This is a genomic window from Altererythrobacter sp. CAU 1778 (genome assembly GCF_054482795.1).
The window spans coordinates 316,944-369,647 of record NZ_JBTLRP010000001.1 but is presented as its reverse complement, the minus strand read 5'-3'; the positions used below and the strand labels follow the sequence as shown (position 1 = coordinate 369,647).

Below are 52,704 nucleotides of genomic sequence, written 5' to 3'. Positions count from 1 at the left end.
CGCCATCCAGATCGTCGCGCGCGAACGAATCGCAGAGATCCTCGACCTCGTCCTGCGCCGCCGCAGTGCGCCGCCCGCCGCTGCGTGAGCGTTAGGATGCGCCGCCCTGCCGTGGTATAAGTCGCCCAGGGACTGGCCGGCGCCGCAGGGCGACCGGACGGCATGGGAGACAAGCGATTTTTGCAGACTGGCTTTTGCCGCTGGCCCTCGCCGCGGGCGCCCCGGCGACCGGCACCGCCACACTGGCATTGACCGACGTCGATCCGGCACCCGGCGACGCGACCGAAACTCTCGGCATCGACCGCGACCGGCACGAAAGGATGACGGTGCCGGTGACCATCGGCGGTGAAGGCCCGTTCCGCTTCATGATCGACACCGGGTCGCAATCCACCGTCGTCACCCAGCGCGTGACCGAAAGGCTGGATCTGCCGAGCGGCGGTCGGGCGATCGTCGTCGGCATGGCGAGCAGCGAATGGGCCGACCTCGTCGAACTCGACGACATGCGTGTCGGCACCCGAGTGTTCGACGGCCTGACCGCTCCGGTGCTCGATGCCCATAATGTCGGCGCGGACGGGATCGTCGGCCTCGACAGCCTGCAGGGCCTGCGGGTGCTCATCGATTTTAGAGAAGGCGAGATGCAGGTCGCCGATGCCGATACGTCGCCAAGCCTGCGCGGGTACGAGATCGTGGTGAAGGCACGCGGCAAGCTGGGCCAGTTGATCATTACCAACGCCGTGATCGACGGCGTGCGCGCGGCAGTGATCATCGATACCGGCGCGCAGGGCAGCATGGGCAATCTCGCCCTGCGCAGAAAGATTCGCGCGCGGCAGAGCTACGAGGTTACGTCCACCGATGTCCACGGGATGCAGATCGCGGGAAACCTCACGGTCGCCAAATCGGTCAAGATCCAGGATTTGGACCTGTCGAACATCCCGATCACTTATGCCGATGCCCCGGCCTTCGCCGCTCTCGGCCTTGCGGACAAACCCGCGTTGACGCTGGGCATGGACCATTTGCGCCTGTTCGACCGGGTCGCGATCGACTTCGACAAGCGGCGAATCCTGTTCGATCTGCCGAATGGCAAGCTGCGGCAAGGCACGGCTCAGTTTCCAGGAGACGCCAGCCGCCTCTAGGCGCGCCCGCGCTCCGCGAATCGGCCGCGCCATTGCGCTGCGCCTTTGCGCAGCCCACATGGCAGCGCGATGCCGCCCGATAATGTCACCACCAAGAGCCTCCCTGCTGAAGCGGGATGGACGACCGTGCGGCGATTCCTGCCGTATCTCTGGCCGAAGGACCGCCCCGACCTGCGCTGGCGCATAGCCGTCGCGCTGTTCCTGGTGCTGGTGGCGAAGGCAATCGTGCTGACCATCCCCTTCGCGTACAAGAAGGCCGTCGACGCGATGAGCGCGGAGGGAGGCGACGTCGCCGTGCTTGCCCTGCCCGCCGCGCTGGTGATCGCCTATGCCGGCGGGCGGTTCGCCGGGGTGATGTTCGACAATATCCGCAACATCGCCTTCGAAAAGGTCGGGCAGGACGCGATCCAGCATCTGGCGCAGGACGTTTTCGCCCGGCTTCACCGCCTCTCGCTCCGCTTCCACCTCTCCCGCCGCACTGGCGAGGTCACCAAGGTGATCGAGCGCGGGACGAAGAGCATCAATTCGATGCTCTATTTCCTGCTCTTCAACATCGCGCCGACGATCATCGAACTGATCGTGGTCGGCACGATTTTCTACACCATGTTCGGCATCGAACTGCTCGCGGCGACCGCCGTGACGGTGGTCAGCTATATCGCCGTCACTCGCTGGATCACGGAGTGGCGCACGAAACTGCGGGCGCAGATGAACGATCTCGATGGCACGGCGCTGGCGCGCGCGGTCGATTCGCTGCTGAATTACGAGACGGTCAAATATTTCGGCGCGGAACGGCGGGAGGAGGATCGCTATGGCCGTGCCACCCGCGCCTATGCCGCCGCGGCTATCAAGTCGGAAAACTCGCTCGGCCTGCTGAACATCGTGCAGGCCCTGATCACCAATCTGCTGATGGCGGGCGCGATGGCCTTTACCGTCTGGGGCTGGAGCCAGGGGCGCCTGACCGTGGGCGATCTGGTGCTGGTGAACACCTATCTGATCCAGCTGTTCCGCCCGCTCGACATGCTCGGCTGGGTCTATCGCACGATCCGGCAGGGGCTGATCGACATGGCCGAAATGTTCCGCCTGATCGATACCGAGGTCGAGGTGAGCGACGCGCCCGGCGCTCCGGCCCTGATCGTGCGCCAGCCGACCGTCGCGTTCGAAAACGTCACTTTCGGATACGAGAGCGACCGCACCATCCTGCACGATCTGAGCTTCGAGGTTCCGGCAGGCGACAGCGTGGCCATCGTCGGGCCATCGGGCGCCGGCAAGTCGACGATCGGGCGATTGCTGTTCCGCTTCTACGACCCCTCGGCGGGCCGCATTTTGATCAGCGGACAGGATATTGCGCAAGTGACGCAGGCGAGCCTTCGCGCGCAGATCGGCATCGTTCCGCAGGACAGCGTGCTGTTCAACGACACCATCGGGTACAATATCGGCTATGGCCGCGAAGGCGCGACGAAAGAGGACATCGAGCGCGCTGCCCGCGATGCCGCCATCGCGCCGTTCGTGCGACAGTTGCCGCAGCATTTCGACACCGAGGTTGGCGAACGCGGTCTCAAGCTGTCGGGCGGAGAGAAGCAGCGCGTCGCCATCGCGCGCACGCTGCTGAAGAACCCGCCTATCCTGCTGCTGGACGAGGCGACCAGCGCGCTCGACACGCGGACCGAGCAGTCGATTCTCGCCACGCTGCGCCGCATCAGTGCGGAGCGCACGACCATCGCCATCGCGCACCGCCTTTCGACCATTGCCGACGCAGATTCCATTATCGTGCTCGATCAGGGGAGGCTGGCGGAACAGGGCAACCATGCCGACCTGCTCCGCCGCGACGGCCTCTACGCCGAAATGTGGTCCCGCCAGTTGGCCGAAGGCGAAATGGACGAGGCTGCCGAGTAGAAACCCGGCAGCCTGCGTCGCAGCTTATTCGGTCAGTTCGCCGAGCGGATCGGCAAGGTCGAGATCGGCGGCATTCACCACCGTCACATCGGGGCGGATCTTGCGCAGATCGTCGAGGAAGAATTTCGAATCCCCGACGATGATCAGCGTCGCGCGATCGGCGGTGACGTATTTCTGGGCGACCGACTTCACTTGCTCCGGCGTGACTGCGCCGAGCTGCTCGGCATAGCGCGCGGCATCCTGCGGCGGCAGGCCGTTCTGGATCAGGCCTGCAACGACCGTATTGAACCCTGCCGCGGTTTCCATCTGGCGCTCGTTGCTGCCGAGCAGGAATTGCCGGCGGGTGTCGACCAGCGTCTGCGGCAAATCGTCCGTGCCCAGCCGGTCGAGTTCAGCCAGCAGAATTGCGGCAACCTCGTCCGCGGTCTGGTTGTCGGTCTGGCTGCTGGCGGTGAGAAACGCCTCGTCCACCCGGCCCGGCTGACCGGAGTATGCGCCGTAGCTGAGCGAACGCTTGGTGCGAATTTCCTCGAACAGCCGTCCGCTCGACCCGCCGCCGAGAATCGCGTTGCCGATGGAGAGCGGGAAATAATCCGCACTGCTGCGCGAAGGGGCGCGCACTGCCACGGTGACGGCGGCCTGCCCCGCTTCCGGCAGATCGACCACAACGGTGCGCGGCGCACGGGCCGGGCCGGCACGCTCGCTCGGCAATTCGGGTGCTGGCCCGCTCGCCTGCCAGCCGCCGAACAGGCGATTGACGAGGGCGATCGATTCGTCCGTGTCCAGTCCGCCACTGACGATCAGCTTCATCGTGTCGGGACGCCACCACTTTTCGCGATACGCGCGCAGGGCGTCAGGCGTGATGGCAGCGATGCTCGCTTCCGAACCGCCGTTGCCGTAGGGCGCGTCACCGTAAAGGATCGGCGGCGACACGATGCCCGCCAGCGCGCCGGGGTTGGAGCGCAGGGACGTGATGTTCCGGAGCGTGCGGGCCTTCTGGATCTCGACCTGATCGGCCGGATAGGCAGCGTCGCGCAGCACCTCCACCATCAGCGCACCGGCCTGTTCGATCGTCGCGGTGGGAGCATAGACAGTTATGAAGGCACCTTCGTCTCCCGGAGAGACACTGAAGTTCGCGCCGAGCGATTCGAAGGCCGCTGCGAGAGTCGCCGCATCCATGCGCGACGTACCCTGCTCTGCGAGGCTGGCGGCCATGGCCGAAAGTCCGGCCGTCTCGCGCTTGTCGATGATCGTGCCGCCGGGGAGCACGGCGGTGATCAGGGCCATGGGCAGATTGCCGGTCCTTGCCGCGACCACGTCCGCGCCATTGGCAAGCCGGGTTACCGCGATTTCAGGCGCGGCGACTTCGGGCGCAGTGCCGGGGCCGGGAATGGCCTCGCGCTCACCTTCCGCCAGGACTGCAAGCGGCGGCTTGCTTGCGGGCGGCGGAGTGACGAGTTCCGGCATCGGTGCGGGGTTCTTGTACTGGGCCGGGTCGGCGGGGCCGCTTGTGTAGCGGATGTCGACGCGCTTATTCGGATCGAGCCAGGTCCGCGCGACGCGCTGCACATCGGCCACCGTGACGTTCGTCATCGCCGCCAGCTTCTTGTCGGCGGCATAGGGATCGCCGCCTGACTGCATCATCGCCTCGCCAAGTTCCGACGCACGTCCCGAAGCGGTCTGGCGCGAACTGAGACGGCTGGCGAAGATTTCGTTCTTCGCTTCAGTCAGCTCGGCCTGGGTCACGCCGTCCGTACGGACGCGGGCAATCTCAGCTGCGATGATCGCTTCGACTTCGGCCAGGTCAGCGGCCGGGCTGACGAAGGCCAGGGTCGCGAAGTTGCCGCCATCCTCGCTCGCGTCGAAGCGCTGGAACTTGTCGACCGCCTTGCCCGAACGAACGAGCGCGTCCTGCAACCGGTTGCTCTGACCAGAACCGAGGATCGAATCGAGCAGGTTGAGCGCGGCATAGTCGGGGTGGTTTGCGGACGGCACTTCCCACAGAGATCCGACGACGGGCATCGGCACGTTGGGATTGGTCGCTTCGACCAGTCGCGGAGCGGTGCGATCCTGCTTTTCCTGCTCGACCTTGGTCGGAAGCGGATTGGCCCGGCGCGGGATGTCGGAGAAATATGTGTCGACCAGTGCGCGCAGATCGTCGGTCTTGAAATTGCCCGCGACGATCAGCGTGGCGGTGTCGGGTCCGTAATAGGCCTCGTGAAAGGCCAGAGCGTCGCCCAGCTTGGCGGCGTCGAGCTGTTCGATGCTGCCGATGGTGGAGCGGCGCATGGGCGAATTGTCATAGCCGTTCTCGCTCATAACCAGCCGGATCAGCGGTCCATAGGGCTGCGACGCGACACGGGTTCGGAATTCCTCCTTCACGACGCCGCGTTCGCTTTCGAATACCTGCTCGTCCACCACCGGCAGCGCCATGCGCTCCTTGTGGGTCCAGAGCATCTGCTCGAGATATTCGGCCGGAACCAGTTCGTAGTAATTGGTGCGATCATCGCCGGTCGAGGCATTGCGCGTACCGCCGACATCGGCGGTCAGCGAATAGATGAGATTGTACGGCATGTTCTCGGTCTTTCGGCTGAGAATATGTTCGAACAGGTGCGCGAAGCCGGAACGGCCTTCCGGGTCGTTCTTCGATCCGACGTCGTACCACATCGATGTGTAGACCATGCCGGTGGTGTCGTCGGGCATGGCAATGACGCGCAGCCCGTTGTCGAGCGTCCACTCGGTGAATTCGAGCGCGGGCGCCGAAAGGTCCGGCGCGGCGGCTTCGGCTCGCGCCTCAGCGTCCTGCGCCTGAGCGGGAATGGCGGCGAGCGCGAGAAGCGAGGCGCCAGCGGCGAGAAGTGCGGATTTCATGGTCAGTCCCCCCAAGGATTGGATGTGGAGGGATAGCAGCACAACCGCGCGCGTAAGGCCACCTGCGGCCTCTGAACCGCGAAATTCGCTCTACGGGCGGGACGAACGGCCGACACCGTTCGACCAACCGCCTACAGAATGTATTTCGAAAGGTCCGCGTTCTGCGCCAGATCGGTGAGGCGTTCCTTCACGTAGGCCGCGTCGATCGTGATCGTCTGGCCCTTCAGGTCTTCGGCCTCGAAGCTCAGTTCCTCGAGCAGCTTTTCCATGATCGTCTGCAAACGGCGGGCGCCGATGTTCTCGACGCTCTCGTTCACCTGCGCCGCGATTCGGGCGACTTCGGCCACCGCATCCTCGGAGATGTCCACGGTCACGTCCTCCGTGCCAAGCAGCGCCTTGTACTGCGCGACCAAATTGGCGCGAGTTTCCGACAGGATGCGGACGAAGTCTTCTTCCGTCAGTGCGCGAAGCTCGACGCGGATCGGCAGGCGACCCTGTAGTTCGGGCAACATGTCGCTCGGCTTGGAGACGTGGAACGCACCGCTGGCAATGAACAATACGTGGTCGGTCTTCATCGGCCCGTATTTGGTGCTGACGGTGGTGCCTTCGATCAGCGGCAGCAGATCGCGCTGCACGCCTTCGCGGCTGACCGAACCGCCGCGGACGTCGCTGACCGCGATCTTGTCGATTTCATCGAGGAAGACGATACCGTTGGTTTCCGCATTCGCCAGCGCCACGCGCGCGACATCGTCCTGGTCGAGGCGCTTTTCGGCTTCCTCGTCCACCAGCTTGTCCCACGCGTCGGGCACCTTCATCTTGCGCCGCTTGGCCGATTTGCGACCGAACGCCTTGCCCATGACGTCGGACAGGTCGATCATTCCGACGTTGCCGCCCATGTTGCCCATATCGAAGGGCATGGCGGGCGCATCCTCCACCTCGATCTCGACCTCGGTGTCATTCATGGAATTGTCGACGATGCGCTGGCGGAAAGCCTCGCGCGTGGCTTCGCTGGCGTTATCGCCCACGAGCGCATCGAGAAGCCTCTCCATCGCGGCCTTGCTGGCGGCTTCGCGCACAGCCTCGCGCCGGCGGTCCTTTTCCAGACGGATGGCCTCTTCCACGAGGTCGCGCGCGATCTGTTCGACGTCGCGGCCGACATAGCCGACCTCGGTGAACTTGGTCGCCTCGATCTTCACGAACGGCGCTTCGGCCAGCTTGGCGAGGCGGCGGCTGATCTCCGTCTTGCCGCAGCCCGTGGGGCCGATCATGAGGATGTTCTTGGGCGTTACCTCGTCGCGAAGCTCGGGGCCGAGCTGCTGGCGACGCCAGCGATTGCGCAGCGCCACGGCGACCGCGCGCTTGGCATCCTTCTGGCCGATGATGTGTTCGTCCAGAGCGGCGACGATCGCCTTGGGTGTCAGCTTTTCCATGTAAGGTTCAGACCGTTTCGAGCGTAACGTTGTCATTGGTGAAGACGCAGACTTCCGCGGCGACGGCCATGGCGCGCCGCGCGATCTTTTCCGCGTCGTCTTCGTAATCTGACAGCGCCCGTGCCGCGGCGAGGGCATAGTTGCCACCGGATCCGATCGCGGCGATGCCGCCTTCCGGCTCCAGCACGTCGCCATTGCCGGTAAGCACCAGCAGAGTTTCGGCGTCGGCGACGATCATCAGTGCTTCGAGGTTGCGAAGATACTTGTCGGTCCGCCAGTCCTTGGCGAGTTCGACCGCCGCGCGCAGCAATTGACCGCTATGCGCTTCCAGCTTCTTCTCGAGCCGTTCGAACAGGGTGAAGGCGTCGGCGGTGGCCCCGGCAAAACCGGCGACCACGCTGCCGTCCTTGCCGATCCGGCGCACCTTGCGCGCATTGGGCTTCATCACTGTGTTGCCCATGGAGACTTGGCCATCGCCAGCCACGACGGTCTTGCCGTCGCGCTTCACGCCGATGATGGTGGTGCCGTGCCAGCGGATCATGCCGTGGCTGTCAGATTGTCCGTCCATGCCGGCGATATGGGGTCCGCGTCGGCAGGGTCAAGAAAGCGCGGGAATCAGGTGCCCGGTGCGCCCGGCTGTCCGCCGCCCGTGCCCGGAGCGCCGACCTGCCCGATATTGCCGAACAGATCCTCCAGGAAGCTGCGGCTCTTGCCCAGCGTCGGCGTCTCGTCTCCGTCGGGAGAAATCTGCGCGACCTGGTCCATTCCGCTGCGATCGACCGACACGACATTGCCTGCCGCGTCGAACTGCACCGCCAGCACCATGTGCTGGGAAATACGCGGGCTGCCGAACGGCCGCTGCTGAGTCGTGCTGGAAACGTAGTAGTAGGTCGGTTCACCGAATTCGCTGGTGAAGGTCGGGCGACCCAGCGTGGCTTCGACCGACTGGCGGTTGTCGATGCCCGGCTGCACCGCGCTGACCAGCGTTTCGTCGACGATGTAGCCGCGATGTCCGCGAATGGAGGAGCAGCCGGCTGCCGTCGCCGCGAGCGCCACGACCAATGCCGCCTGTCCGATTGCCTTGCGGGTCACCGCCATCGTCAAATCCTTCGTTCTTTCGTCGAGCCCATTTTGCGCCGCACCATTGGCGCTGCGCGAACCGCTCGCTATATCGCTGTCGGCCTTAGGCGAGCGCCTTGGCCTGCGCAATGCCGCGTGGCCAGCGCGCATTGAACCAATTCTGAATAGTGCCGCACCGGACCCTTCGACTCATGTCCTTCCTCGACCGCATCTTCTCCCGCAAGCCCGACCCGCGCGAGGCAATGCGTCCACTTTGGCTGCGCGTCGTCGAGATCGGCCGAGAGGAGGACTGGTACGCAAAGCGCGGCGCGGCCGACACGGTCGGCGGGCGCTTCGACATGATTACCGCCGTCCTCGCGCTCACCGTGGTGCGGATGGAGCACGAAGGGGACATGGGCGGCGAGATCGCCTGGCTGACAGAACTCTTCGTGGAGGACATGGACGGCCAGCTACGCGAATTCGGCATCAACGATGTCGTCGTGGGCAAGCACGTCGGCAAGCTGATGAGTTCGCTCGGCGGGCGCATGGGTGCCTATCGCGAAGCCATCGCGAGCGGAGACGAGGCGCAACTGACGGAGGCTGCGGCGCGCAATATCGCGCTGCTGGACGATGCCGAACCCGCAGCATTGGGAGCAGGCCTTGCAAAGCTATCGCGTGACCTCGCTGCGACACCGCGCGAGGCGCTGCTGAACGGAGAAATCGCGCGATGACCGAGCAGCCCGCAGAACTCAGCCGCATGGTCGACGCGCGATATATCGATGCCAAGCCCTTCGTGGTCGAAGCCTCAAAAGCCGAGCGCGAAGCGCTGGCCGAGCGGTTCGGGATCGTTTCCATCGAATCGCTGGTGGCGGAGATCGCCCTGCACAAGGATGGCGCAGCCGTCCGCGGCTCCGGGCCGCTGCGCGCAGCGATCGTGCAATCCTGCGCGGTTTCGGGCGAGGACTTCCCGGTTTCCATCGACGAGAAACTGGAACTTATTTTCGTCCGCGACGGCGAGGTCGAGGCCACGCCTGACGAAGAAATCGAACTGGACGCCGACGAACTCGACGAAATTCCCTTCACCGGCGATCGCTTCGATCTGGGCGAAGCCGTGGCGCAGTCGCTCGCGCTGGCGATCGATCCCTACGCCGAGGGACCCAATGCGGATCGTGTCCGCAAGGAAAAGGCTCTCGGCTCGGACGACGCCCCGAACGGCCCGCTTGCGGAGGCGCTGGCTGCATTTCGATCGAACGACGGTTAACCGTATTCGCTCAGCGGACGTTCAAGCGGCAAGGGGTGTGATGCCCGCTCCCATTCGGAGTGTCGGCCATGTTCACTGCCCTCGCCTTTGCCATCCTGTCGCAGGGACCGGTGAGTCCGGTCGAGGGCCGGTGCCAGTACAACCCGGCGCTAGTCGAACGCGCGAAGGAAACGGCAACCGTGCTGACGGAGTGCAATACCTTCGAGCGGACGACCAATGGCTCGGAGGACGTGTTCGAGTTCGGCCGCCGCAGTTGGGGTCCGAGCCTGCGCCTGACCGGCACCATGTACGGCAACGCGCTGACGGTCACGAGTTTGCGGACGAGATCTGGCACGGTCGAGCAGGCAAGAGGCGATTGCGAAATTTTCTTCCGCGAAGGCGAATTGCATCGCGTGGCCTGCCTCGCGAAAGGCCGAACCCTCTGGCATTCGGTCAATTTTGTGGTGTCGGACCTATAGGCCTGACAGCGCGAAATCAGAACGGAATATCGTCGTCGAGATCGTCGTAGTTGGAGCCGCCACCGCCGCTCGGCGAGCCGCCGCCACCGTTGCCGCCGCCGCCGCCATAGCCGCCGCCGGACGAGCCACCGCCCTGGCTCCAGCCACCACCGCCGCCGCCGCCGCGCTGGCCGCCACCACCACCGCCGCCGCCTTCACCGCGCCCGTCAAGCATGGTGAGCGTGCCGTCGAAGCCCCGCAGCACCACTTCGGTGGAGTAGCGGTCGTTGCCTTGCTGGTCCTGCCACTTGCGCGTTTGCAACTTGCCTTCGACGAAGACCTTGCTGCCCTTGCGCAGGTAGTTCTCGACGACGCTGACGAGACCTTCGGAGAAGATCGCGACCGTGTGCCACTCGGTGCGTTCCTGACGTTCGCCGGTGTTGCGATCCTTCCAGGTTTCGCTGGTGGCGATGCGCAGGTTGGCGACCTTGCCGCCGTTCTGGAAGCTCTTGATCTCCGGATCGGCACCCAGATTGCCAATCAGCATGACTTTGTTGAGAGACCCGGCCATTTCGCTTCCTTCGCTACAATCCCAGCGCCGCAGCGCCCTATTAGGTGATTCCGGCAAACAGGTAGGCTCCCGCCGGTCTGCTTCGCAACACCCGATTTCAGGTTTTGCCGGATAGGTAGCTAAAGGCCCAGCGAGGTCGCGAGCCAGAACGTCAGGCCCGCAAAAACGTAAGCAAGCGCGAACAGGTACCCCACCATGAACATGGGCCATTTCCACCCATTCGTTTCGCGCCGCGCGACGGCGATGGTGGAGATGCACTGGGGGGCGAAGACGAACCATGCAAGGAAGGCCAGCGCGGTCGGTAGGCTCCAGCGCGCGGCGATCTGGGCGCGCAGGGCCTCTTCGGTCTGTTCTTCGTCTTCCGAATCGACGGCATAGGTCGTCGCCAGCGATGCGACGGCCACTTCGCGCGCGGCCATCGCAGGGACCAGCGCGAGCGTCATTTCCTGGTTGAAGCCGATCGGCTCGAACGCCGGATGAACCGCGGCGGAAATCTGTCCGGCAAAGCTCGCGTCGAGCTGGCTTTCGCCGATCTCCGCCTTCGGGAAGCTCAGCAACAACCACAGCACCACGGTGGCGGCGAAAATGATCGTACCCGCCCGGCGCAGGAAGACCCAGGCTCGCTGCCACAGGCCAATCAGCAGATCGCTGATACGCGGCAGTTGGTAGCGCGGAAGTTCCATGATGAAGCCGCTGGCCCGGCCCGCCGTGACCGTGCGGCGCAGCACCAGCGCGACCACGACCGCTCCGACGATTCCCGCCAGATACAGCAGGAACATCACCAGCCCTTGCAGCCCGACGAAGGGTGCGATCGACCGTTCAGGTATCACGGCGGCAATGATGACGAGATAAACCGGCAGCCGCGCGGAACAGGTCATCAGTGGCGCGATCAGGATCGTGGTCAGCCGGTCTTTCGGGTCCGCGATGCTGCGCGTGGCCATGATGCCGGGAATGGCGCAGGCGAAACTCGACAGCAGCGGAATGAAACTGCGGCCTGAGAGGCCGACGCTTGCCATCAGGCGGTCCATTACGAAGGCCGCGCGTGCCATGTAGCCGGTGGCTTCCATGACGAGGATGAAGGCGAACAGGATGACGATCTGCGGCAGGAACACGACGACCGAGCCGACGCCTGCCAGCACGCCTTCCGTCACCAGATCGCGCACGAAGTTCTGCGCGAAGGTTGCGCTGACCCAGCCGGAGATGGCGGCGACAATCGCCTCCAACCCGTCCGCGAAGGGCGTCGCCCAGGCGAACACCGCTTGGAAGATCACGAACAGCAGCGCGAACAGGATCGGCGGGCCGAGCCACGGGTGCAGCAGGAGCCTGTCGAGCCGATGGTGCAGCCGCCGCTCCGTGCTTTCCGACAGGATTGCCGCCTTGGCGATATTGCTTGCTGCAAGGCGCCGCTCGGGAAGCGTCAGATGCGGGCGCGGTTCGGCTTCGGGATGGGCGTCATGTTCGCGCTCTGCCGTGTCGATCGCGGCGGAGAGTTCTTCCAGCCCGCGGCGGCGAACCGCAACGGTAGAGACGACCGGGATGCCGAGCGAACTGGACAGCGCTTCGGGGTCGAGCACCAGCCCGTCCCTCTCTGCCAGATCCACCATGTTGAGCGCGGCGATGGTCGGTATGCCAAGCTCGATGACTTCCTGCGCGAAGACGAGATGCTGTTCGAGATTCGCGGCATCGAGGACGATGACCAGCACGTCGGGCTGTGCCTCGCCCGCGAACTCGCCCATCACCACCTTACGGGTCACTTCTTCGTCCGGGCTAGTCGCGTCGAAGGAATAGCTGCCCGGCAGATCGATCAGTTCGACCGGCTCACCCGAAGGGAGCATGAGGCGCCCGGCCTTCCGCTCCACCGTGACGCCGGGATAATTGGCGATCTTCTGCCGCGCGCCGGTCAGCGCGTTGAACAGCGCGCTCTTGCCGGCATTGGGATTGCCGACCAGCGCGGCGGTGCGCTGACGGGTCATAGCGGCTCGACCTCCATCGCGGCGGCATGGACGCGGCGCAGCGCGATGGTCATGCGGCCGACCATGATCGCAATCGGGTCAGCCGTGCCGAACACCCCGCGATGCGCCACCGCGACACGCGCACCCGCATCGATCCCCAGCGCCCGCAACCGCCGCGCCTCGCCATCGGCAAGCTGCGACCAGTCCACGGCAGTAATCCGCACGCGCTGCGCCAGGGGAATCATGTCGAGCGTCATGGCTGGCTCGCTAAGGTGCGGAGCCGCTAATTGCAACCGATTATCAATAGCGCAATCAGCGGGCCGGGTAGCGGAGGCGGCCGAGGAAGCGGGCCATGCTGAAGTGTTCCGCGTCAGGGCGCAGGATCTGGGCCTTGACCTTCTCGAAGCGCATCACGCCGTCGATCCGCCGTTCGAGGAAGGCGCGTGTGTCAGCCTTGCCTTCGCTCTCGTCTTCCAGCCACGAGGTCAGGGTTGCGGCATAGATCGCGGCAAGGATCGCGCGCTTGGTGTAGTGGTTGTAATCGGTCGCCGTGTCGCCGGCGAGCCGCCACATCGCATCGGCGCTGCGCCAGCCGATCTTCGCGGCGCGCGGCGCGTTCTGCGGCATGGCCATGATCGCGAGGCCGCGCCGCACGGCTTCTTCCAGCCCTGCCACGGCATCGAGCCGGAACTGGACAAGTGCGCGGATACGTTCCCGGATCTTCATCGTGGCGAGTTGTTCGGGCGGCAGCGCCACACCCATCACGGCGTCGACAGAGGCAATCCACGCATCGAGCATGGCCATCGGCAGGCTGGACTGCCCCTCGCTCGTGAAGGCCAGCCGGGCCACGTCGGGATCGACCTTCAGGCTGTCGGCAGCGGCGGTCAGCGCGGTCTCGCTCCATCCGTCGAAAACGGCGTTCTCGGCCACCAGCGGCGCAAGCATCAGGCGAAGCTCGTCGAGCGTCGCCTGGGCGGGATCGGGTATCGCCGGGTCAGCCATGTTCAGCGGATGCTCGGGCCGTATTTGGAAAAATCGATGCCCTGGCCTTCGGCTTGCTGTTCTTCCTTTGCTTCCGCTTTCTCGATCTCCAGCATCATGCGGCTGCGTTCGCCATCGAGGCGCGCGTAATCGCGTGCGGTGCGGCCAGAGCTGTCGGCCCGGTCGGGGTTGGCGCCGGAATCCAGCAGCACGCGGACCAGTTCGGCATTGCGATTGTGGACCGCGGCAATAAGCGGAGTCTCGCCGGTCGAATTCGCCTCGTCCACGCGTGCGCCGCCTTTCACGAGCGCCTCTACGCCCTCAATGAAGCCGAGCCGCGCAGCGAGCACCAGCGGGGATACGCCCTTGTTGTCGCGAACGTTGGCATTGGCGCCGTATTGCAGCAGGAACTTGGTCCACATGAGGTCGCGCCGCTCGACCACGATATGCAGCGCGCTATGCCCATCGGCGATGTCGCGCGTGTTGACGATGGTCGAACCGGGTTTCTGCAGGGCTGCCGTGACGACCTCGCCGTCCTTTTCCTTGACGGCCTTGAGAAACTCATAGCCTTCGCTCGCCTGCGCCATTGCCGGCCCGGCGCCGAGCGCCAGTGCTGCTGCTGCGAAACCTGCGAAAACCCTTGCCGGGTGCCGCCCCATTGCCACGTCCCAATCTCCTGTTTTGTTGCGGAATGCCCGCAGGCACCCCTTGCCGCTGAGGCGTTAGCAGAGCATGAACCGCGATGCCATGACCATGCGCGCCAAAGCTTTCGCCCTTCTTGCCCCCCTGACCCTGCTTGCCGCCTGCGGAGGAGGCGCGGACGGCGGTGACGCTGCGCCGCTGGACCGCGCGGATACGCAGGGCGTGGTGCTGGAAGGATCGACCATCGGCGGTCCGTTCGAACTGGTCGATTCGACGGGCAAGACCGTGCGCTGGTCGGACTTCGACGGTGAATACCGCATGGTCTATTTCGGCTATACCTTCTGCCCCGACGTCTGCCCGGTCGACGTGCAGAAGATGGCGCAGGCTCTCGGGCTGGTGGAGAAGGACGCTCCGGCGCTCGCGGCGAAGATCCAGCCCATCTTCATCACCATCGATCCCGAACGCGATACGCCGCCTAAGGTGGGCGAGTTCACCAACGCCTTTTCCGACGACATGATCGGCCTGACCGGCACGCCCGAACAGGTCAAGGTCGCGGCAGATGCCTTCGCCGTATCCTATTCCAAGGGTGAGGAAATGCCCGGTGGCGGTTACCTGATGGGACATTCCAATCTCGTCTACCTGATGGGGCCCAAGGGCGAGCCGCTGGTGGCTCTGCCGGTCGACCTGGGGCCGGAAGCCATGGCGCAGGACATCCGGCGATGGGTGAGCTGAGGCCCGATTTCTGGGAGCTGCCGCTCGAAGAGCTCTCTCGCGCCGAATGGGAAGCGTTGTGCGATGGCTGCGGGCGCTGCTGCCTGCATAAGATCGAGGATGCCGACACCGGCGAGATCGAGGATACCAACGTCGCCTGCCGCCTGCTGGACACCAGCACGGCGAAATGCAGCGACTATCGCAACCGCAAGGCAAAGGTGCCCGATTGCGTGCGCCTGACCCTGCGCATCGTGCCCGAAGCTGTGTGGCTGCCCCCGAGTTGCGCCTATCGCCGCCGGTACGAAGGCAAGCCCATTCCCGACTGGCATCCCTTGCTGACCGGCGACCCCGACGCTGCCGCGAAGGCGGGCGTTTCGGCCGCAGGACGCGTCATCAGCGAGGTCGATGCCGGACCGATCGAGCACCACATCGTGGACTGGGACGCAGCCGACAAGTGGGATGAGGACACGGAGGAAAGCGCGTGATCGACTGGCTGCGCGCATCTTCCGAAACGCCGAGCCTCCACCTTGCCGGCCGCGACGTGCCGGTGGCCATCCGCCGGGATCGGCGCGCGCGGCGGCTGACATTGCGGCTGTCCCCCGACGGTAGCGAGGTCCGACTGACCGTCCCCGCATGGGCTCGCACAGCGGAAGCGCTGGCCTTCGCGAAGCTGCGTTCCGCATGGCTGGAGACGCAGCTTGCCAAAGTGCCGCAATACGAGCCGCCGGGCGCGGGCGGCACCATGCGCTTTCGCGGAACCGAGCTCGCCATCGACTGGCGGGAGGGCACGCCCCGCAGGGTGCGACTGGACGAAGACCGGCTGACGCTGGGCGGACCGGAGGATACGCTGGCGAAGCGCATCCAGCGCTGGCTGGAAGAGCAAGCGCTCGCGCTGTTTGCCGCCGACCTCACTCATTATTGCGACCTTGCCGCCGTGGCGGCACCGAAGATCGCGCTCAGCCGAGCGCAGCGCCGCTGGGGAAGCTGCTCGACCAGCGGGACGGTGCGGATCAACTGGCGGCTGGTCCAGGCGCCCGACTTCGTGCGGAGGTCCGTCGTCGCGCACGAGGTCGCGCATCTCGTGCATTTCGACCACTCGCCCGCCTTCCATGCCCTGCTCGCAAGGCTGTTCGAAGGCGATATCGCCGAGGCCGATCGCTGGCTGAAGCGGCATGGTCGCAGCCTCTACGCCAGCTTCGGCTAGCGCTTCGGACCTGCCGCCACTATCTTGCGGCTATGAAAGCCTTCTTCCGCAAGATTTCCCCGGTCGGCGCGGCCAAGGACCTCGCGCATGAACTCGCGCGCCCGCAACCCTACCGCTGGCACGTCCTCGGCGTCTCGCTGGCGCTGACCTTCGCCGTCTTCATGGTGTTCATCCCCGAAAGCCAGCGCAAGGACCCGGAACGCCCGGTGGTGACCTACATCACCTCCTTCGCGCCGAATCGCAGCGACGACGAGATCATCGCGAGCAACGAAGCGAACCAGATCAAGCAGGACGAGCGGCGCGCCGCCATCGCGCGGGCAGAGGAACGCCGCAAGGAACTCTATCGGGCACTCGGCCAAGCGACCGGGATCGACACCGATGCGATGGAGCGCGAGATTGCGGAGGACGAAGCTGCCGAAGCCTCCGGCGCCGCGCCTTCGCAGGAGCGATTGCAGGCTTCCAACATTGCCGACGACTGAGCACCAGCTGCGCTGGCTGGATGCCGCCGCGCGACTGGCGGAACGCGCGCGTCCCATCAGCCGCCCCAACCCCGGTGTCGGTGCCGTTATTGTAAAGGACGACCGCGTCGTGGGGCGCGGCTGGACGCAGGAAGGCGGGCGGCCTCATGCCGAAGCAATCGCGCTCCAGCAGGCGGGCGCGGCAGCGCGCGGTGCCACCGTCTACGTCACGCTGGAGCCGTGCGCCCATGCCAGCCCGCGCGGCCCCTCCTGCGCGGACCTCCTGTGCGAGGCGAAGCCTGCCCGCGTGCTGATCGGATGCGTCGACCCTGACCCTCGCACTGCCGGGCAAGGCGCGGCCCGTTTGCGGGGAGCCAAGATTGCGGTCGAAATGGTGGACCACGCGCCCAGTCGTGCCTCTCTGGCCGGTTACCTCATGCAGCGGCAACACGGCCGCCCGCACGTCACCTTGAAGATCGCCATGTCGCTGGACGGGCGGATCGCGCTCGCTTCGGGCGAGAGCCGGTGGATCACCGGCCCTCAGGCCCGCGCGCACACCCACCGGGAGCGGGCGCGGGCCGACGCCATTCTCGTCGGCGGCGGGACATGGCGCGCCGACAGGCCCGCGCTCGACGTGCGCCTGCCCGGCCTCGAAACCCGCTCCCCCGCCCGCATCCTCCTCTCCCGAGGCATCCCGCCTGACGGAGTAAAGGTCATCAACGACCCCCACGCCATCGCCAAGCTGGAAGGTGTGCAATACCTCTTCGTAGAAGGCGGCGGCGGGGCGGCGGCGTCGTTTCTGGAGGCAGGGCTCGTCGACCGGTTGCTGATCTATCGCGCGCCCATTCTGCTCGGCGGAGATGGCATTGCTGCCATCGGTCCGCTCGGTATCGACGCTATGTCGGAAGCGCACGGACGATGGCGCCTGCGTAATACCCACGTGCTTGGCAACGACACGCTCGAAGTCTACGACCGCGCCTGATGTTTACAGGGATCGTCTCGGCCATCGGCCATATCGAACGCGCGGAACAACGCGGCGACCTTCGCGCGCGGATTCGCTGCCCGTGGGATACGTCGGATATCGACATCGGCGCTTCGATTGCCTGTTCGGGTGTCTGCCTGACCGTCGTCGAGCGCGGGCAGGACGACGACGGCGGCTGGTTCGACGTCGATGTCTCGGAAGAAACCGTATCCAAGACCAAGACGGGCGATTCCCATGACGACAGCATGTGGAGCGAAGGACACAGGCTGAACCTGGAGCGCGCGCTAAAACTGGGCGAGGAACTGGGCGGGCACATCGTGACCGGCCATGTCGACGGCGTGGGGACGGTAACCTATCGCGAGGAGACCGGCGATTCGATCCGCTTCGCCATCCGCGCGCCACAGGAACTCGCGCCCTTCATCGCGCCCAAGGGATCGATCACCGTCGACGGCGTCTCACTGACGGTCAACGCGGTAACGGATCATCGCGACGGCACGGCGGAATTCCAGTTGAACATCATCCCGCACACGGCGGAGGTTACGACGCTTGGCACGCTGTCGAGCGGTGACCGGGTCAATCTGGAGATCGACGTGCTGGCGCGCTACCTCATGCGAATGCAATCGCTCGCGGGCTGACCGGTTTCAGGTCATCAACGGCCCGGTCGCGAACTCCTCTTTCGCGATCTCGTAATAGATGTGCAGCACGCGCTTGCCGCGATACTGGTCGAGCTCGGTACGCCGGGTGCGGACTGCGCCAATATTTTCCAGCGCGATGCGGGACCGGTAATTGGTCTCCCCCACGCGGAAATCGACCCGCTCGACATAGCGGAAGGCGTGTTCGAGCATCAGACGCTTCATCTCGCGGTTGACGCCTTTGCCCCAGTAGCGCGGGGCGAGGAATGTCCAGCCGATCTCGACGGAGCCGCCTTCCTCCGGATCGTAAGCCTGGAACCGGGACGATCCGATGACTGCGCCCTCGCCGTCGTTGGCACGCATGTCGAGAACCGCCAGCGCACCACCCTTCGCCAGCGCATCTTCGAAGAAGGCGCGGAATACCTGCTCGTCCCAGCGATCGTGTATCGGGTGCTGTTCCCACACCTGGGGGTCGCGCGCGACGCCGTAGAGCGCGCTCCAGTCGTCCGCCGTCAGCGGTCGCAGCAGCAGCCGTTCGCCCTGAAGCGTCGGCTGGCGGTCCATGTCAGGCGGTGACCGCTTTCAGCGCGTCGATGAACTTCTCGACATTACCCATGGTCAGTCCGGCGACGTTGATGCGCCCCGAACCTGCCATGTAGATCGCATGATCTTCGCGCAGCGCGGCGATCTGATCCTTCGACAAGGGGAGCATGGCGAACAGCCCGTTCTGTTCCTTCAGCGCAGCAAGGTTGAGGGACGGCACGTCATTGTCCGCCGCCGCCAGCCGTTCACGCACGCTGTTGATACGCTGGCGCATCGAGGCCAGCTCGTCGAGCCAGGCCTGCGTCATGTCGCTATCGCGCAGGATCAGGCGAACCGCCGCCGCACCGTGATCGGGCGGCATGGACCACGCCGCACGCGCCAGCGCGTTGGCGTTCGACGTAACGGTGTCGATCTGGTCGGGATGTTCGACCATCATGTAGAGCGCGCCCACGCGGTCGCGGTACATGCCGAAGTTCTTGTCGCAGCTGTAGGCAATCAGCGCTTCGGGCAGCGCGTCGACCATGGTGCGGGTGCCGTAGGCGTCTTCTTCCAGCCCGTGGCCGAGGCCTTGGTAAGCGGTATCGACAATGGCGAAGACGCCGCTGTCCTTCACCGCAGCGGCGATCCGGTCCCACTCGTCATTGGTGTAGTCGACGCCCGTCGGGTTGTGGCAGCAGCCGTGCAAAAGCACAGCGTCCCATTCGTTCGCATCCGAAAGAGCGGCAAGCAGGGCTTCCACGTCCGCGCTGCCATCTGCGTTGGCATGCGGGAAGCTGACGACTTCCAGGCCGACATCGGCAAGGATTTGCGCATGGTTCGGCCAGCTCGGCGTGCCCATCAGCACGCGGCGCACGCCCGCCTGCTTTGCCAGCGCCACGGCCAGACGCACAGCGCCGGTGCCGCCGGGCGTCTGCATCCCGGCGATGCGACCGCCACGGGTCGGGTCCTTGCCGAAGACGTAGGGCATCAGCGCCTCGACGAAGCCCATGTCGCCTTCAGGGCCGAGATAGCTCTTGCTGTCCTGCTTCTCGACCAGCGCGGCCTCGGCCTGCTTGATCGCGCGGAAAACCGGCGTGCCGCCATCGGCATCGCGGTAGACGCCGACGCCGAGGTCGATCTTGTCGGTCCGCTGGTCTGCAGCGTGGAGTTTGATCAGCGCAAGCAGCGCGTCGGGCGGTTGTTGGTCGAGGCGTTCGAGCATGATGCGCCGCGCCATGCCGCGCGACGGCGCCTTCCGCAACATGTTTGCGCGGGATCGTTACCCGCAGACTTTCTATGCGACCTAGAAGGGCAGCCAGCGCTGCTTCCTGGAAAACTTCATATAGCCCGCGTTGACGCCCAGCCGCAGGCCCGCGCCGACGCGAATCGGGATCAGCACGACGTCGCCCTTGCGCAGGTAGCTGGCGTTGAAGCCGCCCACGAAATAGGCCTGCCCCTCACCCGCGGGGTACCGCTCGTAGAGTTCGTCGGTATCCCACAAATTGTAGACGAGCACGAAGGTGTTGCCGGCATTCGCGCCGACATCGAAGCCGACGGACGGGCCGGTCCAGTAGACCGGCATCTCGCCCTCGACCTTGTGGAACATCGTGCCAGAGCCATATCGCACGCCGAGGATCAACGCGCCGCCACCTTCGCGTCCGACGATATAGGCATTAGGTTCGCCCTGCTTTTCGAGCAGGTCTTCGATCAGGCGGGCCAGGCCTTCCGCGCCCTTCCCGAACACGCCTTCGGCCGCGCCGATGAGGTCGTCTTCCTTGTAGGTATCGCCCTGCGCGGCCGCAGCAGCAGGCGCGGCAGTCGCTTGGGCGGCGGCCTGAGAAGGTTCGCTCGTGGTGACGACGGGCTCGGCGTAGACGGGGTCGGTCCCGGTCAGCGGCGGTTCGCCCGGCATTTCCTCGGCCCCGATATCGTAGTCGCCCGCGGTGCCCGTCTGCGCCTGCGCAGACGGTTCCAGATCGCCATCGATAGCCGAGTTGGGGTCGATCTGTTCGATCTGCGCCATGGCCGCGCCGCCCGCGCTCATGCCGAGGGCCGCCAGTGCCAGCGCACCCGTGCGCGCCAGCCTCTTCCAACCCATGCTGCCCGACTTGCCCATAATACCGTCCGATTTTGCGTAAACAGAGTGATCCGTGCGCGACCAGAGGCCCATGCGGCTGAAGCGACAATGAATTGTTCGACGAAGCGAATCCGTTTTGCGGCAAGACGAGTCCGGACGAGGTTCGACAGCTTCTTTCACGTCCTCGTGCGTCAGCCACTTGCCGCCTGCCCCCACCGCCGTTATAGCGCGCCCCCTACAGCCGACAGGTGCCCGGAGACGTGGGTGAGTGGCTGAAACCAGTTCCCTGCTAAGGAACCATACCCATACCGGGTATCGAGGGTTCGAATCCCTCCGTCTCCGCCACCTCGCTTTTCCCAGACAATCCCTTATAGTCCTCAAACCCGCAGAAATGCGGCGTTTTTTCGCTTTTCGCCGTCCGCATAGTTCCCTATATGTTCTTATGCATCCGGCGTCGAGTGTGGGTCTGGATGTGGGTCTGAGAGGAACGAGCAATGGGCAAACTGACGGCGATGGGAGTAAAGAATCTCACAGAACCAGGTCGCTATTCAGATGGAGAGGGTTTGATCCTCAAACTCGCCGCAAAGGGTAAAGGTAGCTGGATTGTCCGCATTCAGGCCGATGGAAAGCGCCGAGACTTCGGTTTAGGTCCACTTTCCGAGCTGCCGCTGGCCGATGCTCGCGAGGCCGCGCGGGCTCTCCGCAAGGAGGTGAAAGCGGGCGTCGACGTTCTCGCAGAGCGGGAAAAGGAAGCGTTGGTCATCCCCACTTTCAGCGACGCTGCCAAGCTCGTGCATGAAGAACACAAGGCCGCGTGGAAGAACGGCAAGCACCAAGCCCAATGGATCAAGACGCTTGAAACCTATGCCTTCCCGACTTTGGGCGACAAACTCGTTTCGGACATTGAGGGCCCTGCAATCCGCGATGCGCTTTCTCCGATCTGGCTGACGAAGCCAGAAACCGCGCGGCGGGTACGGCAACGAATCGGATCGGTACTGGATTGGGCCTGCGCCAAGGGTTTTCGCGAGACTGAAGCCCCGATGCGGTCGGTACTCCGTGGCTTGCCGCGCCAGCCCAAGAAGCAAGGCCACCTGTCAGCAATGCCTTATCAGGAACTCCCCGCGTTCTTCACATGGCTGCGCGGGCGCTCCTCGGTCGGTCGTCTTGCCTTGGAGTTTGTGATCTTGAACGCCTCTCGCTCCGGCGAAGTCCGCGGTGCCTCTTGGAACGAAATCGACCTCAAGAAGAAGCTCTGGACGATCCCCGCCGAACGCATGAAAGCAGGGACTGCCCACGTTGTCCCGCTTTCGGAAGCGGCCTTGGACGTTCTTAAGCGAGCGAAAGCATTTCGCTCCCCTGTCAGCGATCTAATCTTTCCGGGCCAGAACCCGCGTCGGCACCTTTCCGATATGACCTTGCTGAAAATTCTGCGCGACAAAGGCCACGATTATACCGTCCACGGCTTTCGCTCATCGTTTCGCGATTGGGTTGCGGAAAAGACGAACTATCCAGGCGAGGTCGCAGAGGCAGCACTGGCCCATACGATCACAAACAAAGTCGAAGCGGCCTATCGACGCACGGACTATCTCGGCAAGCGCAAGCCAATGATGGCGGACTGGGCGAATTTCGTGGCCGGCTGAACGTGCGAATACGGATGGCGGCTTTGCGCCCCAATTTCGGTCATTAAAGTTCCGACGCTAATTGTCTGAAAGCAGCCGTTGGCACATGCGCAAAAAAAATCAAAACACTGCCCGAAAGTGCAGGGAGTACCTCGGATTTGCCGATCAGCTCAAGCCGCCCGTCGGTCATCCCTAGGTTAAGTTGATTTCAAATGATCTGCCGAAATAGAATTTGAACTCACACAAGCCGTTCGGAAATCTTTCTTGTTCGGCGAGCCTCTGCTAAGTATTTGGCGAGCAAGCTTTTGGCCAAAATGAAGCGGGACGTTGCACCGATCATGCAATCGAAATTTTTGCGACCAACAGCGACAAGAACATGAAATCCGCGACGTCTCGTCCATTAGCGTATCCGCGCCGCAATGACGCATGCCTTTGCGGATCGGGAAAGCAATTCCGCCAGTGCTGCCGCGACCATTTGCCCGGATTTGCCATGGGAGAAGCGTGGCGCGAACCTGCGCGTAATAAGCAATGGCCTAAGGTACTTCGCGCCATTCGCGCAGACCTCACGCAATATACGATCTACCACCGCACCAATACGGTGCCATTGATGCGACGGCTGCCGCCAGAGGGAATTGCAATCCTCAGCATCGACATTGAGGCGCTACACGAGTCCGTCGAGCAGCTCACTGGTATATACGGACGCCTCAGCCGGTTGGCAGAGTTGCCTCAAGTGTTCGAACGATTGCGTGCCAACATCGACGATCCACGCTGGCAGCGAAAGCTGACTTACCACCAGGCGATGGTGGCACACCTTCTCGACGACGCCGCGGGGGCTAGGCGAGAATTGGCCAAGCTGGGGCTGATCACGGCGCAGGAAGCAGACCTCGATGTTCTCCAGCTCCACATCGACATCAATGGGGATACGATCCCGCTCGTCGAAAAGCTGCGCCTTTATGATCGTGTCCTCGAGCTGACGACATCGCGAAGAGACCGCATCCAATACGCGGCGGCGAAGGGTGTGGAATTGACGTTGGCAGGCGACACCGCCGGCGCGATTGCGGTCTGCGATGAATCGCTCAACGCCGCGCGGGAATCCGAAGAAGAACGACCGTTCGGGCCTGACACGCAATTGTGGTTCTGCAAGCTGCTGGAAGTGGCCGGCATCGCGAAACACCATCGAGCTTATTTTGACGATGCGTCCGAACGGCTGCGGGCACTCGTTGAGCTGACAGATCACTGGACGCCCGCCGGCCTCGGTCACGTCAATCGTTGTCTCGGTGACGTTCTCCGCTTAGCCGGGCAATGGGAAGACGGTGCTGCTGCCTATTCTGCGGGATATGATTTGGACGGCGACCCTGCCTGCCGCATCTTCGAGGCGAGCTGCCGGCTGATGCAGCGCCGCGCGATTGATGCGCTCGAGATCATCGAATCCGTCGATTTCGAGACTCTGGAGGTGCCGGAACGCGCAGACTACGCAATCGCTTATGCGGCCATCGCTATCGCCCTGCGCGACAGAGCAAGGCTCGACGATGCCGCCGCCAAGCTCAAGGCGATCTCTCCAGTTCGGCAATACTTCGCTCATGAGAACGTCAGGTATCAACTCGCGATTGAACGAGCACGGGCCGCGATTTCGGCCGGTACGCCAGTGCCAAAATCAAGCCGCCTTCTCGACTGGATCAGCTCGATGTCGCGCTGGTTCATGGTTCAGCCCAACATCGCCGGGATCGGCCTCAACCTGAATAACATGGTCGATGACGCGATCGCCGCCCGCCGCGGGAAACGGCCTACCGACGAAGAGGGCAGCGAGTGACCCTTGTCTTAGAACCCACAGCCATATTGCCGCAGTGCTTGGGGTCGGTCTGGACTGTCGCCGATCCGGACGAGCTGGCCGAGGTTTGTGCGCAAATCCTCATAGGCCGCGCACTTCACGCCGCGATGATTCTCGACGGCGTCCATCCGGCAGGCACGCCTCCGATCGTTAGCGCGGCTTTAAAGGAAAAGCTCCGCCTGGAACTGCATCCCCAAACCGATCCAAAGATCTGGCATCGAGACGGCCTCTTGTTCGAAATCATTAGCTGGGTCGCTGCCCGCTTGACCGCGACTGTTGACGACGCAATTTCTGATCCGCACCTGAAGGCGACCAACCAAGGTACCGACTGCGTCAAGGTGACGATCGATCCGGGGACGCGGACGCTTACACGAGCAACCGTCTATGAGTACAAATGCACGACCAATTGGCGGCAGCTGTTCTCGCAGGACGTCCTCGCGGCTTTTCGGGAATATGTTTCGGGAGAGCGCGACAACCAACTCGCGCAGGCAGCGATCACACTTTTGATTGGCTTGGGCTTCACACCCCAAGAACGCAACGTAGCCTACGATGAGCTGATCCGAACGCGACCGCTCGCATTCCAGGCTTCGTTAACCGTTGCGCCAAGCGGCTTCACTGCCGAGCAGCGCCTTGCTCTTTTTTCGGGCTATGACACGATTGCCGGCGATGTCACCACGCGCGGCGGCGATACTATGCCGCTCGACGACGTGCGCGCATGGTTCGAAGATTTCTCTGGACGGGTTTGGGCAAGAATCGAGGCGTTCGATGTTCGACGCTGAAACTGCGGCGCTCATCCGATCGGCACCGCCTTTGCGCGGTATCGACCCGCAAATCCTGCCACAAGAACTCACTAGTATTTACGCCGAGCTTGCCGGCCTGCGCCTTCGCGCGGCGCAACTTGCCGACGCGCCGGATTATATTGCCCAGATCGAACGTCTCTCGCGTATTGCGGCAGTCTACGAAGCACAAGTCGATGACACCGTCGACGGCGAAGCACGCCGGGCCGCAGCTTTTGTCGCCGGCACGGCCTATCAGATTCTCGGACGCGTATTGCCTGCGATACCTGACCGCACCACGTTCCTAAGTGCGGCGGCAATCCATCCGCGGATTGCCGCGCCGCTGCTGTTTCTGATCGCCGAGCAAAGCCCAGATGCGCGTGAGGCGACGCGCGGGCTCACTGGCGACCGCCTCGAAGACATTCACCGCGGGGCCCTGCTCGAGAGCATCCAGGATTTGGCGCAAGAGAGGTTCACCGCGATCCTCGAGCGCGCGGAACGCTTGGCGCGCCTACAGCCTTCTCCGGGCGAAGGCCTCACCGAACAGGCGACACAGGGTCTCTATGGCCTCTGCTGGGCCGGCCTCGTCCATCTGGTCGCACGCCTTCTCGCCCAAGTACCGCCCGTTCTGGCATATCCACTCCTGGACACCCCACAGGCCTTGTTCGATCGCGTCACGCAACTGGCCGTCGCCAACTTCGAAGCACCTGGGCCCGGTGCCCGCCTCGTCTCAGCTTATGCCGGCCCACGTCATCTTGCACGATTGCTCCGGCATGTTGCCGATGGCCTAGAGGGAGCCGGCATAGCCAATCTACCGGCGCCTGTCGGAGCGGCCGAACCGGCCTGGCGGCGCTGGCTGCGCCACCGCGCTCTGACAAAGCCTACGCTTTGGCCCAATCATCGCCAAGCCATTGCGACTGGATTTCTCGACGCCGGCACCTCCGGTGTCCTAGTTCTGCCCACCGGGGCTGGGAAGACGACCCTATCCGAATTGAAAATTGCCGCGACGCTAAGTGCCGGCCGGAAGGTAATCTTCCTTGTTCCCACGTTGGCACTCGTCGATCAGCTACGCGACGACCTTGCCGAAAGCTTCCCTAAGAGCCTCGCCAATTACGAGATTTCAGCCGATGGAGATCTCGTCGCGTTTATCTCCGGTCCTGAACTTGGCGCGATCGAGGTGATGACGCCGGAGCGTCTACTCGCAGTTCTTAGCTTTGCCGATGCGGACGTCACTGAACTAGGCCTAATCGTCTTTGATGAATGCCACCTCCTAAGCCCAACAGGCGGAGGCGCGCGGAGCGTCGACGCGATGCTTTGTCTCCTTCATGCCCTCCGGCGAGCGCCCGATGCCGACTATTTGCTGCTGTCAGCGATGCTGCAAAACGCCCCTGATGTCGCGGAGTGGCTCGGCCAGCTCACTGGCCGTCCTTGCATCAGCTTTCTCGACCCGTGGAAGCCTAGCCGACAGGCTCGCGGCGTCGTTACCTATTCGGAAAACCAGCTGACCAGGGCGAATCAGGTCGTCCGAGCTGCAAATTTCGCCAAGCGCAACGGACAGCCTGCGAACAAGCCACCGCTTGAGTTGGTGCCATTCGCCCTCTTCGGGCTGCACAACGCCTGGGCGCGCAACGCACCTGCCGATCGCCGCATTGTTCGACTTTCTGACGGCAACGTGCGGTTGAACTACGGCGTCGGCGGAGCAACTCCAAACTCCAACGAAGTCGGTGGTTCCTTCGCCGCTAGTGCCGCTCGCGCAGGATTGAAGACAATCATGTTTGTCAATCAGGCCGATCACGCTCCCAGCACCGCGCGACGAATCAGAGCTGGCCTCCAACCTGTTGGCGCACTTACAGAATTTGAGAACAATCTCTGGACCGAGATCATCGCCGAGCTCGGTGGGCCGCAGCACTCGCTGCTGGATCCCACTGCGCCCGCGCTACCCCACAATGGTGACATGATTGCTATCGAGCGACGTATGGCTGAGTCGCTTTTTCGGCGACGCGACGGCGCAAGCATTATCGTTGCGACGCCGACGCTCGCCCAAGGTATGAACTTGCCGGCTGAGGTCGCCATCCTGGCAGGGACAATGCGCCATGACGAAGATGGGCGCGAGCCACTCAAAGGCCACGAGATTCTTAATGCTGCCGGTCGCGCAGGCCGCGCGGGCCACCTCGCCAACGGGACAGTCCTGCTGATTCCAGAGCCGCCGGTCGCCTTTGACGCGAATTGGGTTCCGACCGGCGCGGCGTTCGATATGCTCGGAAAGGTGCTGCCTACAAACGACCAATGCGTCATGATCGACGACCCTCTGACGTCCTTGCTCGACCGCATCCAGCTCGGCGACGTTGATTCCCCAGATGTACGCTACTTTTTGAGCCGCTTGCGCGCTGGCGACGGCGAGGAGCAGGATGTCGATCGCCCGATCCAAATGATGAGCCGTTCGTTCGCAGCCTTTCAGGCACGAAGGGCCGGCAATGAGGCGGCTTTTGATGCCAAGATCGCTTCGCTAAGGGGAGCGCTTGACGCCGATGCCCAAGCAGCCGAGGTTGTGACGGTGAAGGTCGCCGCATTCAGCGGCATGCAGCTCGAACCTCTGACGGCGCTCACCACACGCATTACGGCAGAGATTGACGATCTGCCGACATCGATCATCGATTGGTGCGATTGGCTAGTCGATTTCATGATCGCCGACCGGCGTAGCTACGCGTTGCTCTTCGGCCGCGATGTTGAGACGGTCAAGGCGGTCACGCGCGGCCGGAAGACCGGGGGAGATAGCACCGACGCTGAGATAGGATTGTTGAAGCCGGCTCTGCGAGCTTGGCTGAGTGGTGCTCCGTTCGCCACCATTGAGGCTGCACTTGGCGTCATGCCCGCCCAGATCAGGACCTGCAAACGGTCCCGGGACTTCGTGCTGCGGCTAATGAATCGGAGGTTCTACATGATTGCGGGAGCGCTCACCGCGCTCGTCCAACATGCACTTGACGAGGCCGGCAAGGTTTCAGCTAATCCCGCGGTCCTGGAAATCCTTGCGATCGCTATTCGCAAGGGTCTCGATTCGCCGGAAAAGGTCGCGTTCGCCCATCGATCGCCCTCGATCCGCTCGCGCGTACTCACCCATCGCGCTTATGCCGAACAGGTTCCCGGTCGCCAGGACCAGTTAGGCGCTGATTTTCAGACGATTCTTCGGTCGATTGACGCCCATTTAGCCTTCGGCAGATTTCAGGCTGGTGAGCGCGCTCCGGAACCTTGAATGGCGGCATCAGCCAGATCGTCGCCAATAGCCGCCATTCAGCTAGCGGCCCAATTCCAGTCAAACCATCAAAGGCCAATATCGAACGGTTTGACCCGCTCCTTGGCTAGCTCGGGAGCCTTCTCGGGTTCAGCCTGTCGATCAGAGTTAGTCGCTTGGATTTGACCCAGCCTGAATCCCTTCGCCGCCGATATGCCAAGTCGCTCGGTGATTTCAGCGGCTGATGTCTTCTCGCCCAGATTGGTCGCAATCCCTCGCCCAACTTTGTCTCGGTTGTCGACAATCAGCGTGAGCTCGTCTCGCAGGCGCGTGATCGTGACGAGGAAATTGCGCTGCGAGAGCAGTCGCCGCTCGCGACTGTCGAGCACGGCGATGCCCTTATCTGCCGTGAGGCCCTGCGCCATGTGAGCGTTGAGCGCGTAGGCGAGGTCGATCCGCTTCAACATCGGGTCATTCGGCTTCAGCTTATGCTCCATGCCGCTGGAGCTGGTGACGGTCACCCCATCCTGATCGATCGCGGTCACGGTTGCGCGGTCTGCATTTATCATTCCGCGCTGGTGATCGCTCGCAGTCCATCTGATCGCGTCTCCGGTGTACAGATCGAGATCCTTCTTCTCGAACAGCTGCAATGTTTGGTCGCTGCCCTTCGCCGACAACCTCGCTGGCACGAAGCGGCGCAAATGCCCCCGCTCATCGCGAAGCGTAACAACGCCCTTCTCAGTATCGACGGCGGCGATCTCATGGCTTCCGCGCCCAAGCCTATGGCGCGATTGGCGGCTTGCCACTTCAAGCATCATGCCCGGTTGATAGTTGCGCGCGTAGCGCAATTCCTCGCGTGTCGCATTCACACGGGTCAGAACCGCAAGCCTTGCGCTTGCTGGTCCGATTTCGCCATTGGCGGCGAGCCCGGTTTGAACGGCGGCATTTATCTCGGAGCGCAACCGACGACCTGCCGCGAAGATCGATGTGCGTTCGCGCTCGGCAGGCGGAAGGGACAGCCAGCGTTCCGCCGCGACGATTGCGCTGTCCTCCTGGACCTCGACGATATGATCCTTGAGATGTTCGAGTGCATCGCTGGTTCTGCCCGACTGGGCCGCCTGCTGCGCCCTCTTCAATGTATCTGAGCGCGCACGAAGATTGTGATCCATGCGCGCCGTTTCGGCCCCGACGCGCTGCGCAAGAGCGAAGGGCTTGCCCGCTTCGACAGCCCCTAACTGTTTTTCGTCGCCCATGAGAACGAGGCGATCGACTTTGAGCAGATTGGCAAGACGGATTAGGCGGTCCTGGTCGCGGGTAGAAACCATTGAGGCTTCGTCGAGAACGAGAACAGTGTCGCGATAATCTTCGCGCGCAGCGGCGATCTCGGCTTTGCCTGCCGAGCCATCAAGGAGCTTACGATTCTGTCCAAGAAAGCGGTGCAAGGTCATCGACGGAATGCCCGTATCCTTCTCCAGCATGCGCACCAGTGTGTTCTGGACCCCGAGACCGATGACCCTCTTGCCATGCTCTTCCAGAAGCTGATTAAGTGGGCGCAACATACTTGATTTGCCCGCTCCTGCCACACCCTGGACGGCTACGACGCGATTGCTCGAAGACAGGATCAATCGGCCTGCTGCCTCCTGGCCGGCGTTTAGCTTCATGCCGTAGTTGATAGCCGCCGAAGCTTGCAGATACGGTCCTGCGGTCTGCGCGTCGAGGATAGGATGAGCTGCGCCGTTGCCCTTCTCGATCTCGGCCAACATGCGAGTCTCCAGCGCCAACGCATTGGATGTGGTCAACCACCCTTTTTGCGAGCCTCGCCCGCGTAACAGCGCGCCCTGCTTCGCGAGTTGCCCAATGCGTTTTTCGACTGACTTCATCGTCGTCGGCAACCCGAAATCGAGCGCAGCCTTGGCGAGATCGGTGGCCTTAAAGGCCGCCTCCCGCTCGGACAAATGCCGCACCGCCGATGCAACCGCGTGGGCCGTCGCAATATCTTCCCGGCCTTTCATATGAAGCCGCTTGGGAATGAGCGGATCGCCCTCCTTGATGCCCATTTTCTCGGCAACGCTGGCGATCATTGCCTTGCCCCGTTCAAGTAAAGTGGGGCGATCATTTGCCCGCTTCATTGCCGCAACAGTCAACTCGTGTGAACGCAGCTTCGCGTCGCGCACCATGCCTTCAAGGTCGAGCCTCTGATCCCAAGCCTGTCCTTCCCATTGGGCCATCAAGGCACCGCGATCGACATCGCTTTGTTTGGCCTGCCGGGTCGCCAGCGTCGCCACCAGACCAGCCTCGAGCCCGCCGCCGCGTCGGGCTTCGAGCACCTCCTGCCGTCGCGTCGAGAAGGCCATCACCGCGTTACGGTCGATGCCCTTGGCTTCGAAATTGCCATGCTTTCCGAATGCGCCGATCCAGTAGCCAAGCTTCTCTACCTCGATTCGGAAGCGCGCCATTGTCATGGCATTGAGCAAGGTATTGTGCTGCCACAGCTTGTCGTTACGCAGCGCTCTCCACTTGCCGTCCTTGTCCTGCGTCATGTTGGCGACGACGGCGTGGAAGTGCAGGTTCGGTTCCTGATTGCGATTGGTGTCGTGCTGGAACAGCGCGACGGTCAGGTTGTCGCTGGCATGAAGTCGCTCTTTGCCACCCTTCTCGGTGCGATACTGGGCCGCATTCTTCTCCGCCCATTGGAGGGTTTCGACGACCGCCGAACGGTACGCGTCGATGATCCGTTGATCCTTGCCGACGAGCGCCAGAAGCGACCAGCTTTTGGGCAGCGAAAAGGTCAGGTCTGTCCCGGCGCGGTGATACTGCCCCTGGTGCCCGATCCGTTCGCCAGTGGGCAGTTCGCCGCGCAGAATCGCCTCAAACGCTTTGGCATCAACCGTGCCTGTAAGACCCAACCTTTCGGCACCCTTACCGCCCCAGATGCCGGACCGATCAGCGTCTGCCTTGGTGTAGTAATTGTCGTTGGCGAAGTAGTTCGCAGCACCGCCTGCAGAGCGCACATTGGCAACCGAAAGCATCGCTCAGCGCCCAGCACGCGTGGCTGCCTTGCGTTCGCGATATTCGCGAATGCGTCGTTGGTAAGCGACCACCACGCGGTCCCGCAGTTCCTTATCCTTGTGCGTGCGAAGCCACCCATCAAGGGCGATCTTGGTGAACAGCAGATCGGCCAGAACCTGATCGCGGAACGCCTCGTCCTGGGGCTGCTCCAGAGCCTCGATGACTGTGAGTTTCAGCCACTGGCTGACGCTCATATGCGCTGCATCAGCAGCGGCTTTAACAAGGGCATGAAGGTCTTCGTCGACATAGCATTGAAGGGCAAACCGCACGGCGTCACCTGACGTTTGGCCGCCCCTCCTCGGCCCATTGCCCCCTCTGGACTGACATCAGTCTACGGCAGCGATCGCCCTGTAGGAAAACGATAATTTTCAATTTTAAATTAATGCTTTAGTGGCGAGCAACTCACATGCGAGTTGCGGATCGCAGAGTGACATCAGATGACATTACTTGGCGACAACTCCCGAAATCTCAGCAAAACCCGCAGAAATCCTCGCATCCCAATTACCGGATCTCCGGGTACGGTGTGCCCTCCCATTTCCCATATTCCCCCACGTGACCAGTCATTTCGCCAGTTCGTTCTGAAGCGGTTTTCCAACCACTTCCAGAAGGATTTCCGCGCCCGCGCGGTAAAGTAGCGAACGGAAGTTAGACCAATCCCAAGCACGGCAAAAGGCCCCGCTGGATCGTGCCAGCGAGGCCTTTTTGATAGCGTCAGATTACGGTAGCGATCAGGCGGCCTTTACCGCCCCACCTTCCTTCGCCCTCGCAAGGAAATCGACCTGTTCCGCGATGATCTCGCAGCCGTAGCGGGTCTGCCCCTCGGCGTCGGTCCAGCGGCTATAGTGGATGCGGCCTGTTACCATGATCATGGCACCCTTCGCGACATGCTCGGCGACGCATTTCCCGATGCCGTTGAAACAGGTGACCCGGTGCCATTCGGTCTCGGTCTGGCGGTTGCCTTCGCTGTCCTTGAAGCTGCGCGTGGTGGCGAGCGACAGGCTGGTGATCGTGGCGCTGCCGGAAGTTTCGCGGACTTCGGGAGTGTTGCCGACAAAGCCAACCAGTGTGACGGTGTTCTTCATTGTTCGTGTCCTTTCGAGGCATTCGATCCGTCCAAGGGGCCATCCCTTTGACTGAGCCCCGATGAGGCCGGGCACGGGCAGGACTGCACCGAGCGTATGCGAGGGGAACCCCGCCGATCGGAGTGGTGCGGGCAGCCGCGCGAAGCGTGGCAACACGGTCCGAATGGGCGCGGGTTGCAGCGCCTGTCCGGGTTCGGTCAGGGGCGTGATCAGGTCATGAAAAGGGGGTGGTTCTAGAGGGTCGGAAGAACTCTGGGAGCCGAACACGAGGCACCGCATCCACTGCCCGTTTCCCTCGGGCAAATCCCTGTCCTGTCTTGTGAATCAGCCGCCTCTCGGCCAAGTATCGCACCATGAATGCTGTTGAGATCGAAGAAGCAATTTCAGAACTGGCCGCCCAGCCATTTGACCGGGCGGAGTTTCCATTCGCGTTTCTCGAAGCCTTCGGGCGCAAGGCGAACACGCTGAAGCAATTGCGGGCCGGGACAACGAATGCCTCTGACCTTCCCAGCGGCGTCCTCCAGCGCAACAACATCCACATCGCCACGTGCGATCCGGGCACGGTCGACGAGACGCTGAAGGCTCTGCGCGAAAGCCCCAAGACGGGCGCGGCAAAAGCCAAGTTCATCCTCGCCACGGATGGCGTCGACTTGCAGGCGGAGGATCTGGTCAACGGCGAATCCGTCGCCTGCACTTACAGCGATTTCCCGAACCACTTCGGCGCGTTCCTGCCGCTTGCGGGCATCACAACCGTCAAGCAAATCCGCGAGAACAGCTTTGACATCCGCGCCACCAGCAAGCTCAACAAGCTCTATGTCGAGCTGCTGAAAGAGAACCCGGACTGGGCCACGGCTGAGCGCCGGCCCGACATGAACCATTTCATGGCGCGGCTGATCTTCTGCTTCTTTGCGGAGGATACCGACATCTTCAACGGAGAGGGCCTGTTCACCTCCACGGTGGAGCGGTTCAGCGACCGGGAAAGCTCCAACACGCACGAGATTATCTCCAACATCTTCCGCGCGATGGACACGCCCAGGCGGCACGAAGGGAAGCTGGACGATCGCTATCGCAAGGCGGCGAACATCCCGCCCCACGCGGATGCCTTTCCCTATGTCAACGGCGCGCTGTTTTCAGGCAGTGTGGAGGTGCCACGCTTCAGCCGTATGGCGCGCAGTTACCTGCTGCATATCGGCGGGCTGAACTGGAAACAGATCAACCCCGATATTTTCGGCAGCATGATCCAGGCGGTCGCCGATGATGAGGAGCGCGGTGCGCTGGGCATGCATTACACCAGCGTGCCGAACATCCTGAAGGTGCTGAACCCGCTGTTCCTGGATGACCTGCGCCAGCAGCTGGAGGAAGCAGGCGACAATGCCCGCAAGCTGCTCAATCTGCGGGGCCGCATGGCGAAGATCAGGGTGTTCGATCCGGCCTGCGGATCGGGCAATTTCCTTGTCATCGCCTACAAGCAGATGCGCGAGATCGAGGCCGAGATAAACAAGCGGCGCGGCGAGAGTGAGCGCGACAGCGACATCCCGCTCACCAATTTTCGCGGCATCGAACTGCGCGACTTCCCGGCGGAGATTGCGCGCCTCGCGCTGATCATCGCCGAGTTCCAGTGTGACGTGCTCTATCGTGGGCAAAAGGAGGCGCTCGCCGACTTCCTGCCGCTCGATAGCAAAAACTGGATCACCTGCGGGAATGCACTTCGGATGGACTGGCTAACCATCTGTCGATCAACCGGCTCTTCAGTAAAACTTCGGGGCGATGATCTTTTCAACACGCCATTAGATCAAGCAGAGATCGATTTCGAGAACGAGGGAGGCGAGACTTACATCTGCGGCAACCCTCCTTACGTTTGGACCAATGATCAGAGCAACGAACAAAAGGACGATCTGCGCCATCTTTTTGAAGCGCACACGCGTTCTTGGAAGTCGCTAAATTATGTCTCAGGATGGTTTCTGAAGCTCGTCCAATACAACAGGGTAGCTGAGGCTACTGGTGCGTTCGTGGCGATCAACACTATTTGCCAAGGGCAGCACGCAATCCTACTTTGGCCAATCGTCCTCAAGGACGGCAATCGTATCGCCTTCGCACATACTGATTTTAAGTGGCAGAATTTAGCTGCAAACAACGCTGGCGTAACCGTGGTAATAGTCGGTTTGTCTCGGTCTACGTCAAACCAGGCAACGCTATTTTATGAGGAAGACGGGGACACAGTGGCGCTCTCGGCGTCAAAAATCGGTCCGTACTTAGTCCCCAACATAGATACGATAATACAAAAGCAAGGAGCGCAGATCTCCTCACTTGGCGAGATGCTCCGGGGGAACATGCCCTACGAGGGTGGGCATTTGCTGCTTTCAATGCAGGAAAGAGATTCGATTCTGTTAGAAAGTCCGGCGGCGAGCCCCTTCATCAGACGCATAAGTGGATCGAGCGAAATTATTGATGGGAAGCCAAAATATTGCGTTTGGATTGAGGACGCAGACCTGAAAAAGGCAATGGAAATCGAGCCGCTATCGGAGCGACTTGCGAAGGTTCGCACGTTGCGTGAAGGTAACAAAGATGATTCCATAAAAGCACTAGGCGCCACCCCGCACCGTTTCCGCGAAATGAATATCGCAGAAGCGGCGTTGGTAGCGATGCCCGCTGTTTCATCTGAGAAGCGCGACTATCTGCCGGTTGATTTGCTCGACTCCCATCACACGATTACGAACCGGGCATATGGCATCTTCGACGGTGACCTGGTTGCCTTTTCGATCCTCGCGTCGCGACTGCAGATCGTTTGGGTCGGCACCGTTTGTGGCCGTCTCGAGCGGAGATACTCGTACACAAATACGCTTGGCTGGAACACCTTCCCCACACCCAAGCTGACTGCACAACACAAAGCCGACTTGACCCGCTGCGCCGAGGACATCCTCCTCGCCCGCGAGGCGCATTTCCCCAAGACCATCGCCGAGCTCTACGATCCGGAAAAGATGCCCGAAAACCTCCGCCACGCGCACGATCGCAACGACGAAGTCCTGGAACGCATCTACATCGGCCGCCGCTTCAAAAACGACACCGAGCGCCTCGAAAAGCTCTTCGAACTCTACACCAAAATGACCAGCGCAAAGGCGGCTTAAAGCATAGCGGCATGACGCGTCGGATAGGGGGATTTGATGGATTGGTTGGCAACGGAAATCGGTAAGCTAAGTTTACTCGGCGTCTATGGGCTGATCGCAGGCGCTGTTGGCAGCCTGCTATCCAGCTACATTTTCCCGAAATGGTTGCAAAAACAGAAGTCTGAACTGGAAGTCGAGGCTGAAAAGCTGCGCTTCAAGCTAAAACGCCAGGAGCTATTGTTCGACCGTGAGCTACTGGCCGCCGAGGAATTTTTCCGGCTGCACGATAGCATTTTGGGAACCCCGCATTTTCCCGATCCCGATTGGTCAGATGCTCAAGTTATCATTGCAGACAAGTTCGGGAGTCTTGAGGATCAGATAACGAAGTTCCTCGACAAGCATGGCGTTGCGATTAGCGAGAGTACGTCCAAGTCACTCACCTCTGCGAGGCATATCGCCAACCAAGGTTCCTTCGACGTGGCTCAAGAGACTTCGGAAGGTGAATATGAGCCAGGACAATACCCCGGCAAGATCGTTCAAAAGGCTGTCGATGATTTCTGGAAGCGCATCGAGGAGGCGCGCAAGCAGATCCGCGAAGACCTTTCGAACGGGTCGATGGCCAATCCGGGCAAGGATTGACCCGGTTCCGACCTGCTGCGTCGGAGCGAGCGCAAAAGCAAAACATTGACTTTGGAGCGCGATAAGGCATATATCTCATTTGAGATACAGGAGATGGTATGAACGCTCATAGCTCGATGATTCATGTCCGGATGGACAATGATCTGAAAGACCGCGCGACCGAGGCGCTGGCGGCGATGGGCTTGTCGACCGCCGATGCCGTGCGCCTGCTGTTCCATCGCATCGCCACCGATCAGGCCTTTCCGCTTGAGCTCAAGGTTCCCAACGCGGAAACCCGCGCGGCGATGGAAGAGGCGGACGAGTTCTTCAAGAATGGCGGCACGCCCCGCTTCGACAATGCTGACGAAATGTTCGCCGAGCTCGAGGAAGGGAGCAAGGCCCTGCGCAAGGCCGGAAAACAGAAGTCTTGAAAAAAGCGGCTGCGAGCAAGCGCACCGCGCTGCCCCGGACAATTGGCTACGCAAAGTCGTTCCTGAAAGACTTCGAGCGGCTGTCGCGTTCGGGCCGATACGATATGAAAAAGCTCAAGCAGGTCATGCTGCTGCTCATCGCCAATGACGCGCCGCTCGGCCCTGAGTGGAAAGACCACGCGCTCAAGGGCGAATGGCAGGGACACCGGGAATGTCATGTCGGTGGCGATTTCCTGCTGATCTACCGCGTAGAAGACATTCCGGCACCCGGCGGCGGTATTTTCTTCACCCGCGCCGGAACACACAGTGAGCTTTTCAAATGAGCGCCAAGGATAAGATCATCCCCGCCGTATCGTTCACGACCGCCCAGACCGGCTCTTCAGCCAAGTCGGACGAGCTGGGCATGCGCCCGATGCAGGCGCAAGCTTATGAGAAGCGCGGCGAGCAATATCTGCTGATCAAGTCCCCGCCTGCCTCGGGCAAGTCGCGTGCGCTCATGTTCATCGCACTCGACAAGCTGGCGAACCAGAATGTCCGGCAGGCCATCATCTGCGTGCCCGAACGCTCGATCGGCGCGAGTTTCAGCAGCGAACCGCTGAGCAAGCACGGTTTCTTCACCGACTGGAACGTCGCCCCGCAATGGAACCTGTGCAACACGCCGGGAGCCGATGACCCCAAGGTCGCGAAGTCGAAGGTCAAGGCAGTCGGCGAATTCCTTGCGAGCGACGAAAAGGTGCTCGTCTGCACCCATGCGACATTCCGCTTCGCATTCGACGAGCTTGGCCCGGAAGCATTCGACAACCGCCTGGTAGCTATCGACGAATTCCACCACGTCTCAGCAGATGCGGGCAACCGTCTTGGCGCGCAGCTCGCGCAGTTGATCGGGCGCGACAAGGCGCATGTCGTGGCAATGACGGGCAGCTATTTCCGTGGCGATGCCATTCCCGTCCTTGCGCCGGAAGACGAAGCCAAGTTCGAGACGGTTACCTACACCTACTACCAGCAGCTCAATGGCTACGAGTATCTGAAGACGCTCGATATCGGCTACAGCTTCTACACTGGGCCGTACACCGAGAAGATTTCGGCGCTGCTCGATCCGACGGTGAAGACTATCGTCCACATCCCATCGGTCAATTCGCGCGAGAGCCTGAAAGACAAGCATCGCGAGGCCGAGGACATCATGAACCACCTCGGTGATTGGCAGGGCATCGATCCGGAAACAGGGTTCCACCTGATCAAGACGGCTGCAGGAACCGTGATCAAGGTGGCCGATCTGGTCGACGACGATCCCGCTAAACGCGATCGCGTGGCCGCAGCCCTGAAATCGCCCGATGCGCGGTCAGATCGCGACTTTGTCGATATCATCATTGCGCTGGGTATGGCGAAGGAAGGCTTCGACTGGATCTGGTGCGAACACGCGCTGACGGTCGGCTATCGCTCCAGCCTGACTGAAATCATCCAGATCATTGGCCGTGCAACCCGTGATGCGCCGGGCAAGACCCGCGCTCGCTTTACCAATCTGATCGCCGAACCGGCTGCGGACAGCCCGCTCGTAGTCGACGCGATCAACGATTACCTCAAGGCAATTGCGGCGAGCTTGCTCATGGAGCAAGTGCTCGCGCCCCGCTTCGACTTCACGCCAAAGGACGCAGGGCCGAAACCGGACTTCGACTACGGGCCGGGTGGATACAAGGAAGGTGAGACGAATTTTGGCGTGAACGATCACGGCCAGATGCATTTCGAGATCAAGGGTCTCAAACTGCCAAAGAGCGTCGAGGCGACGCGTATCTGCCGTGAGGATCTCAACGAGGTCATTGCGACCTTTGTGCAGGACAAGGCAGTCGTCGAACGCGGCGTATTCGATCCCGACGTTGTTCCAGAAGAGCTAACCCAGCTCAAGATGGGCAAGATCATTCGGGAAAAGTACCCCGAATTGAGCGAACACGATCAGGAAGCGGTCCGCCAACAGGCGGTTGCTGCGATGACTTTGACCCAGCAAGCCAAGGCTGTGCTGACAAGCGATGGTGATGGCGAAATCAAGGCAAATACCGCCTTCATCGAAGGTGTGCGCAGGTTCGCGCTCAGCGTGACGGAGCTCGACATCGATCTCATCGACCGGGTCAATCCGTTCGAGGCAACGATTGCGGTCTTGGCCAAGTCCATGGATGCAAAGACCCTGTTGCAGGTTCAGGCGGTCATCAACGCAAAGAAGGACAAGCTGACCTACGAAGATGCGCGCGCACTTGCTGAGCGTGCATTGGAATTCAAGCGGGAGCGCGGACGGCTGCCGTCGCTGACTTCTCAAGATGCGTGGGAACGCAAGATGGCTGAGGGCATCGCTTTCCTCCAACGCCACGCCACCAAAGAGGCCAGCAATGGCTGAATTGAGTGACCTCGAACTGCTGGCCGAGCTTGGTGTCGAAACAGCACCCGAGCCGGTTCGAAAGCTGACCCCGCTACAGGAACGCATCATAGCAGGATTCGAGGACATACAGCGTTTCGTCAAAGAGCATGGACGCCTCCCCAGGCATGGGGAGGATCATGACATTTTTGAGCGACTCTATGCCGTCCGCCTTGAGAAGCTTCGCGCTCTTCCCGAAGCGCAAGAACTGTTGGCGAGCATGGACCCGGACGGAATTCTGGATGCAGTCGAGCCGTTAGGGAAACCATGGGACGAACTAGACGACACTGCACTTCTGGCAGAACTTGGCATCCAACCGGGGTCGGAAGATGATATTACAAAGCTGCGGCATGTGAGTTCTCGGGCCGAGAAGAGAGCGGCTGAAGAAATCGCCAACCGTGAGAGGTGCGAGGATTTCGAAGAGTTCAAGCCGCTGTTCGAGGCAGTGCAGGTCGATCTGAAGGCCGGTAGCAGACAGGCCAAGGCGCTCGGCAATTCTGAGGTCACGCTGGCCGAAATCCAGCCGGGGAATTTCTTCATCGTCGGCGGGCAACTCGCATACATCGCCGCTTCGACCGACGCCTTTACGACTCAGTATGAGCGGGCTGATCGCCGTGTCCGAGTCATTTATGACAACGCAACCGAGGCGACGGTCCTTTCACGCTCATTCCAGAAGTCGCTCTATCGGGACGAGTCCGCCAGGCGCGTGAGCGAGCAAAGCGCAGGACCGCTTTTTGGAGACACCGCTGAGCCCGACGATCTTGAGAGCGGCACGATCTATGTACTCCGCAGCAAATCGTCGCATCCCTACGTCGACGAGCATCGCGAGCTGATCCATAAGATCGGCGTTACAGGGCAGCCGGTCCTCAGCCGGATTGCCAACGCGCGTAACGATCCGACTTTCCTGCTCGCGGATGTCGAAGTCGTGGCTGAGTACAAGCTCTTCAACATCAATCGAACCAAGCTCGAACGGCTGATCCATCGTGCGCTCGGGCCTGCCCGCCTTGATCTTTCTGCAGGCGATCGATTTGGCAAGACTGTCCAGCCGCGCGAGTGGTTCCTTGTCCCGCTTTCGATCATCAACGAATTGGTGTTGCGGATCAGTGACGGTACTGTCACGCAGCACGTTTACGATCCCGCACGGGCGGAGTTCGTTGCCCAAGATGACGCCTAACAAACGTTTGGACGCAATCAGGCGAAGTTAGCTCATGGCACGTCAGTTCACCCGCTCCGAGTTCTATGAGCTAGTCTGGTCCAAGCCGATGACGCACTTGGCAAAGGAATTCGGTCTTTCTGACGTCGCCTTGCACAAGATTTGCCGCAAGCACGATGTGCCCAACCCTCCGCTGGGATGGTGGGCAAAACATGCAGCGGGCCAGAAGGTCAAACGAACACCGCTACCCAAGCTGAAGCCGGGCATTTCCGACACGATCAACATCGCTGGCGGAGAGCTACGCAACGAACCCGATTCCGTCGCACAAATCCGCGAAGAGGCCCGCGTTCGGGCCTCGGCATTCGATCCCAAAAAGGTCGATCAGGAACATTCCATCGTAACGCGATCGATGGCCAAGTTGCGCAAGGCAAAGCCCGACGAACGGGGATTGGTGAGGCTCGCTAAGTCCGGCTTGATCGACGTGGAGATCGCGCCGGCTTCAATCGATCGGATCGAGCTATCGCTCAACCGAATAGTCATGGCCGCACGGGTTCAAGGCTTTGAACTCAGCGGCAAGGCTGAACGCTCCGCATTCACGGACGGAAGCGTGATTGTCCCCTTCAATTTAAAGGAAGCAGTTAAGCGATCGCAGCACGAGCCCACGCCCGAGGAATTGGCGAAGGAAGAGAAGGAACGAAAACGGCGGGAGCGGCGCTGGGCACGGAACGATTGGGATTACGCCCCGAGCTTTTCCTTATTAAGCCATTGGCCAGAATGGGATTATGCACCGACCGGCAAAGTATCGTTCGAGTTCGATCTCTATCTGCGATATTCGTCAGCTCTTCGCCGCTCCTTCAAGGATGCCAAGATCCAGCGCGTGGAAAACATGGCGAACGATATCGCCGTTGGTCTTGCCGTTCTGGCCGCTGCCAAGCGCGAGGATGACAGAAGGGCCGAAGAAGACCGAATCCGTGCGGAAGAAGAGGCACGTCGGCGCAACGAGGCTCGACGGCTAGCCTATATCAAAGACCGGCGCCTCAAGGTGCTTGAACTCGTATTCGAGCGGGTTGAGAAACGCGATCGGCTGCGCCGTCTAGCCAGCCAACTAACTGAGGAACTCAAAGCCACGTCCTCGCCGCGTTCCGCCGAGTTTCTTGACTGGCTCAATGCAATTGTCGAGCGAGCCGAGCGCGCTTCAAGTGTCGAAGGTTTCGAGGTCTTGTTCGAGGCTGAACATGTGTTTGGACCAGACGATGATAAGGGATTTTACCCTTCGCGCTATGGTTGGTAACTAACATCAAGCGACATGTGACGCAGCTAATAGCCAGCCCCCACGATCTCAGGATGTCCGCTTGCATCCACTCAAAAGTGTGGGTCTGAGTGTGGGTCTGCTGAACTGTGAAATATCCATATCGATCTGATATCAAATCGTTATTTCAGATATAGGTCGGACTCCGTCTCCGCCACCGGCCTTTCGGGGCTTCCCGATCCCTTCCGCCGGTACGCTGGAAGCTCTGCGGGTTCGGCGCGGGTGATCCGCACGTTTTTCGACGGCAGCAACCGAATTGGCGCGCTGTGCGAGATCGGGCGGTATCTCCCGATTGCCAGACGTCGGAAATACGCACATCCTGAGACCATGCTGTCGCAGAAAACCCGTTACGCCGTGCGTGCCATGCAGGACCTTGCCGACCATTACGGGAAGGGTCCGGTACAGCTTGCCGAGATCGCGCAGCGGCAGAACATCCCGGCGAAATTTCTTACCACAATCCTCTCCGAACTCACGCGGTTCGGACTGGTGAATTCGCAGCGTGGCCGCGACGGGGGCTATCAGCTTGCCATTTCGCCGATCGATATCTCCTACGGAGATCTCATCCGGACGATGCGCGGTTCACTCGCACTGGTCCCGTGCGCGAGCCGCTTCGCCCACGAAAAGTGCAAGAACTGCGTTGAGGAAGGCGAATGCCGAACCCGCGCGCTGATGCTGGAAGTGCGCGATCGGACCGCCGAGTTGCTCGACGCGATCCGCCTGTCGGACCCTATCGATCCGGTGCCGGTATATTCCGAAGACGCGGAAAGCGGCTGAACCCGGTTCGTCGCAAAGCTGCACGGCTGGTCGCAAAATCTATTGTCAACTAAATTGGTTGAGATTAATCCGGGACCCGCGATACACAGTCGCACTTGCCGGAGAGCGTTCGATGCAAAGCTTCAAGGAACCGAGTTCCCTTACCAAGGTCGAGCGCCCGCTCGACCGTTGGACCGAACCGCTCAGCGCAGTGGCGGATGCCCTGTCGCGGGTGCGCTTCGGGGCGATCCAGCTTACCGTCCATGATGGAAAGGTCATGCAGATCGACGTGACCGAACGCCGCCGCTTCGGCGACTGAGGCCCGACGACACCACCCTTCATTTAGCAATTCAGGGACAGCAGACCGGACCGCCGGATGCGTGCCCGCTTGAAAGAGCGAGACCATGCATCCACGATTCGCGCGGCATTTCCTCGCCGCCTCTACCGCCCTGTTTGCCTCTCCGCTGGTGGCGCAGGATCAGGCCGTCCCTGCCAGCGGGCAATCCGACATTTCCGCCGATCCGAATGCCACGCAGCAGGAACCGGCAGACAATGCGATCATCGTCACCGCGCGGCGACGGGAAGAAAGCGCGCAGGACGTGCCGCTTTCCATCACCGTCATCGGCGGAGAGCAGATCGACAACACGGGAGCCTTCAACGTCGGTCGGTTGCAGCAGCTGACGCCGACGCTCAACTTCTACTCTTCCAACCCGCGCAACTCGGCAGTCAACATCCGCGGGATCGGCGTACCCTTCGGCCTCACCAACGACGGTTTCGATCAGGGTGTGGGCATCTACGTCGACGACGTTTATTTCTCGCGCATCGCGTCCGCCACCTTCGACTTCCTCGACGTGGCTCAGATCGAGGTGCTGCGCGGACCACAGGGCACGCTCTACGGCAAGAACACCACCGCAGGCGCCATCAACATCACCACCCGCCAGCCGACCTTCGATTTGGAAGGCCGGGCGGAAGTGTCGATCGGCAATCTCGGCTTCCTTCAGGCCAAGGGTTCTGTTTCGGGTCCGCTGGCCGACACGCTGGCGGCGCGCCTCGCCTTTTCGGGCACCAGCCGTCGCGGCACGATCTTCAATGTCGCAACCGGCAACCGGGTCAACGAACAGGAAAACCTTGGCCTGCGCGGGCAGTTGTTATGGGAGCCGAGCGACACGCTCGATCTCACGCTCGCGGGCGACTTCAGCACTCAGAACCCGGAATGTTGCACGCAGATCTACGTCGGAACGGGCGCGACGCAGCGCGCGCTCGAACGGCAGTATGCAGCGCTGGCGGCGGCGCAGAACTACGCCGTCCCAAGCACCGACCCCTTCGATCGCCTCACCGATGTCGACGCCGACCTCAATGCACGTAACCGCATGGGGGGCGCTTCGCTTCGGGCCCGGCTTGACCTCGGCGACTTGGAGCTGACCTCGATCACCGCATGGCGGTTCTGGAACTGGGAGCCAGCCAACGACCGCGATTTCACCGGCCTGCCGATCACCACGCTGTCGCAGAACCCGTCGCAGCAGGATCAGTTCACGCAGGAATTGCGGTTCAACTACACGGGCGAGCGGTTCGACTTCCTGCTCGGTGCCTTCGGCTTTCACCAAGCCGTGCGGACCCAGGGGACACAGCGGCAGGGGCCAGCCGCAAGTCGCTGGCTGCTGAACCCGTCCAGCGCATTGGCGAGCGATCCGAGCGTGCTCGACGGGCTGACTGCGACCAATGACATTCGCCTCGAAAACACCAGCGCCGCCCTGTTCGGCCAGCTGACCTGGCACGTCACCGACGGCTTCAGCATCCAGCCCGGTGTACGTTTGAACTACGACAGGAAAGACGGCCTCTACAGCTCTGTGGTGGTCAATGGCGACGGCCAGCTTGTCACCTTCGCCAGCACTGATCCGCGCATCGTCGCCCAGCGCGGCGTGCTCGCGCCGCAGTTCTTCGAGCCTGCGTTCGACGACTGGAATTTCAGTTACGATCTCACTGCCAGTTACGAAATCGGTCCGGCGATCCGCGCCTATGCGACCTATGCGCGCACCTTCAAGCCGGGGGGCGTCAACCTCAACGGCGTTTCCAACGATGCGGCAGGCAATCCGGTGATCGCAGTCGCGACCGTCGATCCGGAATCGGTGAACCATTTCGAAGGCGGGCTCAAAACCGAATTGCTGGGCGGCGACGCGACCTTCAATATCGCGGCCTACCGCACCGAGATTGCCGATTACCAGGCGCTCGTCGTCAACGGCCAGACCGGCGTGCTGCGCGGCTACCTCGCCAATGCGGAGAAGGTCCGCACCCAGGGCGTCGAGTGGGACTTCACCATCGAACCGAGCGAGCGGTGGCGAGCCTATTTCAGCGGGGCCTTCACCGATGCGACCTATCGCAGCTTTCCCGACGCTCCGTGCCCGCCCGAACTTTCCGGTGGCACCACCGCGGTCGACGGTCAGGCGCCGAGCCCGCCGGGGACGCCCGGTGGCATCAGCCCGCCCAATTGCGACATCTCGGGACAGCGCCTTCCCGGCGTGTCGCGCTGGGCGCTGTCGTTCGGGTTCGAGGGGAATCTGCCGGTCGGGATATTCGGCCTGCCGGGGCAGGTGTACCTCGGTTACGACGGCAATTACCGGTCCAATTTCTCCTCCAACCCGACGCCGTCGGCCTACACCTGGGTGGACGGGTATTCGCTCTCCAACTTTCGCCTCGGCCTGCGCGCTGACAACGGCTTCGGAATCTTCGCCTGGCTCCGCAACGCCTTCGACGAAGACTACTTCGAACAACTCGCAGTGCCTTCGGGCAATACCGGCCTGATCGTCGGTCAGCCGGGCGATCCGCGCACTTACGGGCTCACCATTCAGCACCGCTTCTGAACTTTCCCAACCAGACAGGGAGGACGACCTCATGTTCGATTTCAGCCAGATCACGCTTCTCGATATCCTGCCCTTCATATTCGTCGGCTTTGCTGCGCAGATGGTCGACGGCGCCCTGGGGATGGCATTCGGCGTCATTTCGCAGACGCTCCTGGTCAGCGTCCTGGGCGTGCCGCCCGCTGCAGCATCGGCCAGCGTGCATATCGTCGAACTGTTCACCACGGGCACTTCCGGGGTCAGCCACATCTGGCAGCGAAACATCGACTGGGCGCTTTTTCGGCGGCTCGCGCCGTTCGGCATCCTTGGCGGGGTAGCGGGCGCTTACCTCCTGTCGAGCATCGACGCTTCGGCGGCCAAGCCCTTCGTGATGATCTACCTCACCGGGGTCGGCATCTACCTGTTCTTCCGCGCGCTGCGTCTCAGCGAGCCCAAGTTCGAAGACCCGCACTACACCCGCCCGCTGGCAACCGCCGGCGGCTTCCTCGATGCCGCGGGCGGTGGCGGCTGGGGTCCGGTCGTGACGTCGAACCTGCTCGTTCAGGGCGGCGACCCGCGGACCACCATCGGCACCGTCAACACGGCCGAATTCCTGCTGACGCTGGCAATTTCGATTACCTTCATCGCCACACTCGGCCTTGCAGCCTTCACCGTGGCGACACTGGGCTTGATCATAGGCGGCGTAGCGGCCGCTCCGCTGGGCGCTGTGCTGGTGAAGCGCATCAAACCGCGCCCGCTGCTGCTGGCCGTGGCGATCGTGCTGATCGCCACCAGCCTGTTCAGCATCGTCAAGGCATGGCCCCTGATTTGAACGAACGCCGATGCAATCTGCCGCTCGATATTCAGGAGATTTCAACGGGCCCAAGACCCCTGCCGGCAACGATCGAGGCCGGCCATGTCTCACACCAATTCTTTACCCCTTCTTGACCATAGCGAGTGCCGCGAAACTGCGGGGTTGTGTTGGTATGAGATTCTGGCCGAGACGAGGCTGGCTGCGTCGATTGCTGACGCTCTTTACGCTGGCGCTTGTGCCGATAATGCTGATCGGCGTCTATGCCGGCATGAACGCCGAATTTCGCGACGTCCGGCAGCTGCGCGAGACGGCCGAGCAGACGGTGGCGACGCGGGACCAGCTTGCCGAGCTTCAGGCCATGCTCACCGACGCGGAGACCGGCGTTCGCGGCTTCGTGATCAGTCAGGACGAGCGCTTTCTCGAACCCTACAATTCCGCACTGGATCGACGGGAGACGTTGTTCAATGCGTTGCAGACCAGTGCCGACCCCGCCGTGCGGGACCGGCTACCGGCGCTGCGTCGGCTGAGCGACGAGAAGCTTGCCAATGCATTCGCCAACGTCGCGTCGACCCGCGCAGGCAATGTCGAAGAGGCCCGGAGGCGCATCGCCAACGGGCGCGGCAAGGAACTGATGGATGCCATTCGCGCGGAGATCACCGTGCTCGACGCGGAAGAGGATGCCAGACTTGCGCGCCTGACCGCAGCCAGCGCCGCTTCGCGCGATGTGCTCGAACGCACCATAACCTTCACGCTGGTCGGGCTAGCCCTGCTCCTGCTCGCCGTGACGCTGGTGGTAAGCCGCACGATCCGTCAGAGGGGCGAAGCCCTCGACCGGGCGAAGCGCCTGAGCGAGCGGCAGAAGGCCATGTTCGACGGGGCCGTCGACGGAATGCTGCAGCTGGATGGCGAGGGCAATATCCTGCGGATGAACCCCAGCATCAGCCGTATGTTCGGATATTCGCAGAAGGATTTGATCGGTCGGCACAGCATGTTCCTGATCGACCATCATTACTCTCTGGAGGAGCGCCGTTCGTGGCTCGCCTCGGTCGGCTCCGCCGGTGAGGACGGAGCGGGTCGACGGCAGGAATTCACCGGGAAGCGCGCCGATGGCAGCACCTTCGAAACCGAAGTGGCGATCAGCCACGTAACGGGGGAAGACGGCCGGCTGTACGTGGCCGCGATCCGCGACATTTCGGAACGCAAGCGAGCCGAGCAGATGAAGAACGAATTCGTATCGACCGTCAGCCATGAATTGCGCACGCCGCTGACATCGATCGGCGGATCGCTGGGCTTGCTAGGAGCGGGCGCGGTGGGTCCGCTGAACGACAAGGCCCGGCGCCTCGTCGAAATCGCCCATGCCAATTGCGGGCGGCTGGTGCGTCTCATCAACGACATCCTCGACATCGAAAAGATCGAATCCGGCAAGATGGAATTCGACTTCCGCCGCATCCAGGTCGCCCCGTTGGTACAGCGCACTGTGGAATCCATGCATGGCTATGCCGACCAGCATGGGGTGGAAATTCAAACGGTCCTGCCGCCCTGGCCGCAATGCGTCATCGGCGATCCCGACAAGCTCGAGCAATTGCTCACCAACCTGCTGTCGAACGCCATCAAGCATTCCCCGCAGGGCAGCGTGGTCGAGGTGTTCTCGGCACACGAAGGCGACAATGTCCGGCTCGAGGTGCGGGACCGCGGTGCGGGTATCCCGGAAGATTTCCGCGGCCGGATCTTCGGCAAGTTCGCGATGGCGGACGCCTCCGACAGCCGCGCCAAGGGCGGCACCGGCCTCGGCCTCGCCATAGCCCGCGAAATCGCGCGCCGGCACGGTGGAGACGTCAACTATGACGACCGCGAGGGCGGCGGCACGGTCTTCCATCTGGAAATGCCGATGCTGAGGGACGGTTCGCAATCGAGTGACACCGGCGCCTGCCCTGACCTGCCCCGCTTCCTGCATCTCGACGACGACCACGATACCCTGGACGTCGTCGCCAGCGCTTTCGAAGGCAAGGCCACTCTGCTGCCAGCCCACACGCTTGCCGAAGCAAGGGCGCATCTCGCCGCCGGCACGCTGGACGGTGCGATCCTCGATGTCGGCCTTGCTTATGAAAACGGGTTGCACATCATTCCCGATCTCCGAGCGCTCGGCCAGTCGCTGCCCATCCTCGTGTTCACAGCGATGGACGAAGCGCACGAGGCGCGCGAAGTGGATCGCGTGCTGGTGAAGAGCCGGTCTTCGGTCACCGATCTCGTCGATGAGACCATGCGATTGCTCGACAAGCACCGGATGGCCGCATGATCAGGGTCCTCTATGTCGATGACGAACCCGATATCCGCGAGATCGCGGAACTCGCGCTGGATCTCGACCCGGACTTCGAGGTGCGTACGGCCGGGTCGGGCGGCGAGGCACTCACAATCATGGGAACATGGCGCCCGGATGCGGCGCTTCTCGATGTCATGATGCCGGGCATGGACGGGCCGAGCCTCCTCAAGCAGATCCGCGAGCAGTCGGCATTGACCGATGTGCCGATCATCTTCGTCACGGCACGCGCACAGCGCAGCGAATTGCAGAACTTCGCAACGCTCGATTCCTGCGGAGTGATCGCCAAGCCCTTCGATCCGATGACGCTTGCGGCGCAGGTCAGGGCGTTGCTGCCGTGAACACGCTCGATGCCAGGATGGCCGAGCTTGCCCGGCGCTTCGCTGCCAGGGCTGGCGCAGAGCGCGCCGGACTTTCACAGGCCCTTGCCGCCGGAGACGGGAAGGCGGTCAGGGACCGCGCGCACAAACTGGCCGGAATTGCGGCCATGTTCGGCTATCCCGAAATCGGCGAAGCGGCATTGGCGCTCGAAATTGCGGCGGAGAACGGCGAGGACTTGAGTGTGGCGGCCCGCGAACTGGACGACCGGCTCGCCGAACTCGACCCGGCGGATTAGCTGCTGGTTGCAAAGCCCTTCCGGGTCATCGTGCCCCAGCCTTCCTGCTTGCGCAGGAACTGCCACCAACCCTGAATACGCCACAGATTGGACATCTGCCGGTAACCGAAATTCTCCAGCACCGCGACCGAGGCCAGCAGCAACAACTCGCGAATCTTGGGGAAGCGGCGCAGCTGGATTTCCTCCAGCACCAGAGTCGCTACCGACAGGAAGATGCCGAAGGTGAAGGTCACCGCCAGAAACGCGAGCAGCCACGGCAAGGCCAGCAATCCGAGCGCCCACAGCAGTGGAATGAGGAAATAGCCCGTCATTTCGACGAGCGGTCCGAGCACGTCCACTAGCAATATCTGTCCGAAGCCGACGAACCCGATCCGGCCGTATTTCGGGTTGAACAGCATGTCCCTGTGCTTGGCGAAGCATTCCAGCGACCCGCGCTGCCACCGCGCACGTTGTCGCGACAGGATCTTGAGGCTGTCGGGGCACTCGGTCCAGCAAACCGGTTCGGCGATGAAATCGATGCGGTACTCCTGCCCGCGGTCGCGCATCAGCCGGTGGAGTTTGATGACGAGTTCCATATCCTCGCCGACCGTACCGTGGCTGTACCCGCCGACCTCCACGACCGTCCGCCTGCGGAACAGGCCGAAGGCGCCGGAGATGACGGTCAAGGCCTGCATCTTGCCAAGGCCCAGTCGTGCCATCAGGAAAGCGCGCAGATATTCCACGATCTGCACCAGAGCGAGGAAATTGCGAGGCAGGTTGATCTCGCTGATTCGCCCCGAATCGACCTTGCAGCCGTTCGCTATGCGGATGGTCCCTCCCGCAGCGATCGTGAGGTGGGGATCGTCGATGAACGGACGCACCACGCGCAGCAGCGCATCGGGTTCGAGGATGGAATCTGCATCGATGGCGCAGAACAGCGATGTGCGGCAGCAGTTGATCCCGGCGTTCAGGGCATCGGACTTCCCGCCGTTTTCCTTGTCCACCACGAGCAGTCGCGGATAATGCGGTGAGGCGTAGAACCCGCGCACGGGCGCGTGGCGCACGATGGTGTCGACGAACCGTTCGACCCGGACGAGGCTGAATTCTTCGATCAGCCTTTGCAGCGTTGCGTCCTTCGAGCCGTCATTGATGACGACGACTTCGAAATCGGGATATTGCAGCGCCATCAGGCTGCGCGTGCTCTCGACGATATTCAGCTCTTCGTTGAATGCCGGCGCGAGCACGGAAATCGATGGCGCCTGTTCCGAATACCGACGCCACAGGGTAGCGCTGCGCGGGACCGGCGGGCGCGATGCGAGGGCAGCTCCGGCGAAAACGAGCTGCGCGAAATAGAACAGCGTCTGGAGAACGCCCGTCAGGATGACAACGAAGGCAAGGATCTGGGCGCTCAGGAACATCCAGCCAGCCGGGTCGGTCAGGGAAAATTCGGTCATGCCACGCGCCCTTCCGCCAGCATGGCCGAAGCGGTGCCGCGCACGAATTCGTTTTCGTCGGTGCTAGCCTTGCGAAGGGCATTGATGCCGCGCGGGCCGAGACGCAGCAGCGCCTCACCGGCGCGATAACGCACCCACCAGTTCTCGTCCGCCAGCAGTTCGCCGAGGCGTGCAGTGGTGCCGCTCGCGCCCAGTCTGCCCGCCGCCTCCGCCGCGGATGCGCGCACGGCCCATTCGTCGCTGCCGAGGCCGGTGAAGATCGCTTCCATGCCCGCAGGGTGGCCATTGCGCCCCAACGCCCGGAAAATGCGCGGCTGCAGGTCCGGCTCGCCCTCCGATTCCTTCGCCATATAGGCAAGCAGAGGGGCGTATTCGCCACCACCTTCCGCAAGCGCATCGGTAGCAGCGATCTTTGCTTCCACCGGAACGTCCCGCTCGAACAGCAAGGCAGCGACTTCGCCCGGATTGCGTTCGGCAAGATCGCTCATCAGCGACACCAGCAGGAGCGAATGTTCCTCCGACCCCATCTTCAGCTTGTCGACCAGCAGGCGGGTGGACGGTCCGTCGCTGCGATGCGCGAGCGCAAGCGCAGCCGCCAGCCGAACGTCCGGATTGACGTCGTCGAGAGCGTAGGCGGTGTCCCCGACATGATCTTCGAACAGCGCCAGCGCTTCCACGGCCGTCAGGCGCGTCTGCGCCGAGCGCGACCTGATCCTCTGCTGCAACAGGCGGGGCACGCCCATGTCGGCGGCCCGCTGCAACAGATCTTCGCGATCCGACCCGCGCGTCAGTTCGGCCAGTTCGCAGGTGAGGTCCGCAGCGATCTCCAACTCGATGCCGCCAAGTTTGCGCACATCGCCTTCCCCCGCGAGAAGGGCAGGAAGAAGCTGCGCGCGAATAGCCTCTTGCCGAGCGCCGGATCTCACCGTCACGACCCGCGCGAGGACCAGTATGCCCAGCGCAACGGCTGCGAGAACGCATAGCCCAAGCGAAAATTCCCAGAGGAAGGTGAGCGAGCTCACAATCCGAACTTCAGCCCGATGCGAAACTCGTTGCGATCCGCGGGGCCGTCGCGCCATTCGCGGGCGATGCTCCCGGTAAGCGAGACGCTTTCGTCGAGGGGCACATCACCGCCAGCGAAAAGCGAATATGTGTCCGTTACCACGCCAAGGTCGGTATCCGGGCCCGCCGCGACGCCAACGAAGGCGCGCTTTCCGCCGCCCGGCGCATAATCGCCGCGAAGCGAGCCGCCCAAACGCAACTTGTAACCTTGCGCGACCAAGGCGTTGGCGCGCGCGGTCAGCGAAAAACTGCCTGCACCGCCAAGATACCGGGTGATTGCCGGCGAGACGTTGAACACGTCCTGTGCCGGGAACTTACGCCACGCGGCGTCGACGCCAGCCACGGTAGCCGCCGGACCGCCAGCAAGGCGGTAGTCGACCCCGGCGGAAAGGCCGATCTCGGGCCGGAAATCTGCCGCGGGCGCGCCGCTCGCACCGATACGAAGCCAGGTGTCGTCGCTGGCGCGGTGGGTGTAGAGCGCCGCGACCTCGGTATCTTCCAGGCCGAAGCGTTCGTACCACGTGCCGCGAAGGTCGAAGGTGTCGCGCGTCGCTACCGGCAGGGAAAGTAGCACCCCGGCCTCGTTCCAGTCCTCTTGGCTATCGTCCAGCGCGGCAATCGCGCCTTCGAAAAGGATGAAGCCCGGCCTTTTGAATCCAGGTGAACGGCGGCGCTCGATCTGCGCCAGCCCATCGGATGCATCCGTGTAGTTGGGCGCGCTGGCGAGGACGGTACGAAACTGCGTCTCTGCATCGCGTGGCCGGTCGAGCGCGATGTAGGCGTAACCCAGCTGCACGCGCGCATCGACGTCTTCCGGATGCCCGGCCAGCCATTGCTCCAGCAAAGGAACGGCCTTGGCCGGATCGCCCGCCAAACGGGCTTCGACGCCGCGGTCGTAGGACGTGGCTTCCTGCGCCATCAGCCCGGACGGGGCCAGCACGGCAAGCGCCACGCCGCAGGCAATCGCCTTGAACATGGCTATGCCGCTTTCAGCAGGCGAGTGAGGCGCGCCAGCAGCTCCTCGGGCATGAACGGTTTGACCAGGTAATCATTCGCACCCAGTTCGAGTGCGCCGACGATATCCTTCTCGCCGCGACGGGCCGTCAGCATGATGACTGGGGTGCTGGCGTGTTTCTCCGACGCGCGCATACGGCGCAGAACCTCCAGCCCGTCGTGCACCGGCATCATCATGTCGAGCACGACGGCGTCAGGTTCGCTGTCATCCAGCCGCTGCAATGCCTCCCTACCATCGCTGGCGAGGACGGCGTTGAAATTGCGTTGCGTGAGCCGGAATTCGAGCAAGTCCCTCAGGAGCTTCTCGTCATCCGCAACGAGCACTGTAGGCATGGCTATCCACCTGAAAATTCCCGCAGGAAATACCGTCCGGATGGTTAAATCAGTGTTAAGTTCGAAGGTCGTGACATGGCTTGGTGGAAGGAA

Annotated in this window: 49 protein-coding genes and 1 tRNA gene (1 of these 50 cut by a window edge); 31 read left to right on the top strand and 19 right to left on the bottom strand. The window is 62.4% G+C overall.

Annotation, left to right across the window (positions count from 1 at the left end; all coding sequences use genetic code 11):
• From ACXYN8_RS01660 to ACXYN8_RS01650, 3 genes are all read left to right on the top strand, one after another.
• On the top strand, positions 1-88 hold the 3' portion of the coding sequence (locus ACXYN8_RS01660; RefSeq protein WP_458887537.1) for a lipopolysaccharide biosynthesis protein. The gene continues 1,418 nt to the left of window position 1, outside the view; 88 of the gene's 1,506 nt are visible here — the last part of the coding sequence; the start codon falls outside the window, past its left edge; it ends in the stop codon at positions 86-88.
• Between the two features lie 106 nt (positions 89-194).
• A complete protein-coding gene (locus tag ACXYN8_RS01655) occupies positions 195-1,133 on the top strand; it encodes an aspartyl protease family protein (protein WP_458887535.1) in 939 nt (312 codons plus the stop codon).
• Positions 1,134-1,202: 69 nt separating this feature from the next.
• Positions 1,203-3,026 carry an ABCB family ABC transporter ATP-binding protein/permease gene (locus ACXYN8_RS01650; protein ID WP_458888883.1) on the top strand — a complete coding sequence of 608 codons (1,824 nt, stop codon included), beginning with the start codon at positions 1,203-1,205 and terminating at the stop codon, positions 3,024-3,026.
• Between the two features lie 24 nt (positions 3,027-3,050).
• On the opposite strand, the gene ACXYN8_RS01645 is transcribed toward ACXYN8_RS01650, so the two are convergent.
• From ACXYN8_RS01645 to ACXYN8_RS01630, 4 genes are all read right to left on the bottom strand, one after another.
• Positions 3,051-5,897, bottom strand: coding sequence for a M16 family metallopeptidase (locus ACXYN8_RS01645; RefSeq protein WP_458887534.1), 2,847 nt, complete (start codon positions 5,895-5,897; stop codon positions 3,051-3,053).
• A 131-nt stretch (positions 5,898-6,028) separates the two neighbouring features.
• On the bottom strand, positions 6,029-7,327 hold the full coding sequence (gene hslU / locus ACXYN8_RS01640; protein ID WP_458887533.1) for an ATP-dependent protease ATPase subunit HslU: 1,299 nt from the start codon (positions 7,325-7,327) through the stop codon (positions 6,029-6,031).
• A gap of 7 nt (positions 7,328-7,334) precedes the next feature.
• A complete protein-coding gene (gene hslV, locus ACXYN8_RS01635; RefSeq protein ID WP_458887532.1) occupies positions 7,335-7,895 on the bottom strand; it encodes an ATP-dependent protease subunit HslV in 561 nt (186 codons plus the stop codon).
• A 47-nt stretch (positions 7,896-7,942) separates the two neighbouring features.
• Positions 7,943-8,425: an outer membrane protein assembly factor BamE gene (locus ACXYN8_RS01630; protein WP_458887531.1), complete on the bottom strand. Its 483-nt coding sequence runs from the start codon at positions 8,423-8,425 to the stop codon at positions 7,943-7,945.
• 173 nt (positions 8,426-8,598) lie between these two features.
• Between ACXYN8_RS01630 and ACXYN8_RS01625 the strand changes: the two genes are divergently transcribed.
• The 3 genes from ACXYN8_RS01625 (at position 8,599) to ACXYN8_RS01615 (ending at position 10,105) form a co-directional block, all read left to right on the top strand.
• Complete coding sequence (locus tag ACXYN8_RS01625; protein WP_458887530.1) at positions 8,599-9,117, top strand: ubiquinol-cytochrome C chaperone family protein; 519 nt, start codon at positions 8,599-8,601, stop codon at positions 9,115-9,117.
• Complete coding sequence (locus ACXYN8_RS01620; RefSeq protein ID WP_458887529.1) at positions 9,114-9,647, top strand: DUF177 domain-containing protein; 534 nt, start codon at positions 9,114-9,116, stop codon at positions 9,645-9,647. Before ACXYN8_RS01625 ends, ACXYN8_RS01620 begins: the two co-directional genes overlap by 4 nt.
• A 68-nt stretch (positions 9,648-9,715) precedes the next feature.
• Positions 9,716-10,105: a hypothetical protein gene (locus tag ACXYN8_RS01615; protein ID WP_458887528.1), complete on the top strand. Its 390-nt coding sequence runs from the start codon at positions 9,716-9,718 to the stop codon at positions 10,103-10,105.
• Positions 10,106-10,121: 16 nt separating this feature from the next.
• Here ACXYN8_RS01615 and ssb read toward each other — a convergent pair whose 3' ends face one another.
• From ssb to ACXYN8_RS01590, 5 genes are all read right to left on the bottom strand, one after another.
• The gene (gene ssb / locus ACXYN8_RS01610) at positions 10,122-10,655 is read right to left on the bottom strand and encodes a single-stranded DNA-binding protein (protein ID WP_458887527.1); all 534 of its coding nucleotides are present in this window, start codon (positions 10,653-10,655) and stop codon (positions 10,122-10,124) included.
• 119 nt (positions 10,656-10,774) lie between these two features.
• Complete coding sequence (gene feoB / locus ACXYN8_RS01605) at positions 10,775-12,628, bottom strand: ferrous iron transporter B (RefSeq protein WP_458887526.1); 1,854 nt, start codon at positions 12,626-12,628, stop codon at positions 10,775-10,777.
• On the bottom strand, positions 12,625-12,864 hold the full coding sequence (locus ACXYN8_RS01600) for a FeoA family protein (RefSeq protein ID WP_458887525.1): 240 nt from the start codon (positions 12,862-12,864) through the stop codon (positions 12,625-12,627). The genes feoB and ACXYN8_RS01600 overlap by 4 nt, the downstream gene beginning before the upstream one ends.
• A 55-nt stretch (positions 12,865-12,919) precedes the next feature.
• Complete coding sequence (locus ACXYN8_RS01595; RefSeq protein ID WP_458887524.1) at positions 12,920-13,609, bottom strand: COQ9 family protein; 690 nt, start codon at positions 13,607-13,609, stop codon at positions 12,920-12,922.
• Between the two features lie 2 nt (positions 13,610-13,611).
• Positions 13,612-14,247 (bottom strand): ankyrin repeat domain-containing protein, encoded by a 636-nt coding sequence (locus ACXYN8_RS01590; protein ID WP_458888881.1) that lies wholly within the window; start codon positions 14,245-14,247, stop codon positions 13,612-13,614.
• Between the two features lie 73 nt (positions 14,248-14,320).
• On the opposite strand from ACXYN8_RS01590, the gene ACXYN8_RS01585 reads away from it, so the two are divergent.
• Genes ACXYN8_RS01585 through ACXYN8_RS01560 form a run of 6 tightly spaced genes read left to right on the top strand, consistent with a single transcriptional unit; the run spans position 14,321 to position 18,220 of the window.
• Positions 14,321-14,962: an SCO family protein gene (locus tag ACXYN8_RS01585; protein ID WP_458887523.1), complete on the top strand. Its 642-nt coding sequence runs from the start codon at positions 14,321-14,323 to the stop codon at positions 14,960-14,962.
• Entirely contained in the window at positions 14,950-15,426 is a 477-nt protein-coding gene (locus ACXYN8_RS01580; RefSeq protein ID WP_458887522.1) for a YcgN family cysteine cluster protein, read from the top strand. Before ACXYN8_RS01585 ends, ACXYN8_RS01580 begins: the two co-directional genes overlap by 13 nt.
• Positions 15,423-16,145, top strand: a complete 723-nt coding sequence (locus tag ACXYN8_RS01575; protein WP_458887521.1) for a M48 family metallopeptidase — start codon at positions 15,423-15,425, stop codon at positions 16,143-16,145. The genes ACXYN8_RS01580 and ACXYN8_RS01575 overlap by 4 nt, the downstream gene beginning before the upstream one ends.
• Before the next feature lie 32 nt (positions 16,146-16,177).
• Complete coding sequence (locus ACXYN8_RS01570) at positions 16,178-16,624, top strand: hypothetical protein (protein WP_458887520.1); 447 nt, start codon at positions 16,178-16,180, stop codon at positions 16,622-16,624.
• Complete coding sequence (gene ribD / locus ACXYN8_RS01565) at positions 16,611-17,585, top strand: bifunctional diaminohydroxyphosphoribosylaminopyrimidine deaminase/5-amino-6-(5-phosphoribosylamino)uracil reductase RibD (protein ID WP_458887519.1); 975 nt, start codon at positions 16,611-16,613, stop codon at positions 17,583-17,585. The genes ACXYN8_RS01570 and ribD overlap by 14 nt, the downstream gene beginning before the upstream one ends.
• Positions 17,585-18,220, top strand: a complete 636-nt coding sequence (locus tag ACXYN8_RS01560; RefSeq protein ID WP_458887518.1) for a riboflavin synthase — start codon at positions 17,585-17,587, stop codon at positions 18,218-18,220. The genes ribD and ACXYN8_RS01560 overlap by 1 nt, the downstream gene beginning before the upstream one ends.
• A 6-nt stretch (positions 18,221-18,226) precedes the next feature.
• On the opposite strand, the gene ACXYN8_RS01555 is transcribed toward ACXYN8_RS01560, so the two are convergent.
• From ACXYN8_RS01555 to ACXYN8_RS01545, 3 genes are all read right to left on the bottom strand, one after another.
• Positions 18,227-18,781 carry a GNAT family N-acetyltransferase gene (locus tag ACXYN8_RS01555; RefSeq protein WP_458887517.1) on the bottom strand — a complete coding sequence of 185 codons (555 nt, stop codon included), beginning with the start codon at positions 18,779-18,781 and terminating at the stop codon, positions 18,227-18,229.
• Between the two features lies 1 nt (position 18,782).
• Positions 18,783-19,961 carry an amino acid aminotransferase gene (locus tag ACXYN8_RS01550; RefSeq protein ID WP_458888879.1) on the bottom strand — a complete coding sequence of 393 codons (1,179 nt, stop codon included), beginning with the start codon at positions 19,959-19,961 and terminating at the stop codon, positions 18,783-18,785.
• Positions 19,962-20,042: 81 nt separating this feature from the next.
• Positions 20,043-20,855, bottom strand: a complete 813-nt coding sequence (locus ACXYN8_RS01545) for a DUF1134 domain-containing protein (protein WP_458887516.1) — start codon at positions 20,853-20,855, stop codon at positions 20,043-20,045.
• Between the two features lie 215 nt (positions 20,856-21,070).
• On the opposite strand from ACXYN8_RS01545, the gene ACXYN8_RS01540 reads away from it, so the two are divergent.
• The 5 genes from ACXYN8_RS01540 (at position 21,071) to ACXYN8_RS01520 (ending at position 28,289) form a co-directional block, all read left to right on the top strand.
• Positions 21,071-21,161 (top strand) — tRNA-Ser (locus ACXYN8_RS01540).
• A 149-nt stretch (positions 21,162-21,310) separates the two neighbouring features.
• A complete protein-coding gene (locus tag ACXYN8_RS01535; RefSeq protein WP_458887515.1) occupies positions 21,311-22,456 on the top strand; it encodes a tyrosine-type recombinase/integrase in 1,146 nt (381 codons plus the stop codon).
• 355 nt (positions 22,457-22,811) lie between these two features.
• Positions 22,812-24,245 carry an SEC-C metal-binding domain-containing protein gene (locus ACXYN8_RS01530; RefSeq protein WP_213177241.1) on the top strand — a complete coding sequence of 478 codons (1,434 nt, stop codon included), beginning with the start codon at positions 22,812-22,814 and terminating at the stop codon, positions 24,243-24,245.
• Complete coding sequence (locus tag ACXYN8_RS01525; protein WP_458887514.1) at positions 24,242-25,042, top strand: hypothetical protein; 801 nt, start codon at positions 24,242-24,244, stop codon at positions 25,040-25,042. Before ACXYN8_RS01530 ends, ACXYN8_RS01525 begins: the two co-directional genes overlap by 4 nt.
• Positions 25,029-28,289: a DEAD/DEAH box helicase gene (locus tag ACXYN8_RS01520; protein ID WP_213177243.1), complete on the top strand. Its 3,261-nt coding sequence runs from the start codon at positions 25,029-25,031 to the stop codon at positions 28,287-28,289. The genes ACXYN8_RS01525 and ACXYN8_RS01520 overlap by 14 nt, the downstream gene beginning before the upstream one ends.
• A 68-nt stretch (positions 28,290-28,357) precedes the next feature.
• On the opposite strand, the gene mobF is transcribed toward ACXYN8_RS01520, so the two are convergent.
• The 3 genes from mobF to ACXYN8_RS01505 all read right to left on the bottom strand — a co-directional run bounded on the left by mobF (position 28,358) and on the right by ACXYN8_RS01505 (position 32,419).
• Complete coding sequence (gene mobF / locus ACXYN8_RS01515; RefSeq protein ID WP_458887513.1) at positions 28,358-31,297, bottom strand: MobF family relaxase; 2,940 nt, start codon at positions 31,295-31,297, stop codon at positions 28,358-28,360.
• Between the two features lie 3 nt (positions 31,298-31,300).
• A complete protein-coding gene (locus tag ACXYN8_RS01510) occupies positions 31,301-31,531 on the bottom strand; it encodes a hypothetical protein (protein WP_063612448.1) in 231 nt (76 codons plus the stop codon).
• A gap of 534 nt (positions 31,532-32,065) precedes the next feature.
• On the bottom strand, positions 32,066-32,419 hold the full coding sequence (locus ACXYN8_RS01505) for a single-stranded DNA-binding protein (protein WP_458887512.1): 354 nt from the start codon (positions 32,417-32,419) through the stop codon (positions 32,066-32,068).
• A 353-nt stretch (positions 32,420-32,772) separates the two neighbouring features.
• Here ACXYN8_RS01505 and ACXYN8_RS01500 point away from each other — a divergent pair, with 353 nt between their 5' ends.
• The 14 genes from ACXYN8_RS01500 to ACXYN8_RS01435 all read left to right on the top strand — a co-directional run bounded on the left by ACXYN8_RS01500 (position 32,773) and on the right by ACXYN8_RS01435 (position 48,769).
• Positions 32,773-35,544, top strand: a complete 2,772-nt coding sequence (locus tag ACXYN8_RS01500; protein WP_458887511.1) for a class I SAM-dependent DNA methyltransferase — start codon at positions 32,773-32,775, stop codon at positions 35,542-35,544.
• A gap of 36 nt (positions 35,545-35,580) precedes the next feature.
• Positions 35,581-36,162, top strand: coding sequence for a hypothetical protein (locus tag ACXYN8_RS01495; protein ID WP_458887509.1), 582 nt, complete (start codon positions 35,581-35,583; stop codon positions 36,160-36,162).
• 98 nt (positions 36,163-36,260) lie between these two features.
• Positions 36,261-36,572, top strand: coding sequence for a type II toxin-antitoxin system RelB/DinJ family antitoxin (locus ACXYN8_RS01490; protein WP_458887508.1), 312 nt, complete (start codon positions 36,261-36,263; stop codon positions 36,570-36,572).
• On the top strand, positions 36,569-36,895 hold the full coding sequence (locus ACXYN8_RS01485) for a type II toxin-antitoxin system YafQ family toxin (protein ID WP_142787205.1): 327 nt from the start codon (positions 36,569-36,571) through the stop codon (positions 36,893-36,895). The genes ACXYN8_RS01490 and ACXYN8_RS01485 overlap by 4 nt, the downstream gene beginning before the upstream one ends.
• Complete coding sequence (locus ACXYN8_RS01480) at positions 36,892-38,955, top strand: DEAD/DEAH box helicase (RefSeq protein WP_458887507.1); 2,064 nt, start codon at positions 36,892-36,894, stop codon at positions 38,953-38,955. The genes ACXYN8_RS01485 and ACXYN8_RS01480 overlap by 4 nt, the downstream gene beginning before the upstream one ends.
• Entirely contained in the window at positions 38,948-40,147 is a 1,200-nt protein-coding gene (locus tag ACXYN8_RS01475; protein WP_213176993.1) for a GIY-YIG nuclease family protein, read from the top strand. Before ACXYN8_RS01480 ends, ACXYN8_RS01475 begins: the two co-directional genes overlap by 8 nt.
• Positions 40,148-40,181: 34 nt before the next feature.
• Positions 40,182-41,417, top strand: a complete 1,236-nt coding sequence (locus tag ACXYN8_RS01470; RefSeq protein ID WP_213176992.1) for a hypothetical protein — start codon at positions 40,182-40,184, stop codon at positions 41,415-41,417.
• Positions 41,418-41,762: 345 nt separating this feature from the next.
• Positions 41,763-42,209, top strand: a complete 447-nt coding sequence (locus ACXYN8_RS01465) for an RrF2 family transcriptional regulator (RefSeq protein WP_458887505.1) — start codon at positions 41,763-41,765, stop codon at positions 42,207-42,209.
• 112 nt (positions 42,210-42,321) lie between these two features.
• Positions 42,322-42,507, top strand: coding sequence for a YezD family protein (locus ACXYN8_RS01460; protein WP_458887504.1), 186 nt, complete (start codon positions 42,322-42,324; stop codon positions 42,505-42,507).
• 85 nt (positions 42,508-42,592) lie between these two features.
• The gene (locus ACXYN8_RS01455; protein ID WP_458887502.1) at positions 42,593-45,046 is read left to right on the top strand and encodes a TonB-dependent receptor; all 2,454 of its coding nucleotides are present in this window, start codon (positions 42,593-42,595) and stop codon (positions 45,044-45,046) included.
• A 31-nt stretch (positions 45,047-45,077) separates the two neighbouring features.
• Entirely contained in the window at positions 45,078-45,854 is a 777-nt protein-coding gene (locus ACXYN8_RS01450) for a sulfite exporter TauE/SafE family protein (protein ID WP_458887501.1), read from the top strand.
• Positions 45,855-46,044: 190 nt separating this feature from the next.
• Positions 46,045-48,132, top strand: coding sequence for an ATP-binding protein (locus ACXYN8_RS01445; protein WP_458887500.1), 2,088 nt, complete (start codon positions 46,045-46,047; stop codon positions 48,130-48,132).
• The gene (locus tag ACXYN8_RS01440) at positions 48,129-48,494 is read left to right on the top strand and encodes a response regulator (RefSeq protein WP_458887499.1); all 366 of its coding nucleotides are present in this window, start codon (positions 48,129-48,131) and stop codon (positions 48,492-48,494) included. Before ACXYN8_RS01445 ends, ACXYN8_RS01440 begins: the two co-directional genes overlap by 4 nt.
• Entirely contained in the window at positions 48,491-48,769 is a 279-nt protein-coding gene (locus tag ACXYN8_RS01435; protein WP_458887497.1) for an Hpt domain-containing protein, read from the top strand. Before ACXYN8_RS01440 ends, ACXYN8_RS01435 begins: the two co-directional genes overlap by 4 nt.
• On the opposite strand, the gene ACXYN8_RS01430 is transcribed toward ACXYN8_RS01435, so the two are convergent.
• Genes ACXYN8_RS01430 through ACXYN8_RS01415 form a run of 4 tightly spaced genes read right to left on the bottom strand, consistent with a single transcriptional unit; the run spans position 48,766 to position 52,611 of the window.
• Positions 48,766-50,202, bottom strand: coding sequence for a glycosyltransferase family 2 protein (locus tag ACXYN8_RS01430; RefSeq protein WP_458887496.1), 1,437 nt, complete (start codon positions 50,200-50,202; stop codon positions 48,766-48,768). The genes ACXYN8_RS01435 and ACXYN8_RS01430 overlap by 4 nt on opposite strands.
• Positions 50,199-51,224 carry a HEAT repeat domain-containing protein gene (locus tag ACXYN8_RS01425; protein WP_458887495.1) on the bottom strand — a complete coding sequence of 342 codons (1,026 nt, stop codon included), beginning with the start codon at positions 51,222-51,224 and terminating at the stop codon, positions 50,199-50,201. The genes ACXYN8_RS01430 and ACXYN8_RS01425 overlap by 4 nt, the downstream gene beginning before the upstream one ends.
• Entirely contained in the window at positions 51,221-52,240 is a 1,020-nt protein-coding gene (locus ACXYN8_RS01420) for a YaiO family outer membrane beta-barrel protein (protein WP_458887494.1), read from the bottom strand. Before ACXYN8_RS01420 ends, ACXYN8_RS01425 begins: the two co-directional genes overlap by 4 nt.
• 2 nt (positions 52,241-52,242) lie before the next feature.
• Complete coding sequence (locus tag ACXYN8_RS01415) at positions 52,243-52,611, bottom strand: response regulator transcription factor (protein ID WP_458887493.1); 369 nt, start codon at positions 52,609-52,611, stop codon at positions 52,243-52,245.
• Positions 52,612-52,704: the final 93 nt, after the last annotated feature.

Coding starts and splice junctions, on each gene's coding strand:
- ACXYN8_RS01650 (WP_458888883.1), top strand. CDS start 1,203: ATGCCGCCCGATAATGTCACCACCAAGAGCCTCCCTGCTGAAGCGGGA.
- ACXYN8_RS01645 (WP_458887534.1), bottom strand. CDS start 5,897: ATGAAATCCGCACTTCTCGCCGCTGGCGCCTCGCTTCTCGCGCTCGCC.
- hslU (WP_458887533.1), bottom strand. CDS start 7,327: ATGGAAAAGCTGACACCCAAGGCGATCGTCGCCGCTCTGGACGAACAC.
- hslV (WP_458887532.1), bottom strand. CDS start 7,895: ATGGACGGACAATCTGACAGCCACGGCATGATCCGCTGGCACGGCACC.
- ACXYN8_RS01630 (WP_458887531.1), bottom strand. CDS start 8,425: ATGGCGGTGACCCGCAAGGCAATCGGACAGGCGGCATTGGTCGTGGCG.
- ACXYN8_RS01625 (WP_458887530.1), top strand. CDS start 8,599: ATGTCCTTCCTCGACCGCATCTTCTCCCGCAAGCCCGACCCGCGCGAG.
- ACXYN8_RS01620 (WP_458887529.1), top strand. CDS start 9,114: ATGACCGAGCAGCCCGCAGAACTCAGCCGCATGGTCGACGCGCGATAT.
- ACXYN8_RS01615 (WP_458887528.1), top strand. CDS start 9,716: ATGTTCACTGCCCTCGCCTTTGCCATCCTGTCGCAGGGACCGGTGAGT.
- ssb (WP_458887527.1), bottom strand. CDS start 10,655: ATGGCCGGGTCTCTCAACAAAGTCATGCTGATTGGCAATCTGGGTGCC.
- feoB (WP_458887526.1), bottom strand. CDS start 12,628: ATGACCCGTCAGCGCACCGCCGCGCTGGTCGGCAATCCCAATGCCGGC.
- ACXYN8_RS01600 (WP_458887525.1), bottom strand. CDS start 12,864: ATGACGCTCGACATGATTCCCCTGGCGCAGCGCGTGCGGATTACTGCC.
- ACXYN8_RS01595 (WP_458887524.1), bottom strand. CDS start 13,609: ATGGCTGACCCGGCGATACCCGATCCCGCCCAGGCGACGCTCGACGAG.
- ACXYN8_RS01590 (WP_458888881.1), bottom strand. CDS start 14,247: ATGGGGCGGCACCCGGCAAGGGTTTTCGCAGGTTTCGCAGCAGCAGCA.
- ACXYN8_RS01585 (WP_458887523.1), top strand. CDS start 14,321: ATGAACCGCGATGCCATGACCATGCGCGCCAAAGCTTTCGCCCTTCTT.
- ACXYN8_RS01580 (WP_458887522.1), top strand. CDS start 14,950: ATGGGTGAGCTGAGGCCCGATTTCTGGGAGCTGCCGCTCGAAGAGCTC.
- ACXYN8_RS01570 (WP_458887520.1), top strand. CDS start 16,178: ATGAAAGCCTTCTTCCGCAAGATTTCCCCGGTCGGCGCGGCCAAGGAC.
- ACXYN8_RS01560 (WP_458887518.1), top strand. CDS start 17,585: ATGTTTACAGGGATCGTCTCGGCCATCGGCCATATCGAACGCGCGGAA.
- ACXYN8_RS01555 (WP_458887517.1), bottom strand. CDS start 18,781: ATGGACCGCCAGCCGACGCTTCAGGGCGAACGGCTGCTGCTGCGACCG.
- ACXYN8_RS01550 (WP_458888879.1), bottom strand. CDS start 19,961: ATGCTCGAACGCCTCGACCAACAACCGCCCGACGCGCTGCTTGCGCTG.
- ACXYN8_RS01545 (WP_458887516.1), bottom strand. CDS start 20,855: ATGGGCAAGTCGGGCAGCATGGGTTGGAAGAGGCTGGCGCGCACGGGT.
- ACXYN8_RS01535 (WP_458887515.1), top strand. CDS start 21,311: ATGGGCAAACTGACGGCGATGGGAGTAAAGAATCTCACAGAACCAGGT.
- ACXYN8_RS01530 (WP_213177241.1), top strand. CDS start 22,812: ATGAAATCCGCGACGTCTCGTCCATTAGCGTATCCGCGCCGCAATGAC.
- ACXYN8_RS01520 (WP_213177243.1), top strand. CDS start 25,029: ATGTTCGACGCTGAAACTGCGGCGCTCATCCGATCGGCACCGCCTTTG.
- mobF (WP_458887513.1), bottom strand. CDS start 31,297: ATGCTTTCGGTTGCCAATGTGCGCTCTGCAGGCGGTGCTGCGAACTAC.
- ACXYN8_RS01510 (WP_063612448.1), bottom strand. CDS start 31,531: ATGAGCGTCAGCCAGTGGCTGAAACTCACAGTCATCGAGGCTCTGGAG.
- ACXYN8_RS01505 (WP_458887512.1), bottom strand. CDS start 32,419: ATGAAGAACACCGTCACACTGGTTGGCTTTGTCGGCAACACTCCCGAA.
- ACXYN8_RS01500 (WP_458887511.1), top strand. CDS start 32,773: ATGAATGCTGTTGAGATCGAAGAAGCAATTTCAGAACTGGCCGCCCAG.
- ACXYN8_RS01495 (WP_458887509.1), top strand. CDS start 35,581: ATGGATTGGTTGGCAACGGAAATCGGTAAGCTAAGTTTACTCGGCGTC.
- ACXYN8_RS01490 (WP_458887508.1), top strand. CDS start 36,261: ATGAACGCTCATAGCTCGATGATTCATGTCCGGATGGACAATGATCTG.
- ACXYN8_RS01480 (WP_458887507.1), top strand. CDS start 36,892: ATGAGCGCCAAGGATAAGATCATCCCCGCCGTATCGTTCACGACCGCC.
- ACXYN8_RS01475 (WP_213176993.1), top strand. CDS start 38,948: ATGGCTGAATTGAGTGACCTCGAACTGCTGGCCGAGCTTGGTGTCGAA.
- ACXYN8_RS01470 (WP_213176992.1), top strand. CDS start 40,182: ATGGCACGTCAGTTCACCCGCTCCGAGTTCTATGAGCTAGTCTGGTCC.
- ACXYN8_RS01465 (WP_458887505.1), top strand. CDS start 41,763: ATGCTGTCGCAGAAAACCCGTTACGCCGTGCGTGCCATGCAGGACCTT.
- ACXYN8_RS01460 (WP_458887504.1), top strand. CDS start 42,322: ATGCAAAGCTTCAAGGAACCGAGTTCCCTTACCAAGGTCGAGCGCCCG.
- ACXYN8_RS01455 (WP_458887502.1), top strand. CDS start 42,593: ATGCATCCACGATTCGCGCGGCATTTCCTCGCCGCCTCTACCGCCCTG.
- ACXYN8_RS01450 (WP_458887501.1), top strand. CDS start 45,078: ATGTTCGATTTCAGCCAGATCACGCTTCTCGATATCCTGCCCTTCATA.
- ACXYN8_RS01440 (WP_458887499.1), top strand. CDS start 48,129: ATGATCAGGGTCCTCTATGTCGATGACGAACCCGATATCCGCGAGATC.
- ACXYN8_RS01430 (WP_458887496.1), bottom strand. CDS start 50,202: ATGACCGAATTTTCCCTGACCGACCCGGCTGGCTGGATGTTCCTGAGC.
- ACXYN8_RS01420 (WP_458887494.1), bottom strand. CDS start 52,240: ATGTTCAAGGCGATTGCCTGCGGCGTGGCGCTTGCCGTGCTGGCCCCG.
- ACXYN8_RS01415 (WP_458887493.1), bottom strand. CDS start 52,611: ATGCCTACAGTGCTCGTTGCGGATGACGAGAAGCTCCTGAGGGACTTG.